This is a genomic window from Paramagnetospirillum magnetotacticum MS-1, from assembly GCF_000829825.1.
Lineage (GTDB): Bacteria > Pseudomonadota > Alphaproteobacteria > Rhodospirillales > Magnetospirillaceae > Phaeospirillum > Phaeospirillum magnetotacticum.
In genome coordinates this window covers 1-56173 of sequence record NZ_JXSL01000033.1, presented here as the reverse complement: position 1 = coordinate 56173, position 56173 = coordinate 1, and the positions used below count along the sequence as shown (strand labels likewise).

59 protein-coding genes (1 of these 59 cut by a window edge) are annotated in these 56173 nt (G+C 59.8%); 35 read left to right on the top strand and 24 right to left on the bottom strand.

What is annotated here, in order from left to right; all coding sequences use genetic code 11:
* The 13 genes from CCC_RS19480 to CCC_RS19420 all read left to right on the top strand — a co-directional run.
* Positions 1–2772: the 3' portion of a phage tail tape measure C-terminal domain-containing protein gene (locus CCC_RS19480; RefSeq protein WP_009870307.1), read on the top strand. Its footprint begins 174 nt before the window's first position; the window shows 2772 of its 2946 coding nt (coding positions 175–2946); the start codon falls outside the window, past its left edge; it ends in the stop codon at positions 2770–2772.
* The gene (locus tag CCC_RS19475; RefSeq protein WP_009870306.1) at positions 2769–3266 is read left to right on the top strand and encodes a hypothetical protein; all 498 of its coding nucleotides are present in this window, start codon (positions 2769–2771) and stop codon (positions 3264–3266) included. Before CCC_RS19480 ends, CCC_RS19475 begins: the two co-directional genes overlap by 4 nt.
* 6 nt (positions 3267–3272) lie before the next feature.
* The gene (locus CCC_RS21385; protein ID WP_052473376.1) at positions 3273–4784 is read left to right on the top strand and encodes a hypothetical protein; all 1512 of its coding nucleotides are present in this window, start codon (positions 3273–3275) and stop codon (positions 4782–4784) included.
* A 5-nt stretch (positions 4785–4789) separates the two neighbouring features.
* Positions 4790–5107, top strand: coding sequence for a hypothetical protein (locus CCC_RS19465; RefSeq protein ID WP_009870303.1), 318 nt, complete (start codon positions 4790–4792; stop codon positions 5105–5107).
* 103 nt (positions 5108–5210) lie between these two features.
* Entirely contained in the window at positions 5211–7403 is a 2193-nt protein-coding gene (locus tag CCC_RS19460) for an RCC1 domain-containing protein (RefSeq protein WP_041042757.1), read from the top strand.
* Positions 7404–7418: 15 nt separating this feature from the next.
* A complete protein-coding gene (locus tag CCC_RS19455; protein WP_009870300.1) occupies positions 7419–7688 on the top strand; it encodes a hypothetical protein in 270 nt (89 codons plus the stop codon).
* A 6-nt stretch (positions 7689–7694) separates the two neighbouring features.
* The gene (locus tag CCC_RS19450; protein WP_009870299.1) at positions 7695–8048 is read left to right on the top strand and encodes a hypothetical protein; all 354 of its coding nucleotides are present in this window, start codon (positions 7695–7697) and stop codon (positions 8046–8048) included.
* Entirely contained in the window at positions 8041–8565 is a 525-nt protein-coding gene (locus tag CCC_RS19445; RefSeq protein WP_041042755.1) for a DUF1833 family protein, read from the top strand. The genes CCC_RS19450 and CCC_RS19445 overlap by 8 nt, the downstream gene beginning before the upstream one ends.
* A gap of 11 nt (positions 8566–8576) precedes the next feature.
* Positions 8577–8978: an NlpC/P60 family protein gene (locus CCC_RS19440; protein WP_041042753.1), complete on the top strand. Its 402-nt coding sequence runs from the start codon at positions 8577–8579 to the stop codon at positions 8976–8978.
* Positions 8975–11275 (top strand): host specificity factor TipJ family phage tail protein, encoded by a 2301-nt coding sequence (locus tag CCC_RS19435; protein ID WP_041042751.1) that lies wholly within the window; start codon positions 8975–8977, stop codon positions 11273–11275. The genes CCC_RS19440 and CCC_RS19435 overlap by 4 nt, the downstream gene beginning before the upstream one ends.
* Before the next feature lie 12 nt (positions 11276–11287).
* Positions 11288–11917: a glycoside hydrolase family 19 protein gene (locus tag CCC_RS19430; protein ID WP_009870296.1), complete on the top strand. Its 630-nt coding sequence runs from the start codon at positions 11288–11290 to the stop codon at positions 11915–11917.
* 2 nt (positions 11918–11919) lie between these two features.
* Positions 11920–12519: a hypothetical protein gene (locus CCC_RS19425; protein ID WP_009870295.1), complete on the top strand. Its 600-nt coding sequence runs from the start codon at positions 11920–11922 to the stop codon at positions 12517–12519.
* Positions 12520–12627: 108 nt separating this feature from the next.
* Entirely contained in the window at positions 12628–12984 is a 357-nt protein-coding gene (locus CCC_RS19420; protein WP_009870294.1) for a hypothetical protein, read from the top strand.
* Between the two features lie 38 nt (positions 12985–13022).
* Here CCC_RS19420 and CCC_RS19415 read toward each other — a convergent pair whose 3' ends face one another.
* The 10 genes from CCC_RS19415 to CCC_RS19370 all read right to left on the bottom strand — a co-directional run bounded on the left by CCC_RS19415 (position 13023) and on the right by CCC_RS19370 (position 28258).
* Positions 13023–13685, bottom strand: coding sequence for a HEPN domain-containing protein (locus CCC_RS19415; RefSeq protein ID WP_201773319.1), 663 nt, complete (start codon positions 13683–13685; stop codon positions 13023–13025).
* Positions 13686–13871: 186 nt separating this feature from the next.
* Positions 13872–14873, bottom strand: a complete 1002-nt coding sequence (locus tag CCC_RS19410; RefSeq protein WP_009870292.1) for an IS4-like element ISMmg3 family transposase — start codon at positions 14871–14873, stop codon at positions 13872–13874.
* 127 nt (positions 14874–15000) lie between these two features.
* Positions 15001–18348, bottom strand: a complete 3348-nt coding sequence (locus CCC_RS19405; RefSeq protein ID WP_009870291.1) for a TM0106 family RecB-like putative nuclease — start codon at positions 18346–18348, stop codon at positions 15001–15003.
* 186 nt (positions 18349–18534) lie between these two features.
* Positions 18535–20970, bottom strand: coding sequence for a phospholipase D-like domain-containing protein (locus CCC_RS19400; RefSeq protein WP_041042747.1), 2436 nt, complete (start codon positions 20968–20970; stop codon positions 18535–18537).
* Positions 20951–22498, bottom strand: coding sequence for a hypothetical protein (locus CCC_RS19395; protein WP_152619817.1), 1548 nt, complete (start codon positions 22496–22498; stop codon positions 20951–20953). The genes CCC_RS19400 and CCC_RS19395 overlap by 20 nt, the downstream gene beginning before the upstream one ends.
* 225 nt (positions 22499–22723) lie before the next feature.
* On the bottom strand, positions 22724–24421 hold the full coding sequence (locus CCC_RS19390; RefSeq protein WP_041042743.1) for an SEL1-like repeat protein: 1698 nt from the start codon (positions 24419–24421) through the stop codon (positions 22724–22726).
* A gap of 14 nt (positions 24422–24435) precedes the next feature.
* On the bottom strand, positions 24436–25089 hold the full coding sequence (locus CCC_RS21845) for a YfbR-like 5'-deoxynucleotidase (protein WP_041042741.1): 654 nt from the start codon (positions 25087–25089) through the stop codon (positions 24436–24438).
* Between the two features lie 249 nt (positions 25090–25338).
* Positions 25339–26325 (bottom strand): helix-turn-helix transcriptional regulator, encoded by a 987-nt coding sequence (locus CCC_RS19380; protein WP_041042739.1) that lies wholly within the window; start codon positions 26323–26325, stop codon positions 25339–25341.
* 574 nt (positions 26326–26899) lie between these two features.
* Positions 26900–27811 (bottom strand): HNH endonuclease, encoded by a 912-nt coding sequence (locus CCC_RS22620; protein WP_082036697.1) that lies wholly within the window; start codon positions 27809–27811, stop codon positions 26900–26902.
* A gap of 213 nt (positions 27812–28024) precedes the next feature.
* Positions 28025–28258 carry a hypothetical protein gene (locus CCC_RS19370; protein WP_041042737.1) on the bottom strand — a complete coding sequence of 78 codons (234 nt, stop codon included), beginning with the start codon at positions 28256–28258 and terminating at the stop codon, positions 28025–28027.
* Between the two features lie 156 nt (positions 28259–28414).
* On the opposite strand from CCC_RS19370, the gene CCC_RS19365 reads away from it, so the two are divergent.
* Positions 28415–29200, top strand: coding sequence for an ADP-ribosylglycohydrolase family protein (locus CCC_RS19365; protein WP_041042736.1), 786 nt, complete (start codon positions 28415–28417; stop codon positions 29198–29200).
* 6 nt (positions 29201–29206) lie between these two features.
* The gene (locus CCC_RS19360; RefSeq protein WP_082036696.1) at positions 29207–31240 is read left to right on the top strand and encodes a replicative DNA helicase; all 2034 of its coding nucleotides are present in this window, start codon (positions 29207–29209) and stop codon (positions 31238–31240) included.
* 62 nt (positions 31241–31302) lie between these two features.
* Here the strand turns inward: CCC_RS19360 and CCC_RS19355 are convergent, their stop codons facing one another.
* Positions 31303–32136 carry a DUF429 domain-containing protein gene (locus tag CCC_RS19355; protein WP_041042735.1) on the bottom strand — a complete coding sequence of 278 codons (834 nt, stop codon included), beginning with the start codon at positions 32134–32136 and terminating at the stop codon, positions 31303–31305.
* A gap of 583 nt (positions 32137–32719) precedes the next feature.
* On the opposite strand from CCC_RS19355, the gene CCC_RS21380 reads away from it, so the two are divergent.
* Genes CCC_RS21380 through CCC_RS22255 form a run of 3 tightly spaced genes read left to right on the top strand, consistent with a single transcriptional unit; the run spans position 32720 to position 36378 of the window.
* Positions 32720–34414, top strand: a complete 1695-nt coding sequence (locus CCC_RS21380) for an ATP-binding protein (RefSeq protein ID WP_052473368.1) — start codon at positions 32720–32722, stop codon at positions 34412–34414.
* Positions 34415–34438: 24 nt separating this feature from the next.
* A complete protein-coding gene (locus CCC_RS19345) occupies positions 34439–35062 on the top strand; it encodes a hypothetical protein (RefSeq protein ID WP_152619816.1) in 624 nt (207 codons plus the stop codon).
* Positions 35059–36378, top strand: a complete 1320-nt coding sequence (locus CCC_RS22255; protein ID WP_152619815.1) for a hypothetical protein — start codon at positions 35059–35061, stop codon at positions 36376–36378. The genes CCC_RS19345 and CCC_RS22255 overlap by 4 nt, the downstream gene beginning before the upstream one ends.
* A gap of 118 nt (positions 36379–36496) precedes the next feature.
* Here the strand turns inward: CCC_RS22255 and ftsZ are convergent, their stop codons facing one another.
* Entirely contained in the window at positions 36497–37561 is a 1065-nt protein-coding gene (gene ftsZ / locus CCC_RS19340) for a cell division protein FtsZ (RefSeq protein WP_322097234.1), read from the bottom strand.
* 94 nt (positions 37562–37655) lie between these two features.
* Positions 37656–38804 carry an ADP-ribosylglycohydrolase family protein gene (locus CCC_RS19335; protein ID WP_041042731.1) on the bottom strand — a complete coding sequence of 383 codons (1149 nt, stop codon included), beginning with the start codon at positions 38802–38804 and terminating at the stop codon, positions 37656–37658.
* A gap of 718 nt (positions 38805–39522) precedes the next feature.
* Between CCC_RS19335 and CCC_RS19330 the strand changes: the two genes are divergently transcribed.
* Together CCC_RS19330 and CCC_RS22505 are read left to right on the top strand one after the other, a co-directional pair.
* Complete coding sequence (locus CCC_RS19330; RefSeq protein WP_009868642.1) at positions 39523–39813, top strand: Uncharacterized protein, involved in the regulation of septum location; 291 nt, start codon at positions 39523–39525, stop codon at positions 39811–39813.
* Positions 39814–39964: 151 nt separating this feature from the next.
* Entirely contained in the window at positions 39965–40120 is a 156-nt protein-coding gene (locus CCC_RS22505; RefSeq protein WP_160295548.1) for a hypothetical protein, read from the top strand.
* A gap of 89 nt (positions 40121–40209) precedes the next feature.
* Here the strand turns inward: CCC_RS22505 and CCC_RS19325 are convergent, their stop codons facing one another.
* The 10 genes from CCC_RS19325 to CCC_RS19280 form a co-directional block, all read right to left on the bottom strand.
* On the bottom strand, positions 40210–40455 hold the full coding sequence (locus CCC_RS19325) for a hypothetical protein (RefSeq protein ID WP_008615258.1): 246 nt from the start codon (positions 40453–40455) through the stop codon (positions 40210–40212).
* A gap of 94 nt (positions 40456–40549) precedes the next feature.
* Positions 40550–40954, bottom strand: a complete 405-nt coding sequence (locus CCC_RS19320) for a hypothetical protein (protein ID WP_009868643.1) — start codon at positions 40952–40954, stop codon at positions 40550–40552.
* Positions 40951–42291: a recombinase family protein gene (locus CCC_RS19315; protein ID WP_009868644.1), complete on the bottom strand. Its 1341-nt coding sequence runs from the start codon at positions 42289–42291 to the stop codon at positions 40951–40953. The genes CCC_RS19320 and CCC_RS19315 overlap by 4 nt, the downstream gene beginning before the upstream one ends.
* Positions 42288–42737, bottom strand: coding sequence for a DUF2924 domain-containing protein (locus tag CCC_RS19310; RefSeq protein WP_009868645.1), 450 nt, complete (start codon positions 42735–42737; stop codon positions 42288–42290). Before CCC_RS19310 ends, CCC_RS19315 begins: the two co-directional genes overlap by 4 nt.
* Entirely contained in the window at positions 42734–42937 is a 204-nt protein-coding gene (locus CCC_RS19305) for a hypothetical protein (RefSeq protein WP_041042729.1), read from the bottom strand. The genes CCC_RS19310 and CCC_RS19305 overlap by 4 nt, the downstream gene beginning before the upstream one ends.
* A 139-nt stretch (positions 42938–43076) precedes the next feature.
* Positions 43077–43283, bottom strand: a complete 207-nt coding sequence (locus CCC_RS19300) for a DUF6961 family protein (RefSeq protein ID WP_009868646.1) — start codon at positions 43281–43283, stop codon at positions 43077–43079.
* A 9-nt stretch (positions 43284–43292) separates the two neighbouring features.
* Positions 43293–43514, bottom strand: coding sequence for a hypothetical protein (locus CCC_RS19295; protein WP_082036694.1), 222 nt, complete (start codon positions 43512–43514; stop codon positions 43293–43295).
* A 2-nt stretch (positions 43515–43516) separates the two neighbouring features.
* Positions 43517–44047 (bottom strand): phospholipase D family nuclease, encoded by a 531-nt coding sequence (locus tag CCC_RS19290; protein WP_041042727.1) that lies wholly within the window; start codon positions 44045–44047, stop codon positions 43517–43519.
* A gap of 52 nt (positions 44048–44099) precedes the next feature.
* Complete coding sequence (locus tag CCC_RS19285; protein WP_041042725.1) at positions 44100–44408, bottom strand: DUF3572 domain-containing protein; 309 nt, start codon at positions 44406–44408, stop codon at positions 44100–44102.
* 40 nt (positions 44409–44448) lie between these two features.
* The gene (locus CCC_RS19280; protein WP_009868650.1) at positions 44449–45141 is read right to left on the bottom strand and encodes a S24 family peptidase; all 693 of its coding nucleotides are present in this window, start codon (positions 45139–45141) and stop codon (positions 44449–44451) included.
* 89 nt (positions 45142–45230) lie between these two features.
* On the opposite strand from CCC_RS19280, the gene CCC_RS19275 reads away from it, so the two are divergent.
* The 12 genes from CCC_RS19275 (at position 45231) to CCC_RS21370 (ending at position 54464) form a co-directional block, all read left to right on the top strand.
* Positions 45231–45461, top strand: coding sequence for a hypothetical protein (locus tag CCC_RS19275; RefSeq protein ID WP_052473386.1), 231 nt, complete (start codon positions 45231–45233; stop codon positions 45459–45461).
* A complete protein-coding gene (locus tag CCC_RS19270) occupies positions 45451–45666 on the top strand; it encodes a helix-turn-helix transcriptional regulator (RefSeq protein ID WP_024078965.1) in 216 nt (71 codons plus the stop codon). Before CCC_RS19275 ends, CCC_RS19270 begins: the two co-directional genes overlap by 11 nt.
* Complete coding sequence (locus CCC_RS19265) at positions 45663–45953, top strand: hypothetical protein (RefSeq protein ID WP_052473366.1); 291 nt, start codon at positions 45663–45665, stop codon at positions 45951–45953. The genes CCC_RS19270 and CCC_RS19265 overlap by 4 nt, the downstream gene beginning before the upstream one ends.
* A gap of 2 nt (positions 45954–45955) precedes the next feature.
* A complete protein-coding gene (locus tag CCC_RS19260; RefSeq protein WP_009868652.1) occupies positions 45956–46435 on the top strand; it encodes a hypothetical protein in 480 nt (159 codons plus the stop codon).
* A gap of 98 nt (positions 46436–46533) precedes the next feature.
* Positions 46534–47370, top strand: a complete 837-nt coding sequence (locus tag CCC_RS19255) for an ATP-binding protein (protein WP_009868653.1) — start codon at positions 46534–46536, stop codon at positions 47368–47370.
* A gap of 18 nt (positions 47371–47388) precedes the next feature.
* Positions 47389–48117 carry a hypothetical protein gene (locus CCC_RS19250; RefSeq protein WP_041042718.1) on the top strand — a complete coding sequence of 243 codons (729 nt, stop codon included), beginning with the start codon at positions 47389–47391 and terminating at the stop codon, positions 48115–48117.
* A 17-nt stretch (positions 48118–48134) separates the two neighbouring features.
* Positions 48135–48362 (top strand): hypothetical protein, encoded by a 228-nt coding sequence (locus CCC_RS19245; RefSeq protein ID WP_009868262.1) that lies wholly within the window; start codon positions 48135–48137, stop codon positions 48360–48362.
* 140 nt (positions 48363–48502) lie between these two features.
* Positions 48503–48730 carry a DUF6511 domain-containing protein gene (locus CCC_RS22865; RefSeq protein WP_009868263.1) on the top strand — a complete coding sequence of 76 codons (228 nt, stop codon included), beginning with the start codon at positions 48503–48505 and terminating at the stop codon, positions 48728–48730.
* Between the two features lie 10 nt (positions 48731–48740).
* Positions 48741–49538, top strand: coding sequence for a hypothetical protein (locus CCC_RS19235; RefSeq protein WP_009868264.1), 798 nt, complete (start codon positions 48741–48743; stop codon positions 49536–49538).
* Entirely contained in the window at positions 49535–50131 is a 597-nt protein-coding gene (locus tag CCC_RS21375) for a hypothetical protein (protein ID WP_009868265.1), read from the top strand. Before CCC_RS19235 ends, CCC_RS21375 begins: the two co-directional genes overlap by 4 nt.
* 2 nt (positions 50132–50133) lie before the next feature.
* On the top strand, positions 50134–51441 hold the full coding sequence (locus CCC_RS19225; protein WP_236686424.1) for an ATP-dependent DNA helicase: 1308 nt from the start codon (positions 50134–50136) through the stop codon (positions 51439–51441).
* Positions 51438–54464 carry a DUF927 domain-containing protein gene (locus CCC_RS21370; protein ID WP_009868267.1) on the top strand — a complete coding sequence of 1009 codons (3027 nt, stop codon included), beginning with the start codon at positions 51438–51440 and terminating at the stop codon, positions 54462–54464. The genes CCC_RS19225 and CCC_RS21370 overlap by 4 nt, the downstream gene beginning before the upstream one ends.
* 3 nt (positions 54465–54467) lie before the next feature.
* On the opposite strand, the gene CCC_RS19215 is transcribed toward CCC_RS21370, so the two are convergent.
* A complete protein-coding gene (locus CCC_RS19215; RefSeq protein WP_008617330.1) occupies positions 54468–54746 on the bottom strand; it encodes a YozE family protein in 279 nt (92 codons plus the stop codon).
* 513 nt (positions 54747–55259) lie between these two features.
* Here CCC_RS19215 and CCC_RS19210 point away from each other — a divergent pair.
* The 3 genes from CCC_RS19210 to CCC_RS19200 all read left to right on the top strand — a co-directional run.
* The gene (locus CCC_RS19210; protein ID WP_009868269.1) at positions 55260–55727 is read left to right on the top strand and encodes a crossover junction endodeoxyribonuclease RuvC; all 468 of its coding nucleotides are present in this window, start codon (positions 55260–55262) and stop codon (positions 55725–55727) included.
* Positions 55724–55915: a hypothetical protein gene (locus tag CCC_RS19205; protein ID WP_009868270.1), complete on the top strand. Its 192-nt coding sequence runs from the start codon at positions 55724–55726 to the stop codon at positions 55913–55915. Before CCC_RS19210 ends, CCC_RS19205 begins: the two co-directional genes overlap by 4 nt.
* Positions 55908–56173 (top strand): DUF6362 family protein (locus CCC_RS19200; protein WP_041042716.1); only part of this gene is annotated, 266 nt, incomplete at its 3' end. The genes CCC_RS19205 and CCC_RS19200, both read left to right, overlap by 8 nt.

Genomic DNA, 56173 nt, shown 5'->3' with positions numbered 1-56173 from the left:
GAGAGCCTCGATCCAGCGATCCGTGCTCAGGCCGACATGGCCCGTGGCCAGGACATGCTGGCCGAAGCACTCAAACGGGGCACCCTCAGCGGCGACGAGCACGGCCGCTTCCTGAAACTGCTGAAGGACCGCTGCGCTGAGGCCAGTGGCGCCGTCACTACCATGGGCAACGCCCATGGCATGGCCACCTGGCAGATCCAGGCGGTCAGTCATTCGGTGCGCGCCTCGGCTGAGATGCTGATGGCCGGACAAAGTCCGATCCGCACCTTCGCCATGGAGGGCATGCGCCTCACCTCGGTGTTCGGGGCCGGCAGCTTGGCCATCATCGGTTGGGGTGCCGCCGTCGCCGCTCTGGCCGCGCCGGTGGCGCTGGGCCTTGCCCATCTGATGAAGATGGAGGACGAGGCCCGCCGTCTGTCGGTGGCGCTCAAAGCCATGGGGGATTCCGCTCGGCTCTCGGTGGGCGACCTCAAATCGGTCATCACCAGTTCCAGTCAGAAGGGACCATTCAGTCGCGACGACGCCGTCGCCATGGTCCAAGCGCTGCTGAAAAACAGCCAACTGGGTGGCGATACCTTCCGGCGCGTCGCAGGATTGGCCGGAGACTTTGCCGCCGCCTCCGGCCAGGACATGGCCAAAGGCGCCGAGCAATTGGCCGAGGCGGTGACCAAGGGCTATGAGGGGGTGAAGCGCTTCGACGAGCAGTGGAACCTGCTCACCGCATCCGAACTCGCCAACATCCGCACTCTGTTCGAGCATGGACAGAAGGTCGAGGCGGTCACCCTGTTACTCGATAAGGCCAACACCCGCTTCAAGGGACTGGCCGAGGAAGGCATGGGAAGTGCGGCCAAGGCGGCCCATGATCTGGGCCTGGCCTGGGAACATCTGCTCGAGACCCTGTCTCATACCGGCATAGTTCAGGGTGCCCGTGATGCGCTGACCTCCCTGGTCACCGAGGCGGCGGCGCTGCTGGGCAACCAGGACGCCCAGGTCACCAGCCTGAAGAGCAAGATTGCTGATCTGGAGACGCTTCGCAAAGCTGTCGCCACCGATTTCGCCCGCGGCAATGTCGATCGCCAACTGGCCGAGGCCAAGGCCGAATTGGCCCGTATCGAGGAGGAACGCCGTACCGGGGTCTCTATCGCCAAGGACGGCAAGAGCCTGTCGGCCCCCATGCCGCCGGCGCCGGTTCCGGTGGTGTCGCCCGAAGCTGAAGCCAATGACGCGCTGGAGCGTGACCGCAAGAAGCTGGTCGATCTCCAGGCGGAATATAGCAAGACCGCCGCCGCCATGCGGTTGCCCCAAGCCCAGCGTGAACTGGCCCTGGTGGCGATCCGCGCTGAGGATGAGGCGATCAAACTCAACCTCGGCAGCCAGGGGGCCGCCGAACTGATGACGCTCCGCTTGGGAGAAGCCAAACTCAAGCTGGCGGCAGCCACTCGCGACACGATTGCCAACATGCTGCGTGAGGTGGCGGCCACCGATCTGCTCACCGCCGCCATCGGCAAGGGCTATGACGCCAAACTGGCGGCGCAGAAACAGGCATTCGTCGATGCCGAGGCCCGCAAGAACCCGTTCGCCGATCGCACGGCACTGGGCAACGCATTCGACGCTAAGGCCGAGGCCGAGCGCCGCAATCGCGAGGCCTCCACCGCCCACGACCTTGATCGCCAGATCGAGGCCGAGCGGCGTCTGGCCGATGCCCGTATGCGGGGAGCGGAAGCCGCCCGTCAGGAAGGTATCGCCAGTGAAGCGGCTCGCCGGCATGAGGATGAAGGCCTCGACGAGGCGGCCTTGCGCACCCGGCTCCAGGCACTCGACGCCGAGCGCCAGCGCCAGGATCTGCTGGCCAAGGCCAAGTCGCTCAATCCGGCCCTGACCTATCAGGAGGAAATCGACGCCATCGAGCGTCTGCGCCAATCCAAGGAAGGCGCCCTGGTCACCGAGCAGCAATATTCTCACGCCACTGAGGACGCTGTGCTGCGTCGCCTGTCGGCGGAGAAGGACTGGGTGTCTGGAGCGGAACGGGCCTTGATCAGCTATCGCCGTTCCATCGAGGATTCGGCCACCGCCATGGAACAGGGCCTCACGCGGGCGCTCAAATCCACCGAGGACGCCTTCGTCAAATGGGCCACCACCGGCAAGCTGTCAGCCACTGACCTGTTCAATACCATCGCCGAGGAGGCGGTGCGGGCCGCCTATCGCATGGCCATCGTGGCGCCTTTGTTCGGCGCCGCGGGGGCCGGGAGTGGCCTGTTCGGCGGATTGCTGAGTGGCCTCGGCGGCCTTTTCTCAAAAAGTGGCGGCAGCACCGGTGGGTCCGTCCCAGTCCCAGATACCGGGAACTTCGCCATCGCCCACACGGGAGGCCTGATCGGCTTCGATCGTCTGGAAACCCGATCCTTCAACCCATCCGTATTTGCCAATGCACCCCGGTTTCATGGCGGCGGGCTGGTCGGGGGCGAACGGCCCATCGTCGCCAAGGTGGGCGAAGGGGTGTTCACGCCCAAGCAGATGGACAATGCCGACCGCATACTGAATGCCGCCATGTCACAGCCGAGCATCGGCGTGGTGGTGAACGTCAACAACAACGCCTCCGGCACGCAAGCGCGGGCTGAGCAATCGCAAGGCCCCGATGGCCGCATCCACCTGGATGTGATCGTCGAGGAACTGGAGGGGCGGATGACGCGCCGCATTGGTCGGGGTGAGGGAATGGCTCCCATGCTGGAGCACCGTTATGGGCTCAACCCGGCCGCCGGGGCTTATCGATGACCACCACCATCTCCTGGCCCGCCCGACTGCCATTGCCCACCTTCGAAGGCACATCGCTGGAACAGCAGGATTCCTGCCTGCGCACCGAAATGGAAGCCGGCCCGGCTCGACAGCGGCGGCGGTTCACCCAGGCGCCGACCCGCATGCCGGTACGCTGGCGGTTCAGAGACGTGGACTTCGCCACCTTCGAAGCCTGGTTCAAGCTCAAGGTTGGCAGCGGCGCCAACTGGTTCAGCATAGCCCTGCTTGGAGGGATCGGCCTCGCCACCCATGAGGCCCGTTTCCTCGGCCAAGGGGGCGTCCCTTACAAGGCGGTCCCAAACCGGGGCGGGGTTTGGATCGTCACCTCAGTGTTGGAGATCCGTGAGCGCCCCATGCTCGATGACGGAGCCCTGGAGATTCTGCTCGTCGAGGATGTGCCAGCACTGTTCAGCAATATCGCCGCCCTGCATTCCACCTTGCATGTCGATTTGACCGACAGCATTCGCTGGTGATCCCCCATGACCCTGCAAACTGACCTGTCAGCCGCCGTTGCGAAAGTAACGGTGGACAGTTCCTTGCTACACAAGGTGGTGCATGGCCCTGCCAGCGGTGCCGATAGTCAAGTCGTCACCGAAGGAGGGACGGTCAAGACCGTGGCCCGTGCCGTCGCCGATGCGGAGGACACCCTTCACCGTGAAATTGGTGAACTCAGCACGGTCCTCACCTCGGCGAAAGAAGCCGGGACTACCGCGGCGCAATTCGCAGCCGTCGCCAGCGTAAAGGCCGAGGAAGTTACAGAGGCGTTGGGCAAAGCCAATGCCCTGGTCAATCAGGCAGAAGCGGAAATCCGCACCGTCGCGTCGGCAGCCGAAGCCGATATCGGCGGCTTGCTGGCCTACGCCGAGGCGGAAGCTCAGTCCCGCGTCGATGAGGCCAGTGCTGCGGTAACCCAGGCCGAAGCTGCAGCCGCTGAGGCCCGAGCCCATTGCCGTCGTTTCTCACTTCCCATCGAAGACGTTGCCCGACGGGCTTTGGTGGCAGACGAAAGGCGCCTGGCCAGCACTCGAGATACCCTGAACCTCTTTTCCTGCTTTGCCGACGAGGCCGGGCGTTCAGAGACCGCGGCCAAGGCCAGCGCCGATGAGGCGGCACAGCATGCCGGTGCCGCGGCGCTACAGGTTGCAGCAGTCACTGAGGCTGCAGAGACTGCGCGGAGCGAAGTTGGCGATGCGATCCATCAGGCCGAAACGGCTCTGGGTGCAATGGTGGCCGAGGTCCAAGAAGAGATCGCCGATGCCAAAACCGCCATTGTGTCCACGGCCACTTCCGTCGAAGGGCGCATCACCGCGACAGCCACCGCTTTTGCAACTGAAGCCCAGTCGCTGTCGATTGAGACAACAGGCCGGGTCACAGCCGCTGTCGCTGAAGCAGAAGGTGCTGCGTCTCAGGCCAGTGTTTATGCCTCCCGCTTTGCATTGCCCATTGAGGCGATGGCCCGCCGCACCTTGGGAGCCGATGCCAGGCGGTTAGCCGACACGCGCCACACCCTGATTTTGTTCACGGCATTTGCCGACGAGGCCGGACGCTCAGAGGCTGCCGCAAAGGCCAGTGCTGACATGGCCGCACATCACGCCGGCAGTGCTGCGGACCAAGTCACTGTGGCGCAGCAAGCCGCCACCGCCGCCCAGGCTCGCCTGACCGAGGTAAACACGCTGGTGACCCAGGCCGACACCAGATTACGTGATCTGGCCGCTGAGATCAAAACAGCAGCCGATGACGGCAAAGTGGCACTCAGCGCCGCAGGGGCAACCGTCGAAGATCGGATCGCGGCAGCGGCGGCGGGCTTCGAGACGGATGTCCAGGCATTGGCGGCAACGACCGCCGACCAGATCAATGCCGCCGTCACCCATGTCGCTCGCTTTGCCATACCCATCGAACGGATCGCTCGCGCTGCGCTCGACACCGAATATCGCAGGATTGTGGCCGCCCGCGATGACCTGCTCCGCTTCACCACCATCCTCCAGGGGTGACATTTATGCCCACGCTACAGGAACGCATCGACCAGTTCTTCGCAGATCCCTTGGCCGATGTGGAGGCTCAACGCCGCGCCCTCGATGCCCTGGTGACGGTTCCCGATGTTGATGCCCGTGATGCCATTCCCCCGGCTAACAGGCCCCTCAATCTGTGGGTGAAGGTCGAGGCACCCGAGGGGTTGTATCGATGGGATGGAGCGGCCTGGGAGCCGTTTTCGCCCCTCGACGCATTGCTTCCGGCACCGGTGTGCCGCCGCAAGCCCACCGATGCCGGTGAGTTGCTGGAAGATATGGCCCTGTTGGGTATCGACGTCATGTGACCGCTGGCCTCGGCCCGCCCTTCTTCCGAACCAGTTTTGATCCGATGGCCCTGGGCAATTGCCTGGGAGCCAGGGTTTTCCACGCGCACAAAAGGAGAGCGCCTTGTCTATTGCATCCCTCCGCAGTCTGATCGAAACGATCAAAGGTCGTGGCCTGACCCTGGCCGCCGCTTCCGGTGAGGACGGGGCTTCAGCCCGTGACCTCGTCTATCTCGCCAAGTCCGTCGAGGCCATGGTGGGGGCGGATGCTCTGCTGGGGCTAATCGACGAATCGGCCCGACCGGCCGAGATTGTCATCGTCGCCTCCCCAGGCACCGCCACCATCACCCTGGCTGAAGATCAGGTGGCCCGCGACATCCTGGTGCTCCGCCCCGACCAGGGCTCTTACACGGCACCGTTCGTTAATGTCGTGACGCCGGCCCGTGGATGGGCTGCGGTGATCGATAACGAATTGTCGGTGCCGGTGAGGATCAAGACTCCGAGCCAAACCACCTACGCGGAAATCGCTCCCACCAAGCGTGGCTGGTTGTTCTGCGATGGCGGCATCGTCGATTTCGTGATCGATCTGCAGGGTCTGGCGGCGGCGGCGACCTCCCCGCTGACCACCCGTGGCGATCTTTTTGCCCGTGGTGCCGCCGGCAATGTGCGCGTTCCGCTGGGCCAGCCTCGCCAGATCCTGTCGGTCACGGACGATGGCCTTGATCCGCTATGGCGCTGGTCAGACGGCCGCCCCAGTTCCCGCGTGAAGTACCTGATGAACGACTACATCGCTCGTGATGATAGCGACACGGTCGTGGGCTCCGGTCCGACGGCGCTGGCGGGCCTGATCACCGATGCGGTCAATTTCCCCAACCACGTTGGTCAGGGGATCTACGATGCCGATTTTGCTGCAGGGATGACCTCTGCCTATCGCGGCTACGCCGGCATCTTCACTGAAGGCACGGCGTTCATCGCCGGCAATGCCAATAGCGGCCGCAATGGCGACCCCACCGGCAATCCTTGGCCGACCGTTCTGCCGGGCCTGTATCGCACCAACACCGAAGGCCATCTCGTTACCGAGACCACCCCCGGCAAGATCAAACAGGTACTCTGTACCTACGGTTGGACCGGTTTCGTGACCGACGACGGCTCAGTCTATTGCTCAGGCTATGGTGCCCACGGCCAGCAAGGTGACGGCACCACCTCATCCAAGGCCTTCTTCCAGAAGATCGCGTTCCCGGCCGGTGCCGGCAATGTCCGCTACCTTGCTTGCAGCCATACTCCCGGAGGCCCTGGTGATGCCGAGGCCATCTACGCCCTGATGGACAATGGCGATGTTTATGCCTGGGGCTATAACGGCTACGGGCAACTGGGATTGGGTGACACCAACAACCGGGCGGTCCCGACCAAAATCGGCATGTTCAATCGCAATGTCCGCGCCGTCATCGCTGGCGGCGGGTCCTACGGCCATGTCGCCTTCATCACCACCGACAACAAGCTCTATCTCTGCGGCTACAACGGCTCGGGCCAGATCGGCGACGGCACCACCTCCAACAAGACGATCCCGGTTCTGGTCGATGTTGGCGGTCCGGTGGTCAAGGTGGCCATGGGCGGTTCCTTCTCCGGCTACGGTTGGACCCTGGTGCTGCGCGCCGACGGCAAACTCTACGGCATGGGCTACAACGGCTATGGCCAGTTGGGCGACAATTCGTCGACCAACCGGGCAACGCCGATCCTCGTCACCATGCTGGGCCTGACCGATGCCACCAAGGTGATCGATATCTGGGCCGTCTGCGGGATGTTCGGCTCCTCCTTTGCTATGACCAAGGACGGCTCTTTCTGGTCCTGGGGCGCCAACACCAACGGCAAACTCGGCCTGGGCGATACCGCCAACCGTGTCGCGCCCACCTTGGTGCCCAATGTCACCCATGTGTCCCAGGTGATTTCGCCCACCACAGGGATCAACGCCACCTACATCTACGACAATATCGTCCTGCTGCGTCATGCCACGGCTGCCGATCGCATCGCCCGCGTCAACGGCTACGTCATGACCGTGGGCTACGGTACCAGCTTCATTGCCGGCCCTAATATTCCCAACCCGCAAATGTCCTTCCGCATGGTGGGCTTCCCCAATCGCTACCACGGCAAGATCCGCCGCATCGCCGTGTCCGGTTTCCATCAAGGCAACGACGGCGAGCCCCAGGCCATGGCGCTGGCCATGGACGGCACCGTCTTCTCATGGGGGCCGAGCAACACCTTCTCGCTCGGCCTTCCTGAGAACCAGAGTTCCAATGCCCCCCTGCGCGTGCGGTTCTGATCGGAGGAAATCATCATGAAGGTCTATGCCTACACCCCCGCAAACGGCCTCAACTGGGAACCGGCTGCGCAATACGAATCCCTCGGCCAGTGCAGCGGTAAGCACTACTTCGCCATTCCTGATGACGAGGAGATCCCGGAACAGCCTGCGGAGATTGGCTTTGCCCCAGTCACGGACGTTGCGGAGCTCCGCCATGTGCTGGCCACGGCCCCGTACTTCTTCCGCTGGAAGGGGACTGCCGATCTGACCACAGAAGCGGCCAAAGTCGGCATCGTCTTGGAGTAATCGGCCATGGCGCTGGAACAGTCACCCGACGTATGGGCCGGCGTAGCTACTCAGTACGTCGGGGCCTGGGGCCAGGCGGCTCCCATGGTGCAGATGACCGCCATTGCGGCGACGGTCTTGGTGGTCGCCATTATCGCATGGGCCTGGGCACATAACCGCCAACAGCCGGAACCCTTGGATTCCGGGGTTCCGGTCAATGCCTTCGCCCATGTGGTGGAGGAGCAGGCACGCCAGACGGAAGCCTTGCGTTCTGCCGTGGAGGGCCTTTCCGAGGTCGTCCACGAGATGCGCAAACTGCTTGAGGCGCGGACCTTCTGTCCTTTCCCGGCGCCCCGCTGCGGGGATGACGGCAATGCCTGATCCTGCTCTTTCCCAGGCATTGCGCGAGGCCTTTGCCGCTGCGCCGACCAATACGGTGATCCTGCACACCCTGGAAATCTGGCACCCAACTTTCAGCGAGCCGATCCGGGTGGTGCGGGACCATGCAGATCTCACCGCCCGCCTGGAAGCCGGGGCGCCACGAGGCGGTGGCCAGAAGGTTACTTTCATCGCGCTGGCCTTTGATCTCGACCTGCCTCCGGTGGATACCGCGCCGGTGCCGGAGATCACCGTCACCATGGACAATGTCGGCCAGGAGATCGTCGATGCCCTGGAGGCCGCAGCCATCAGCCAGGACAAGATCGACATTATCTATCGACCCTTCCTCTCGACCGATCTGGAGGGGCCGCACATGGACCCGCCCATCACCCTGACACTCGCCGAGGTCGAGGCCGACACACTGCGCGTCACTGGCCGCGCCCGCATGTTGGATGTCGGCAACAAGGCATTCCCCTCCATCACCTATACCGCCAAGCGGTTTCCTGGCTTGGCACGTTAGGAGCACGACCAATGCATTGGGCCACCGCCCTCATTGGCCTGCCGTGGTCTGTCCATGGCAGAGGGCCAGACACGTTCAATTGCTGGGAATTCGTCCGCACCGTTCAACGGAACCAGTATGGCCGGGAATTGCCCGAGATTGGCAACCCAGAAGACCTTCTGGCGATGGGGCGGATCTTCCGTGATCACCCCGAGCGGCAACGCTGGCCCAAGGCACTTGATCCCATGGAGGGTGACTGCGTCCTACTACGTCAGTCACGCCATCCCATCCATGTCGGGGTCTGGCTCGACGTGGATGGCGGCGGGGTTCTGCATTGCAGCCAGGGTTCCGGGGTGATTTTCCAGCACCCTGACGCCCTTCGGCTCAATGGCTGGGCCATCGAAGGCCATTACCGGTTCATCGGTGACACATGACCGCCTCCGTCATCATCATCGCCAACCCGTTTGAACCGGTGGCCAGTCGCAGCGTCCATGCAATTGTTGCCGGGGTGACGGTTGGGGAATTGCTGCTGGATTGTGGCATTGATCCCGACCGCTGGGCAGACGGCCCCGAGATCCGGATCAACGGGAATGTGGTCGCAGCAGAGATATTTGCCGTCCGGGTGATCGGTGAAGACGAGATCATCTCCATCATTCGCTGGCCATTGGGTGGCGGGGGTGGCGGTGGCGGTGGCAAGAACCCACTCAGCACCATCCTGACCATTGCCGTCCTGGTGGCGTCCATCTACCTGGGCCCAGTGGCAGCCGTGGCCATGGGCTTTGCCGAGGCCGGGACCGCAGCCGCCATGGCCACCGCTGCCATCGCCATGGTCGGTTCGGTACTGGTCAATACCGTAATCCCGGCTCCCAAACCCTCAATGCCGTCCCTCAACTGGGGCGGCAGTGGCAGCACACCGGCGCCCAGTCCAACCTACAGCTTGCAGGCCCAAGGCAATCAAGCTCGCCTGGGTCAGCCGATCCCGGTGATTTATGGCCGCCATATGATCTATCCGGACCTGGCCGCTGAGCCTTATCAGGATTACGTCAACGGCGAGCAATTCCTCTACCAGCTTCATGTCATCGGTCAGGGCGAGTACGCCATAGAGCAGGTCCGCATTGAGGACACGCCGATCACTTCCTTCGAGGAAGTGCAGACCGAGATCGTGCCCCCCGGGCGCTCTGTCACCTTGTTCCCGACCGAAGTGGTTTCTGCGCCTGAAGTGGCTGGCCAGGAACTGGTGGCCCCCAACCTGGTGCAGGCCGGTGACGATGGCTATATCGGCCCCTTTGCCGCCAACCCGGTGGATACCATGGCCAACGCGCTGGCCGTCGACATCATCTTCCCCCGCGGCCTGTACTACGCCAACGACAGCGGGACGCTGACCACGCGCACGGCCCAGTGGCAAATCGAGACCTGCCCCATCGACAGTGATGGGATTGCAATCGGCGGATGGTCGGTGCTGGCTTCGGAAACCTATAGCGCGGCCAGCAACACCGCTATCCGGATGTCCTACCGTTATCCGGTTGCCGCCGGCCGTTACGAGGTCCGATCCAGACGCCTCGACAACAAGGACACTGATGCTCGAGCAGGGCATGAGGTGCGTTGGGGGGCTCTTCGGGCCATCCTGACTGACCGGCCGGATTTCGGTGCAGTCACCTTGCTGGCGGTAAAAATGCGGGCCACCGATAATCTTAGCCAGCGTTCGAGCCGGCTCATCAACTGCATCGTGACCCGAAAGCTACCGATTTGGTCTGCTACGACAGGCTGGTCCCAGCCTCAGCCGACGCGATCCATTGCCTGGGCATTTGCTGACGCCTGCAAGGCTGATTATGGAGCAAAGCTGGCTGATAGCAGGATCAGCCTCAGAACCTTGGCTGTGCTGGAGGCCGTCTGGCTGTCCCGCGGCGACACCTTCGATGGCGTCTTCGATTCCAACATGAGCGTCTGGGAGGCCTTCACCCGCATCGCCCGCTGCGGTCGGGCCATTCCCATCCAGCAGGGCGGCATCATCCGCGTCATCCGCGATCAACCTCAGACCATCCCGGTTGCCATGTTCGGGCCGCGCAACATCGTCAAGGGCTCGTTCAAGATCAAATACGTCATGCCGGGCGACGACACCGCCGATGCGGTGACGGTGGAGTATTTCTCATCGCGTACCTGGAAGCCCGATGAGGTCACCGCCAAGCTGGCCGACAGCAGTGGCGACAATCCGGCCAAGGTCAATCTGTTCGGCTGCACCGCCAAGGAACATGCCCAACGGGAAGGTCTCTACATTGCCGCCAACAATCGCTACCGCCGCCGTCTGATCACCTTCCGCACCGAATTGGAAGGCATGATCCCCACCTACGGCGATCTGGTTGCCATCACCCACGACATGCCCCGCTGGGGGCAGGGCGGCGAGGTGATTGGTTGCCAGGGCGACGTGTTGGTGTTGTCCGAGCCCTTGGTCTGTGTAGACGGGGCCACTCACTACCTTGCCCTTCGCCGCCGTGACGGCGGTTTGGCGGGCCCGTTCCGGGTCCAGGCTGTGCCGGGCGAAGCCACATTGGTGCGCGTCCTCGATCCCCTGACCGTCACGCCCTATACCGGCGGCTCCGAGGAGCGGACGTATTTCAGTTTCGGTCCCGGCCAGGCTTGGGCGCAGACCGCCCGCATCATTGCCATTCGCCCCCGTGCCGAGCAGGTGGAAATCTCCGCCGTCGCAGAGGATTCCCGCGTTCACATCAATTAGGAGCCGGCAGCCATGCTGACCCGCGAAATTCTTCGCGCCTCCATTCCGGGGGCGTCCTCGGTCGATCTCGACCTGTTTCTAGCTCCCCTTGTCCATGCCTGCGCGGAGTGGGGGATCGATAGCTCCATCAGGCTGGCGGCATTCCTCGCCCAAATCGCCCATGAGAGCGACGACCTCGCTTGCAGGGTCGAGAACCTGAATTATTCCGCCGGGGCTCTGCTGCGGGTCTTTCCTCGCCATTTTGATGCCACCCAGGCGGCGGCCTTCGCTCACCATCCCGATCGCATTGGGGCTCGGGTCTATGCCGACCGCATGGGCAATGGCGATGAGGCCAGTGGCGACGGTTGGCGCTATCGGGGCCGCGGCCTGATCCAGTTGACTGGGCGATCCAATTACACGGCGGCCTGCCTTGCCCTTGGTGCCGATCTCATCGGCCAGCCGGAATTGCTGGAACAGCCCGTCCTCGCGGCTCGGTCAGCAGGATGGTTCTGGCGCAGGAACAACCTCAATGCCTTTGCCGATCAAGGCGACGTCATCTCGATCACCCGCCGCATCAATGGTGGCCTGATCGGCATCGAAGACCGCCAACACCGCTATGCTCAAGCCTGTGCGGCTTTGGGCGTCACAATGACGGAGGCTTAGCCATGAACCTTCTGGATGTCCTTGGTGATGCCGCCGCCATTGCCGCCAATCCCATCGCGGGCCTGGCCAAGGTGGCACTGGATGTGGCTCCGGACATTGCCGGACTGTTTGGCGACGATGCCGAGAAGGCCGTCAACAAACTGGCCGGCGCGGTCAGATCCATCACCGGCACCGATGATCCCGACAAGGCGCGAGAGGCGCTGTCCGATCCCAACTTGGTGTACCAACTGCGGAACCAAGCTCAGGCGTTTGCCCATGAAGAGCGTATGGCTCAGATCACGGGGGCGATCACGACGCTCACGTCAACGCTGGCGGATCGCCAGGACGCCCGGTCGCGGGACACCGAGTTCATCAAAGCGGGCCGCAGCAATATCCGCTCCAACGTTCTGCTGATCACCGCGGGGCTGGGCATCGTCGGTGGGATCGGCTTCATGGTATTTGGCCATGTGGACGGGAACACCGCCGTCGGAGGCTGCATTATCTCCGTCGTCACTCTGCTGGCCGGGAAGTTCGGAACGGCGTTCGATTTTGAATTCGGCGGATCTGCGGATTCGGAGCAGACCCGGAATCTGTTGGCGCAGGCACCGCCAATCGGCAAATAGAACTGATCGGATTTTGAACTGAAGCGGCCGACTGGGGGCAACCCTGGTCGGTCGCTTTCATCGTTTGTGGGGGGATACAACCCACCGACAGGCTGCTACCATCCCGTCATGAGAAAAGAGGACGAAGAACGCGTCGCCGCCAGGCTGGCTAAGGTCATGGCCATGATGTGCGTGCGCAACACCAAGTTGGAGGATATCCATGCCGGCGTGGTCCCCGTCACGAAGACGGGGGACTATTCCGACGTGGTCGTCCTGGATGCAGAGGGGCGTAAAATTCCTTGGCTTGAGGTCTCCCACATTGATGACTCCCAGATGCGGGACCTGATGAAGGAGATTGTCGATCGGTTGTACACGTTCCACATGCGGTTCGACGATCCAGAGTTCCAGGCAAAGATTGACCGCTGGGAAGCCGTCGCCGCGAAATGGGATCAGCCTGAGTTGAAAGTGAGCGGTGTGGAGCCGTAGCAGATTTTTGGATAATTTGCTTGCTGAACAGGGCGCGATCAATCAATGACCGGATAATACGGCGCTCCCCAAGGTTCTCCAGGATTGTCCATCATGATGTCTGCGAAAAGCGGCAGCAGGAATCCCATAATGGCCGCGCCGTCCGTCACTTGGGCTCGGTTCACTGAACTGTTCCAAGTGGCGCCCCCATGGACCAATTGGTTGCGCAACACATAAAGGCGGTCGAACAGCGTCGTCAAGATGACCTTGGTATCGTGCTCGCCAACAGCCTTCTTGAGTTTCCGCCTGCTCTTGGTAAACCGTTCTTCCCAGTCATCAAAGCCGGGGACCTGGTTATGATGGCTCCAGAAAGGCTGGTAGACGTACTTGTTATCCAATAGGACACGGATTGGGCCTGAGAAGCGCCGCCAAATGGCATCATAGATACGTTGTCCGCTGTCCAGGGCAATGACCCTCTCGAAATAGTCCGTAAAGCTGCTGCGTTCGCTGGCCAGGTCGGCATCACCTCGGTCCTCGGCATAGGCTGCGTTGAAGGCCACCCACAGGAAGATGAATCTGGCGTCTTGATCATCCCCGGACATTTCAGCCCGTAGCAGCCAACTCAACGCCCGGTGGACGCGCAATCCTAGATTGGTCGGGAAGCCGTTCCGCAGTTCGCGCTGCTTCGCTTTAAGTGCCTCGAATGTCAGTGCCTGGCCCACGACCGTCATCCCCCTCGGTTAGCATCCCAGAAGGAATGTTAGCCGATTCCGTGAGTGCTGGCTTCCCCAAGTCGTGGTCACCGCTCACCACCCATCAGATTCTCCAAACGGCCCAGAGTGGTGGCAGGCCCCATAGGCGCTGAAGGCAAGTCTGGATACGGCGGATGCCGCGCTTGAAGAACGACATCATGCTTCGGATGACGTTCTTGGGCTGGTTTGGCCTGTCTTTTTTTCGTCGGGTGATGCCGCATGGACGGCCGCCCACATCCCAGTGGAGACCGCCCAGAACAGGGCGAGCGCCATCACCATGATGAGACGATCCATCCGGTCAGCGCGCTGAATATGGCTGTCTTCCAGCCCGAAACCCCTGGTCTTGAAGTCGGAGAACATGGCCTCGATACCCCAGCGCAGGCCGTAATCGAAGGCGCGATGGACGGTCGGGGCTTCGGACAAGGCAATAATCCACGGCTCCGGATGGCCCGCTTCATGAACCATGGCGACGTTGGTCGGCACCCGTTTCCCGGTCAACTCGACGCCGGTCAGCATGCGCTCGCCGCGCGCGAAGCACTCGGCCAAGGTGCTTTCGCCGCCGTCTTCGAAGACCAGAAGATCCTGCTTCAGCCGCAAGCGCCAATCCCAGCTCTGCGTCCGGCACCAGGCAATCAGGTCGGGGCTGCCGTAGAACCGGTCGCCCATCAGCACCGGACGCACGCCCTCGGGCAACAGCCCCGCCACGACCTCAAGGGCTTCGCGCTGTTCGGCAAAACCAATCGCCCCTTGCGTCTTCTTGACCCGCCACGCCAGGGGCAAAGATCGTTCGCCGACACGGACGGCCACCACGACCGCCTGCTGCACCTCGTTCGCCTGGGTCTGGTCGATGATCAACACCAACCGCCGCCCGTCTCCCACCAGACGCCCCAGAATGTCCCGAACGTAAGGAGCCATCACCTCGTCGACATCGATCAGCGCGTTGCCCAACACGCGGCTGATCCATTGGTAACGCATGTCCAGCCGCTCGGCCTGTCGAGGCAACGACGCCGCCACGTCCATCAGGTTGGCGCTGCGAACATCAAGCATCGTCGCAGCCAGAAGCGCCAGACCTTCCCGTTGCTTCTTGTTCTGCCGGGGAAGCCGCACACGCATGTCCTCGCAGATCGTCTCCGCGATAACTTCGATCCCACCCTTCATCGCTCCTCCGCCCCCATGAAATCCGGCGGACTCTTCGAATCACACGTCGATTCTTCAGGTCAAGGAAATTTGATGGGTGGTGAGGTGGTCACCGATAGACGCCCGAATGCCTGACATGCTCATCCTGTTACTGACCGATACCCCATTGGTACGCATGGCAAAGGGTATCAACCAGCCTCATATCCCTGACGCTGCCACAGGTAACCTCGAGCAGTCTGGGACTGGCCACCACGATGGCCAGACACTGGGCTCGCGAGACAGCAACGTTCAGGCGGTTCCGACTGAATAGGAACTCGATGTCTCGCGGCAAGTCATCGCCACTCGAGGTCGTCATCGAGACGATTGCGACGACGGCTTCCTGGCCCTGGAACTTGTCGACTGTACCGACCCGGGCGCCATCGGGCAAAGCGTCCCGGATGGTGTTGACCTGCACGTTGTAGGGCGCCACGACGAGCACGTCCTCGGGGGTGATGGAGCGCTCGACGCCATGGCGGTCTCGCCACCGCTGGCCCAATAGGTTGTGCCAGATGGCCTTGATGGTCTCCGCTTCCTCGGGGCAACGCTGGCTGCGGCCGACATGGTCGATAGGGAGGAAACGAAGCCCGGCAGATGCCAGTACCGCATGAGCACTGTTGTCCAGCAGCAATGCCTGCTGTGCTGTCGAAGGATGGCTGTGCAGGCGCCCTTCGTAGATGGCGTCAGAAATCCATCTGCAAACGGCAGGGTGCATGCGCCAGCTAACGTCCAGAAAGATGCCGCGGTCTGGTGGCACAGTTGCGGCCCCCTGGAGCAAGTGGTCCAGGGCATTGGCGCCAGATTCACCGGGATGGACACCTTGGACCGGCTGCCCAAGTTGCTGCTGGTCACCGACCAGAACGATGTTGCGCGCGGCCGTACCCATTGCGACCAAGTGCCCTAACGCCACCTGACCAGCTTCGTCGATGAACAGGTAGTCGATAGTTTGCTCGAACTCCTCGCGGGCGAACATCCAGGCCGTTCCGGCGATTAGCTGAGTGCCGGTCAGCACCTCGGCGTTGTCATAGACATCCCGGATCATGCTGCCGCCGAAGGCGTTCTCTTCGTCGGTCGACTTCTTGATGCCGCTGAAGATGAAACCGCGTTCCTTGGCAGCTTTCTCGATCCCAGCCAGGAGGTTGTTGATGGCTTTGTGGGAGTTGGAGGCAACGCCAATTGTCTTGCCCCGGCGCATCATCTCCACGATGACATGGCTTGAGGTATAGGTCTTGCCTGTGCCGGGCGGCCCCTGGATGAACAGGTGACTGTTGTCCATTGCGCCCACGGCAGTTATGGCCGCATCGACCAGACCCTGTCCCTCGACGACCAGTGGCTGACCGGGAGCATAGTCTGTCAGGTACGGGGGGGCGCGACGCAGGATGCGTTCGACGGCGAGGAACTTGCCACTGCCGTCAGCGACGCTGTCGGCAAATCTCCTGATGGCTCCGCGCAGGACCTTGTTTGCGATAGGGCTTTCAGGGCCGATGTTGAGCGTCTGAGGCAGCGGGCCCTTTCTGACGGCCCGCTTCAGCACCAAGACACCCCTGTCCATGTCCAGGCGCTCGACAGTTCCGACCCGCTCCAGTGTATCGACGGCAAGCGGCTTGCCTCCTTTGCGCAGCTTCGTCTCCTGGGGTGGGAAATGGTAGGTGTGGACCAGCGACTGCTTCTCCTTCACCGGCTCGTCCTGCAAGCGCAGGCCGCCCAGGCACTCAGTGTCGTCGATTAGTTCGTTCTCTTCGCGGTCCTGACGGTCGAACAGCGCCCACCAGCCTGGCTTGGCTTCTCGGCGGTGGAATTCGACTAGGTCGGCGACCAACTGACGGAACGGCCGCTCGACTTCAGACACGTCGGTCAGCAACCGGGCTTCGATAGCCAGCCGTTCAGTTTCCGCCTCGGCCTGCCGGGCCAGCGTCTCCTCATCAGGGGCGACATCGGCAGGGTCAAACCACGTCGTCTCGGCCGGGCGAATGGACAGCAGCCAGTCGCGCAGCAATGCAGTAGAACGGCAATCGATGGCGTTATAATGCTCGATGTCATCGAGGGTCTGCTGGTCCGGGGTGGCACGCCATTTTTCGTAGGCGACAATGCTGTCAGCCGCCGTCGCCACATCGCCATCGCGCTTCCCCATGTAGAAGTGCTCGATGTTCTTCAGGCTATAGCGTGGCTCACTGACAAGGAGCCCTTCGCGGACCACCTTGAGCAGGTCGACAAACTTTTGGTGCCGGAGCAGGTCATCGACCACGGCCTCCCGGGTAGCATGGGCCATGGCCAGCCGACGGACGGCCGTAATTTCATAGTGATTGTAGTGGTAGATGTGTGCGTCTGGGTGCTGGGCCAAATGCTCGGTGACGAAATCCAGGAAGTCCTCCAGGGCCTTCTTCTCGCCCGCGCGGTCATGCCCCCAGAACGCCAGGAACTTACCGGTTTCCGGGTGCCCAACGTGGACACCGAACAGGTATTCCAACCCTCCAGGGTAAAGCGGATCGCCCTCCATGTCGAAGAACAGATCAACTTCAGCGGGTCGAGGCATGCGAGCGAAGCCGCGGCCAGCAGGAGCGGGGAGCAACTCGTAAAGATGCTGGTCGTTGCCGCGCACGGCCACCTGCAGTCGAGCCTGTGCCCTCAGTCGTCTCAGGATGTCAGGGTTCATACCGGGCACACACTGGTCGTCGGGAAACTCGGCCAACTCGGTCACCGTGTTCACCCCGGCCACTAGGAGCTTCTCTCGCTGGGTCGAACGGATGTTGGCCACCAGGGAGAGGTGGTCGGTTGCCACCCACTCGGCCTTGCAGCGATCTCGCCACTGGCACATGCCGCAATGGGCACAGGGCTCGGCCAAGGTTGCGCCGCGATCTGCGTTATCAGCTAGGAATGCCTCTAGGCGGCGTTGGGCGTGGCCAATATAGTGGACATAATCTCCTGGTCGCAGTGTCTCGATGTTGCCGTTGCCCAGGCAGATTGACATGCGGGTCGGGGCGCGGCCCTGCACTGCAGCGATCAGGTTGCTGTAGATGGAAAGCTGAACGGCATACTTGGCCGACATGCTTGTACTGAGTTTGGTGTCAGCGACGTCATAGGACCAGCCGCCCAGTGCCGACGGCACAGGGGACCGTTCCAGGAAGTCCGCAAATCCATGCCAGCATCCGTCGTGCAGCGCCGCTTGGTAGATTACCTCGTCGCCCCGGCGCATGGCTTCCAGGGTCATCTGGACCCGTTCCGGCAGCTTGGCGTGATCGGAAATGATTGCCACAAGACGGCCTTCGTTTTTCAGCTTGGCCAGATACGCCTGCTCGTGGGCGATGCCCTTCTGCTGTAGGAACTCCAGCGTTGCGTCCGGCGCAGCAGTCTCCAGGTTCTCGTCCAGGGCGCGGTAATCCAGCGCGCTGGCATGGCGGCAGCCCAGGAAAGTGGTCAGGTCACCGGAGGAGAGGAGCAGATCGTCGTTGAAGCGTCTCATTGGTATTCCTGTCCATGGTCATGCGCCAGAAATGCCGCAATGCCGCCGCGCTGTGATCCATCATCATCTCCGGTTTTCAATATCATCGGGGCGATTGATGACCAAACTGGTCACTCGTCAGTGCGCGTTCGGCACGGGTGCATGCAATTGAAAGCAAATTTTTCGGCCCAGCCTTTTCAGGCGCGTCTATCGCGAACCAACGGCAGCTGCAAATTGTCGGCAATGTTCGATCAGCTTGCCAGTTTCGTCTGGCTTGAAGTCGAGGCTGGCGTCCAGACGTTCAATAAAACTCTGTTCAGCATCTGCGTCCACCGGACCGTATCGAAGGGTTGACCGGTAAATCTTCACAGCCGAGGCTTGGAGAGCCGTTGAAAGGGAGGTGGCCGATGCTGCCAAGAATGCCCTAGCGATCGCCCAGCGTGACATGGCAATCAGAAAGAAGACGTCGTCGGGCATCGACGAATAGCGAGGATCGATCTGCAGGTGATCGACCAGAGCACCATCGCGCCCCCCTACCCAGATTTGCTGCAAAAGGCGGCCTGCCCGAACAGCGAAGGTCAGTTCGCGATCTCCCGTCGAGCCGGGAGCTAATGCCATGAGCCTAGCTGAACCGCCATCTGCCTTTCGGTGCTTCTTCGTACAGGCAAAAAGCATCAGATTGAGCATGAAAGCCGTCTGAGCTGTAAGGCGGTTCGAGACCGACTGGGGATGCTCGGCTAGATAACGGAGCATCTTCTCGAAGGCGGCCATCGCCTTAAGCAGTTGCCTTCTTCGCCGTTCAATGTCGGCAGGAGTGAAGACACGTTCCTCAGCCGTTGTGGCGCTTGGTCCAGTGTTTTCGTTAGGCTGACCGGCGGCTTCCTCGGGGGCTACTTCATTAATTTCATCGCCATCCTCAGTCTCGCCAGCGTGGAGATCGCGATCTTCTTCCTCGTCGCGCTTCTTCCGCGCCTCCTTACCGCCAACGTCGGTCACGCCCCGCAGGATGATCGCCAACAGATCAAGCAGGCCAGGATCCTCAAGGCTGAAGCGGCCACTCTCGCCGGTGCCGGGACGCCGAGCCACGGCACGCCTAAATTCGTCGGGCGTCTCATACTCCCTTGGCTCGGCGGCTGACGATGCGTGCTCAGCCCGCTCGGTCGCATGCCCCTGTCTGGTCGGCGCACTATCATCCAGCGCAAAAAGGAGATGGGCCTGAAGGGCAAGATCGATGATGTCCTCTTCGCCCGCGAGCACACGATTAAAAGCCGTTCTGAGTCTCCGATCAGTGACGCCCGGCGACGCCAACCTCAGGGCTGTTTCATCGTGGACCACGATGGGGTCACTCACCCGACCATCACCAAATTGCACACGAACAATCACTGGAAATACAGGGTCGAATGGCAGAAGCACCCGATGCTGGCCATTGCCTACCGGGTTCACCGGGAGCGCACTTCCGGTCAAAAGGATGCTCGCGCCAGCGGCATCCTTCCCTTTAGGGGGCCACCAAGTGAAGGATCGCTCCACTGCCTCAATCGTGCCGGCGGGCACGGCGGAGTGGCCGGCCTCGAACATCTTGGAATCAGGTGCTGGGCGCCGGATGTCGCGGCGATCAATTACGTTGCCCAGGTCTAGTCCAAGCAAATCCATTCCACGCCCCGGCGGAAAACGCCGATACACGGAGACCTCGGCATTTCGGGCGGATTTAGTCACGCTGCCCAGTGCCTCATCTGAACAGTTGGCGCTCCCGAATAGCAAGTGGTCCGCCACGTCGGTCTCGATCAGAATAACCTTTGCGTGAAGAAAACGATGCGCATCTTCATCATCATGAACAGCAGAAAACTTCGCGGGATCATCGGCGTCGATGGCGTCGATCGGGAATTCGTTCTTGGCAGGATTCAACGCGATGATGGTCGGACAATGGTTCAGGGCGCGCCGAAGCTCTTGAAGCGCAGACAGATCGTTATCCCAATATGGTGAAATCACAACCAATCGCTTAGCCATTTCGCCAGCGGTCAGCGCCGACAAGCGATTCAAAATTCCCGGTGTTCCGTCCCCCCTCTCGCAAAAAAGATCAATTGCCGACCCGTCCGGCAACTCGATCGGATCGGAATTGGATCGCAGTTCGCCGAGCCAAGGAGAATCTCTGCGATGGAGATGCAACTTAAAATCCATGGCATCACCAGGTATGGCCGCAAGCCAGGACTCGAGATAGTCATAGGCCTTTCGGATGAGCGGGCCAGTCACGGTCGTCGTGGGGTCCTCACCTCGACGCGACCAGTCTATGGCCGTAAAGATCTCTTGGTTGCTTCCCCACCCAGCAGCCGTCGCGTTCGCGGATCCGATTATGAGGCGCGCTCGATCCGTACCGAGGCGCAGATGAACTTTGGGATGGAAGCAACCCGAAACCTGGATGGGAACGAGCGCATAGCGGCGCCCGGCGTTCCTAAATGCTTCCGGAGTTGCACTTAGTGCGCGCTTTAACATAACGGCATCCGCCAACATAATGTTGTTCTCGCAGCCGTATGTACGAAGTCGGTATTCGATCGATCCATCATAGAATGCGGGATCGACCGAGTATGTCGTTATGATTGATGAGTGCCAGCCGGAGCGAGCAAGATCCTTAAACAGGCTGGTTTTCACTCAAGAACCTCGTTCCAGATTTTGTAACGGTAGACCCGTCGTAAAGATTCGCATCTCGAAGAAACCGAATGAGATTCTTTATGCGAGGATTTGTGTAGGCGTAATTTGTCACCCGTCCATCCGATACGACCCCATCGGACAGGGTGAAGTGATATGTAAAAGTGCCAGATGCGGCGAGTTTTCTTCCGGCAATCGTGAGGTGATCGGCGATCAGATGACGACGAATCGTCTGCATTAGCGCGTCTTCGACAGTGTTTGAGGCTTGTGCATCTAAAGTGCGCAAAACACCAGATAGAGACCTCCCACCCCTTCCGGCATAGCCTTCAATCATCGTGCGAACCGAGGTGTCCTCTCCACCCCAACGGTGCCAAAGGGCCGCAATCAGTTGAAGTGCGCTCGATAGCCCATCCTGGTTTGACGCCAATTTGACGTCACGCAGTGTTGAGAGAATTGGCTCAGCCAGAGCCTCCTCGGATCCGATGAATTCCTCACCAATTTCAGCCGACCAATCGCGCCAGGATCGGCCTGAGGTGCCTAGTTTTGCCAACAGTGGTGCCAGCAGCTTTGTGATGAGCAAATTTGGCTCCAAGCCTAGCGGATATTTCTGCAGCTCGGTCAGCAGCCCATTCAAAATCGCCTCGAAGGCGATGTGACATAGTTCGTTAGCCTGAAACGCCATCCATCGATCTATGGTGAGTCCAGTTACTCGATAGGGTGATCCGTCTGGCCCATGCCGATTATAGAAGGCTTTGCGAACGCCAGTTTCGTCTTCCGCAGAAACGCCTAGGCGCAAGAGGTCGAGAAGTAGCCATGCCGAAGATCGCCGTGCACTTCCGCTACCCCCAAGTTCGTTCGTTGCTAGCAGGTAATTGCGAAGCATGGCCATTTCTTTTGAATCAGCCGGTATGCGTGACGGATGAGCCGCGTCGCCGATCTCCGCGAGTTCTGCTGGAGTAACAGTGCCTGTTCTTATTGCGTTTGAGATCAGTGCGGTGGTCTTGCCAACGGATTCAGCGAAGGCGCTTGCCATGTCCCGTCCTAGCTGATTGCTGACTATCGGGATACGTGTGGACGGTGTCAGCAACTCGACTTCCGTCATGCTGGCAATGTAGAACTGGCCGAAATTTCCTCGTGTGGCTTTCAGGTATTGACCGCTCTGTCCGGGCTGATCGGTATGTGGCCGCAGATCGATCGTGTCGTTCGGTAGCGCCTGTCGGAAGGCGCCGGCCCAGAGCCCCCCGGCCAACCCATCGCTTTGCTGGGGGTCTACTATATTGCAAGCCAAAGCATAGAGCGCCTCTGCGCGTCGAATGAAGATACGCCACTTGGCCTCATCGCCAGAGTGTTCCGTCTCCTCGTAGTGTTGGATCACCCAGCAATAGAACGAATAATATCGGAGCCGATTGGTCACGTTCGTCAGGCCAGGAACAAGGGTGCGGTACATCCTCACCGATGTCGCCTGCATGCCAAGCGGATCGCGGCCCAGCGTCCACGATCCTGCTTTCGTCCAAGATGGCAGTAGCTCCACGGCGATCTCCGAACCTGCTTATTGTTAATAAAATAAGAATTGATTGGAGCGTGTCTCCACTTCATGCATATTTTATTAGAAATAGCGAAAGATTAATAATGCATTTCTATCTGCGTGACCTTATATGTTTCAGCATTATTATTTAAGTTGTGTATATTGGGATATTGCTGGCTAGCCGTAATGCGCGAAAGCATTAGAAATTTTATTGATTATGTTTACTAAAATTTAAGCGCACTCTGATTCCTGCGTTGACTTGGCTGTGTGCTTTGAAAGCCACTCTCGCGCTTCCCCACAACCTTCATCTGCGGCCTCATTAATCCACTTTTCCGCTTCATCGATGTTTCGATCAATTCCGTCACCAGCGTAATATAGCAACCCGATGTGATGCTTGGCGATCACTTCACCACGATCAGCGGCCGTCTTGAACCATTCCATGGCAGCCTTCGCATCGCGCTCGACCCCGTAGCCGCGCAGAAACATTATTCCGATTAGGTAGGCCGAACGAGCCTCGCCTTGTTCTGCGGCCATGCTTATCCAATGTGCTGCCTCGCTGTAGTCGGGTTCAATGATTTCACCAAACAGATAGGCTTGGCCCAGGTAGGCTTGGCCAAGTGAGCAACCGGCCATGGCCGATTTCTTGTATAGCTCCATGGCCTTCTTGTTATCCGGCTGAGCGGTCAAGCCCCGCCGATAAAAATCGCCCAGGATTGCGGTTGCCCTTGGATTTCCCTGGATCGAAGACAAGCGAATCCATTTGAAGGCAGCTTCACGATCTGCAGGGGCCTCACAGCCACTCAGATAGATTCCGAGGCCAAGTTGCGCCTCAGGCTCCCCTTGACGAGCAGCTTTATTGTACCAGGCCAGTGCCGCATCCATGTCCTTGGGGACATCATACCAACCGAAGTGAGATATCTCAGCCATCCTATGCTGTGCGACTGCGAAGCCGCCCTCAGCTGCACGTCTGAACCATTTGACGGCCTCTGCAAAATTCTTCGGCGCCTCCTTCCCCCGCACAAATACTAACCCAAGATTGTACTGAGCGATGGGGTCGCCTTTCTCCGAGGCACATTTTAACCACCTGACTGATTCAGCGCCGTCCTTTGGCACTCCCTCAGCTTCCAAATACATGACACCCAGATAAGATTGTGCCTCGGCGCTTCCTTGCTCAGCGGCCTCGAGAAACCACTCAACGGCCTGATGGGGATTGAGTGTGCATCCACGCCCGGCTCTGAGCCTCTTTCCGAGTTCAAGCTGGGCGTCAAGATCGCCCATAGTGGCTGCTCGACGGAGCCAGTTCATGCCCTCATCGTTGTTGGCCATAACGTCATAGCCGTCCAGCAGAATCCTTCCGAGGAAGTATGCGGCTTCAGCCACCCCATCCTCGTAGGCATTGGCAAGCATTTCCATGCCATACATGACGTTCTTTTCGCCGCCATCCCCGCGGACATTCATCATGCCGAAGTAGCATTTTGATTCAGGGGAACCCATTCCGGCCGTGCTTTCCAGCAGGCCCCGTGCTTTTGGCAGGTCCTTTGCCGCGCCATCTCCGTACAGATACATCATAGCAAGGTTATGCTTGCTCCTGATGTCTCCTTGCAGGGCAGCGAGCTGATACCACCTCAACGTTTGATCCGTGTCTTTCTCAATTCCACTTCCAATTGAATACGCCTTTGCCAGGTGAAATTGGGCCTGGACATTGCCGGACTGAGCAAGTTTTTCAAGCTCCCTTATCGCCTCGGCAAAAAAAAGCTGGCCACCTGAGGCATCGTCGGTCAGCGCTTTAATTTTGAGTGTAGCCTCGTCCTTGTGGGCGGGCGCCGCAAATTGTTTAAGGTAAAGCCTAAAGTCTTCTGAGCTGTTGCTTGCCGATATAAATTTCCATACGAACGCGTCTATTTCGGAGTCATCATATTGTAATTTCATTTTTCCCTCCGTTTTCACGCGTCATTGAATTTGCATGATAGTTGTTTTCCGCGCCATTTCTGGAGACACTTCTCTCCGCCACTCACGAGATCATCGTATACCTTGATGAAATGGCGTCTCGCGTCCTTGCTGGCCCAGGGTTCAAGACTGATGCTCGGCAGCTGACGACGAACCCCCGTGATCTGCTTCGCTTCGGATTCTGAAAATCCAGCCAGCCGGGTCGCTTCAATACATGCAGCAAGCTTATCTGCCGCGTTGATGGCGTCTGCCCAAGGTGATGGAAGGGTCGGTGGCAATTTGAAGGCTAGGTGTACAGCCTTTGCCACGCGCTCTTCCAGGGCCCTATAGGCATCCCCAACTGCGGACTTGAATGGTGTAACAAGATCGGCAGTGACGTATTCCGGGGCATCGTGCAGCAGCGCAGCAAGCACACCTTTCGCGGGCAATTTCGGGCTGTCATACGCGACAAGCTCGGCTACCAAGATGCTGTGCTGCGCGACCGAGTAGCCATGTTCACCAATGGTCTGACCGTTCCAACGCGAAATTCGGGACAATCCGAGCGCGATATCTTCGATTTCGATGTCGAGGGGGGATGGGGAAAGAATATCCAGTCGGCGCCCTGAAAGCATTCTCTGCCAAGCCCGACTAATTGCGGTAACTTCTCCCATCACCGCCTCCACAATAAATTTTCGACCGCCGTCAGCAGCCGGAGTGCGAGGTCGTGTTCAACCCATAGGCCATCACTGGAAAATTCATTTGCTCGGCGAGAAGCCTCCCTAATCGCACCCTCGCCATAACGATGAACTAGCTCGAGTGCCGCAGCCTCGATCGCGGTGGTGGAGTTGGGCTTGGTTTGATTTGGCGTTGAAAGCATCATCCCAAAAGTGTCGCATGGTCAGGTGACCATTTTGGACATATTAGGGTAGCGCCGGCCAGGAGACCCTGTGCTGCTCAACCAAATCAGCAAGACTCTTTGGCTCTAACACCTCAACCTGGCTTCCCCAGGTGTAAAGGTGCCAAGCCATCTCGAGATCACCGGCGGCGCGAAACTTCACAATCAGAGAGCCATCTTGCTGCCGCTCCAATTGCTGAGCAGGATGGAAAATGAATTCGGCAGCATCATCGGCGGCTTCTGGTGAAAACCTCCATGTCGTATCGATCGCCTCACCCTGGAAGAGGCCAAACGATCGAGACGCAAATTCATCAATTTCGAAGGCAGGATCACGAGTGAAGGGCTCTGAGGAGATTTCAACCTTCTCAATGTGAGGCAGGGCGAACAGGGCAAAATCGTTTGCCTTGGGGTTCTCATGCCAACCAACTAGGTAGTTCCTATGGCCATGGAGGAAGCCGTAAGGATGAACCAGGCGCTCATTAACCTTTTTTGTGCGGCGGTTTCGGTATTGGATGCGGATCTTGCTGCAAGTCATGATGGCTTGCCGGATATCTTCAACGACCTCAATTCGTATCCTAGGCCTAGGCCCCGGCCGCGCCGCAAGGCCCTCCGCCTCTAGCAGGACCTCGAGATCAGGCTCTACTCGGCGGGCAATATCTGGCTTCATTAATGCACGCAGTTTGGCGGACAGGGTTGCAAGTTCGGCGGCCTCACCTTCGCGATTGTCCCGCTCCAATAAGCGCGACGCCGCCTCAAGCGCAGCGAGTTCCTCAGCTGTAAATGCAATCAACCGATCGAGAGTTCCCGGGGGAATGCGCCACCGCTTTGTGCGGTCCCCTGTCTCTACCTCCTCGGCCTGGGGAAAATTTCGCAACAAGGCGTCGCGCATGCGCATGGCTGTGCGCCGCCCCACGTTAAACTTGCCTTCGATGTCTGAGAGAGAAAGCCCGCCTCGAGCGGCTTGCATCTCCATGGCCAGTTGCAGGAGATTATCGGCTTTCTCATATCTCATGGGAGCCTCGGAACATTGGTGACCAAATCTGTCAGGCAGTCTGACTGAATGCAGCAAATGGATCAAGCCGCATGAGAACATATGGTGACCGATTCTGACTCAGGTTCTCTGCTATAGTGCCAGACATGGAAAAGCTGATGTCCACGAAGCCCGCGCCAACACCATCATGGCACCTGACCGATGAGGTTCTCATCGAGGTGCTTACTGATGGCCAAAAGCGCATATGGGGGCGATGGGACCGACAATTTGGCTGCTGGGATTGCGACGGCAATCAGATTTTGCCAGAGGGGCGGTTGCTTGGTCGTCTTGGAACTTGGCTTGAGCCAGAAGGTCCCCGTGATGAGGAATGGTATAAGTCTAGGGCAGCTTTGGCGGCTTACTGGTCCATCATTCCAACCCCTATCCGGCTCGCAGTTTGGAAGCGTGATAAAGGTCAGTGGAGGGCTCTACTCGAGGAATGGTCGAGAAGATCTGATCCGCGGGGAGGGCTCTGTGAAGGCGGGCAGTGACGCCACTAGCGCATAGTACTTAGGCGTCAAGGAGGCGAAGATGCCTAGGAGGACAAGCCAACTCCTTAAAGTCTCGTCTCGGTGCGGTGCTGATTTAGAGCCTCGATGCTTGGTTGCTTGCTAAATTCCTTTGGGCGACGAAACTTCCTGCCTTCGAATTGACCGTAGTTCGTTTCCGCTAGTCGCTTCGCAATGACCACTGACCACGAAGCAGTGTCGATCGCAATCAATCCGAGGTCAAAAAGTGTGTGCAGGTCAGTCCTGAGGAGGATGCCGTTCCGGACGTCGTTCGTTTCCTCCCCTTTATAGGGATGGATGTGCGCGGCATCGAGCAATTCTGGGATTTGGCAGTTAGTTATGGCGCACTTGCCCTCATAGGCAACTAGCAAGGTGTTCCGGAAAGCTTTCTGCCCACGTCGCCGAACAATGGATGCCAGAACCTTTTCTCTGGCATCTTTGATGTTCGTCGGATTGAAATCCCGCGCAACCTTTTCTTCAAGTTGATCTAAATTAGGTGCCCCGCTCCACCACATTGCAGGAGGACTGCCTCCGAATTTGGCCTCTGCCTGAAATTGGAACGCGGCGTATAACGCAGCATCCTGACTCTCTGAGATTGGTTCGCCTGAGGCCTGAGCTCTAACTTTGTTCTCGAGAATGCGACTAAGCTCAGGCTCCCCAATCAGTATATGCTTTCTTGGATCGACCAGCCTATTGATGCGTACTGGCACCCTCCATCTGTCCAGCCCATTTTCAGTGGACCGAAATGGAATGCCTGAAATCTCTCCAATTCCAAAAATTCCTTTTGGTCCTGCGCCTTGCTTGAGAACCCAAACTCGATCGCCAATTTTGGCTCGCCTATGGGCTTTTATTCGCCATGGCTCATCTACGCTCCCTGTGCTGGCTATGGTCTGTAACATCCTTAGGATGTTTTCATGTGGCCACCCCTTTTCAGTCCATGTCATTAGAAAGGCAGTCATCTATCCCTCGATGCAAATGGAGAAGCGTTTTCCAAATTATACTATTCCGACATTTCTCAGAAAGATGACCCACCCGCTCCTAATTAACCCGAGAATAGCGATATTCTGGCCTAGGCGGAAGATGGGCTGGCATGACTGGATCGTGCGCGGAGCGGTCGGCATCGTTGACATCATCGTACCCGGCAAGGCGGCTACGCCGCATCGATTTGCAGCTCATCTTTCCCCGCTGTCGTCATGAAATAGCTCAGGCATCGGGTAAGTGTGGGTTGAGGCGTCGATGATTTCCTCTGCGGCCATCAACACGAGATCCGCCGCCAACCCATACCCAGCGGCACGGATGTCCTTGGCGAAATAATCCAGCGCCTGGATCACCGCAACGATCGAGGGGGTATCTTCCACTCCCGCAGAGCGAGGTGTATGGGTCTTTAGATATATGACGTTGGACATCGGCGTTCCTCCGCTGACCAACCTCCGATATCACTGCGTCCATTTTGGTCACTATTGCCGCCTAGTGCGTTGGCGTGACCAAATCTGTCATGCATAGCCAGTATCCTTCCAGTGTCATATTCAATGGTCGGATGTCATTAGGAGAGGGACCTGGCTATGTACGGGGCAATTACTGGCGACATTATCGGCTCGATCTATGAATTCGAGAACCACAAGAGCAAGGCATTCCCGCTCTTTAGTGAAGCTTCGTTCTTCACGGACGACACCATCTGCACCATGGCGGTGATCGAGTCTCTGCTGGACGATGTTGACCCCGCCATCACCCTGCGAAAATGGGGTGCAGAATTCCCCGATGCCGGATACGGGGGAATGTTCGGAACTTGGTTAAGAAGGCCCGATATGCCGCCATACAACAGCTATGGCAATGGTGCCGCTATGCGTGTCAGCCCTGCGGGCTTCCTGGCTTACAGCCTTGATGAAGCCATTGACCTGGCAATCAAGGTGACAGCGGTGACTCACGATCACCCCGATGGCATCGCGGGAGCAGTGGCGACATCGTCGGCGATTTATCTCGCCTACCAGGGAGAGGATCCGTCGGCGATCCGGTTATTCATTTCGGAGCGCTTTGGCTACGACATGGGCCAGTCCGTCGATGAAATTCGCCCGTGGTACGAGTTCGATGAAACCTGTCCCGGCAGCGTTCCCCAAGCGTTGACCTGTGCCCTGGAAGCCACGTCCTACGAAGATGCAATCCGCAACGCCATTTCCATCGGCGGAGATTCAGACACTGTGGCCTGCATCGCAGGAAGCTTGGCCGAGGCCCTATTCGGCATGCCAAGCGAGATTGCTGCCGAGGCGGAACGGCGTCTCTACCCATCCATGAAACGGCTGATGGAAAGAATGTACCATGATCGGGGGCGGCAAAATCCGGCGAAGGGTTGACCTGAGATGGAACACTTGCCGCCGATGAGGACTAACATATCTGTTCATCCTCAAAACTTTGGGGCTGAGCAAGCCGTACTGGGCGCCATCCTTCTCTCCAATTTGGAATACGAGAAGGTTTCAGACTTCCTTAGGCCCGAACATTTCGCATTTCCTGTTCATGCCCTCATATACAAAGCCTGCGGCATGCTGATCGAACGCGGGCAGACAGCGAATTCGGATGCGTTGATACCCTTCTTTTCGGAGGCGGATGAACTTACCAAAATCGGCGGATCAGCATACGTGCTTCAGTTAACCTGCGCAGCAATGAGAGAGAGCAATATAGTAGAATGCGGCAGGCTTGTTCTTGACATGTATTTGCGCAGAGAATTATCTGCATTATGTGCAGATGTTGGAGCCAGCGTTCAGAAAATTTCCCCAACAACTTCAGCCATTGATTGGTTGGCGACAGCAGAAGCCAGAATCCATGAACTTGCAGTTATGGGTCAGACCGAGGGCGGCTTCAAGGATTTAAAGAGCGTCCTGATCAACACCGTCGGTGCCGCCGAGGCCGCCCACAAGCGCGAAAGCAACCTTTCCGGCGTTCCCACAGGCTTTAAGGATTTGGATGCCATGCTGGGGGGGCTCAGTGATTCCGACCTGGTGATATTGGCCGGCCGTCCCTACATGGGCACCACCTCGCTGGCAACCAACATCGCCTTGAACGCCGCCTGTGCATACAAAGAAGAGGTGGACAGCTTGTGGCACAAGAAGGCGGTCGATGGAGCCATCGTCGCCTTCTTTTCTCTGGAAATGACCTCCGAGCAGTTGGGCAGACAAATTCTGGCCAAGCATGCGGAAATCGTCAGCCACAGAATTCGGCAGGGCGATTTGTCCAACGAGGAGTTCGAGCGCCTAGTGGTCTCTGCCCAGAACATCCACCGGTTGCCGCTGTTCATCGACGACACGCCGGCCCTGTCCATTTCGGCGGTGCGTACCCGCGCCCGGCGGCTTCAGCGCCAGCACGGCCTGGGCCTGATCATCATCGATTACCTGCAATTGCTGCGCGGCTCGTCGTCGAACTCGGAAAGCCGCGCCCGGGAAGTGTCCGAGATCACCCGCGGCCTGAAGGCTCTGGCCAAGGAACTGACGGTGCCGGTGATCGCCCTGTCCAAGTTGTCGCGCGCGGTGGAACAGCGGGAAGACAAGCGGCCGCAACTGTCCGACCTTCGCGAATCCGGCTCCATTGAGCAGTACGCCGACGTGGTCATGTTCATGTTTCGTGAACAATACTATCTGGAGCGCGCCGAGCCCAGCCAGCGCTCGGACGAGGCGGCCGAGAAGTTCAACGAGCGCCACGCCGAATGGCAGCAGCGCTGCGAGGAGGTGTGGAACATCGCCGAGGTGATCATCGCCAAACAGCGTCACGGCCCGGTGGGCACCGTTCGCCTCTCCTTCCTGGGCGAATACACCAAATTCGGCAATCTGTCGGCAGTTAAAGAATCTGCCTCGCAGCACAACAGGAAGATAGGCCGTGGAGCGCGCACAATGCCAACTGCATGCTGCTCCAAGCTCATTTCTGAGGTTCACTCCGGAGCGCCGCTACTTAATTCCCCATTCCATGGCGAGCCCCATTGGCAACGGGTTGCGCTTGCGGGAATGGCGATTTGCAGCAAAGAGCCACAGGCGGATCCCTTGGTCATCGTCTTGTTCGCGTTGATGCACGATTGCCGTCGACATGACGAAGGTTTTGACCCCGAGCATGGCGCGCGAGCGGCCGATTTGGTTGGCCACCTGTTCAAAGCGGGCTTCCTCCCGATAACTTCAGATCAGGCCGAACTCCTTCAGCAGGCATGTGCTGACCACAGTTGGGCGCGCCACTCGATTGATCCAACCATTGGTGCATGCTGGGATGCGGATCGCCTTGACCTTCGGCGATTTGACATTGAAATCGACCCGGGCCGCCTGTCGCTGCCCAATCTACCGATCGGTGATATTCTGGCAGAAATAGACGCTAGGATGCCGTTATTCCCTGGCTGGGAAAAGCTGCTGGGAGATTGATCGCTAATCATACCTACTTGGCTACCGATCATGCCCCCCTCCAGCTTCGCACGACCAATTTATCACGCAGGAAAGTGATAGAGGTTATCGGCAAGCTGAGGGTCTGAGATCCAGCCTTCCAGCGGATCAATACTTTCCGGCGCGCCGAATCTGTTGTCACGTTGCTGCCATGCCCAAGCGGCCTGCACGGCACAGAGCAGCGCATCAAGATCATCTCCACCAGGGTCTGCGCAGAGGCTGTTTGGTGCTTCGATTGAGAACCCGTAGCGTTTTGGGGCTTCTTGGCGCAAAGAGTTTATGAGATCAAGGCGCGCCTCAGCCTGGTCATCAGTCTGCTTTTTCCGCGTGTCGCTCTTATAGCTGCGGCGGCGGATTAATTGGCGGGCGAGGACCCCTGGATAAGCCTCGACAGCAATGCGTAATGGATCACCTTCACGTAGATGCGGGATGGTTAGCCCTGCCGCCAACAAACGCGGGCTACCCTCGAAGAACATCAGGCCAACTGGAACTCCGTAGAGCTTTTGCGGGCTGATCGATTCTGCGATCTTGTCGGTTGTGCGACGATGCTCCTTGTCACCGAAGGGGCGGCGTTCGCGATAGCTGGTCAACACCTCCCGAAAACCACTGCGCCCAAGCTTTCCAGCCAGTTCGACATATGCGGCCCACGAAAGTGGCCAACCGATGGTCTCGATGAACCGGCGAGATTGACCGAAAGGAAAATCAAAGCCTCCGATCCAGGGGCCCGGCCTTTCTAACGCAGTTTCAAACTCACCGAAGGTCGTCCACTCCTCCAAAGACCGGTACCGCAAAACTCCGCTGTCCAGCGTGCAGTGCAGGCAGGTGATTGGTTTACGCCTGGAAGGCTTGCTTGTGAAATCAATGCCAAAAATGTCCATGTCCTGAATAGTAGACAAGCCTGCTACGAAATTCGAGCCAGTTTCTCAGCGTTAGCGCCGTTTATTTGGTGGATATATCAAATTCGGAAGCCGGCCAGTTGGTTCGGTCACATCCGACATCTCATGTCAGCATCGAACATTTTGTGGAGCTGGGTTCGCAGGTGACCAAATTGGGCACCGTCAAAGTGTATGTTGATACCTAATGACCGGAGACTGTGATGCTGACTTTCCTGGGGTGGATATTTGTGGTCTTGGGAGTTGGGATGATCGTTCGTGGATCGTCGCACCATCGCTCGGATCGAGACTGAAATCGACCGGGCTCCCCCGATCTGTTTGGGTTGCGTTGGCGATGTCGTGAAAATGTAATTCAAGACCTGATCCGCACGGACGACAATGTGACCATATCTGTCACTAAACTGCGGCATTCTTCCTGGAGTGAAGTTGGCCTCCTCTTCTGGTAGGGCGTTTCACTTTCTGATTTTTTGGGCTTATGAGGCCAAGTGATGCGGATCCTCTTCTTCCTCGCCCTTCCCATTCTAATCATCCTCTACCGGATGATTGCCCCCAGTAGCAGGAGCCATTGATGATCCCGAATCACGCCGTGAAACTCGTGGAGGGTCCAGATGATGCGGCCCCACGTGACCTTGGCTATCAACATGTCACGGTCGAAGATCGGGAAATTGAAACAGCAAAAGGATATCGAAGGATCGCTTTTGCGGTGATCCATTCGGCAGATCTTTGCAAAGCACTGAGGTTACATATTAGGACGACGAACCTGTTCCGTACGCCCGCGGAAGTGCCGCTTTCACTATTAGTCAGCAAGGTTTTCCAACTCAGAGAACTGGGGGACCGGTTGGCTGAGGTCCAAGGGTTCAGTCAGCTGATAGGCTTGCTGGAGGCCGCAGCGGCCGAAGAAATCGATCAAGTGCGGGGCATGACGGCAGAAGGGAAAGTCGACTACAGCCATCTTCACCTCCTATTTAAAGCCGAACAGGAAGTTGCCATCGGTGAAGGTTCTGAATTACGAGGCGGTAGGGTGGTTGGCCATGAATACGCGTCAGACATTTGGGGAGGGGAGCGTTTTGAAGTAACGATTACCTACCTGATGTCGGATGGACGGCGGCTTGTATACGAAAACATGACAGCCAAGATCCCCTACTTCAATGGAGTCGTAGATACATCTGAGCTGCCAATTCGGGTTCTGGCTAAGGCCGAAAAGGCATCTCTACAATCGCGCGGCGAGAAATATGTAAAAATCGCCATCGGGCCCACCTATGCCCAGTACTCTGGCACTCTCGTTCGAAAAAGCTGGTGGAGTAGCAACCAGTACAAGGCAAATGGTCGCGTAATGATAGACCGCACGAGCATGGCCAGAATGGAGCCCGATTATTTTCGTGCCTACCGGGGCAACAACGATTGTGACGATGATAAATCGGTTGCCACCCAGGAAAGCTACTGGATGTGCGATAAAACCCTATATGGGTTTAGTTTTGCCGCAAAAATGTGGGGCGAAATGGACCTTGATATGCTTCTGCCGGTCGTATTCGATGAAGCAGCATTCGATATGTTGGTCCTGGCTCCCGATCTCAAAGAGCAAATCCTTGCTTTGGTTGAAGGAGCGGGCAGTTCATTCTCTGATGTGATCACAGGCAAGGGCGGCGGGTGCATTTTCTGCCTTCATGGAGAACCTGGGACTGGCAAAACCCTTACCGCCGAGGCGGTGGCCGAGGTTCTTAAACGTCCGCTGTATTCCATAAGCATCGGTGAGCTTGGAACCGTGCCGGACGAATTGGAGAAGCGCCTGCGAACCATCTTGGATATGGCGAGCACGTGGAATGCAGTCGTCCTGCTGGATGAAGCCGACATCTTCCTCGAGAAGCGTGACGAGAACAACATCGTCCGCAATGCAATGGTCGGCATTTTCCTGCGGTTGCTCGAATACCACCAGGGCGTCCTATTTCTAACGACGAACCGGGTAAGGAATTTCGACCCCGCATTTGTCAGTCGGATCAGTATCGCCTTGCACTATGGGCGGATGACATCTGAGACCAGGGAAAAGGTCTGGGCAAATCTGCTCCATGCTGCAGGCATCAAGGGGATTGACCCTGGTGAAATGTCCGCACACGACATCAATGGCCGGCAGATAAAAAATTCAATCCGCCTAGCGCAGTCTTTGGCCCGAAAAAAGGGAGAGGCTGTTGGCATTCCGCACCTTAATTCGGTGATAAGCACCGCGGCCAAATTCGCGAGCGACCTGGAACGTCACCAGGTGATTTAAATGCGGCGAGAGGGTGGCGATGCCTTGCTGACGCTGACGCACCACGCTCTGTGCTCGATTTCAGAGGACAACATGCACACCAAAAAAGTGGTTCGGGTCGTCATCATAGCAGGGTTGACCTGGATTCTATCGGGGCTTCCCACGGCTTATGGGGCCGAGCCTGAGCGCAAGCCATCTCATGAGAGGCTGCTTGGACAAAACTGGAAATTACAGTTCTTAGAGGGCGTAGATTCAGAAAGGTTCTGCCATCTATCGGGAAAATGGAAGAGCGACATCACATTAAATCTCATTGCATCAAAAAATTCAGTGAATATATATTTATTTTCAGCCGACTGGGGCATCCCAGAAGGCAGTTATGGAGATATATACTTTTTGTACGATGACATTGTTCTTAAAGCGATGCCTTTTAAGCGATCTGGAAATAATACAATTACGCTTTTCGGAAATGAGAATATTGACCTTACAGTTCAGGCAATCGCCCTGTTGGCCGTATCACGTAAGCTCCAGGTCAACATGTACAATGGCGAGGCGCTAAGGGCATCTCTGGCATCATCAAAGATGGCCATAATTGAGTGGGAAAAGTGCGCAAACTTGTGGGCTGGGCTGCCGATTAGGATAGCTACCCAAAGCCAGGTAGGGGCGAGATGATTCTTTATCTTGATCTTGATGGGGTCATGCTTCAATCCGTCGATGGCTCTGTTTGGAATTCGACCTGGAGAGTCGCTCCGTATGCCGCCCAATTTTTGAAATGGGCTTTAGCCTACCATTCGCCAATGTGGTTGACCGCACGGGACATGGACGGGTCCGGAGAGGGCATTGTCACGGCATTTGCCAATGCGATCGGCACCACTAGGCCGCTAATGGAACTGGCTGCTCGGGTCCCGTCTTGCCAGTGGAGCGGCGCCAAGACAAACGCGATTGAATTAAGTTCGAATTACCTCTGGCTGGATGACAGTCCTCGCCCAGAAGACCTGATCGCACTGGAGCGCGAAGGATGTATTTCTCGTTGGTTGGAGGTGAATACCGACGTGCGGCCTGATGACCTTCTGCGCGCGATGTGCCGGGTTGGCACCCTCGCTGCGGTCAACAAGCCTGAAGTGATTTCTCATGATCAACCAATGTGGCTATTGGATCTTTTGCGTGGGGCTCAGTCTATGAACTGGTGCTTCAAAATCGGCTGTACGACCTGTGGGGCTGGTATGTTCCGATCCGCTCTGACAACTCATCTGTGCTGGCGAGTTGGAGTGAAATCACAAGAAGCCGACCAACGTAGAGGCTTCAACATGGTGGCAGCCCTGTCTCCGCCATATAGACGAGCGGTGGTGGAAACTGCAGCTAACGACATTGCCAATGCCGACATCAAGGCCGTTATTGATACAGGTCGCGGCTGGTATGACGGAATGCGCATGATCTTGAGCGAGATTGGCATTTCACCAGAAAATTCGAACAGCCTGCCATTCGATGTGGACCTCGCTGTAATTGAGTCCCTAAGAATCAGCCCGGTTTGGTCTGCGGTAAAGGCTGGCGTTGATAATTATGCGGCAAGAAGGCAGCAACAGACCGATCGGCACCAAAAACGGCAGGCTGATGACCAATTAGCCGCTCGATTGCGTAGGGAGGCTGCCGATGCCGCTTCTAAGCTGAGAACTTCTGAACAGGTTGCTCGATCGCAAAAAATTGCAACTGGGCTCACAGAATTTCGAGTGATGTCTCCGTTTGAGCGATTAATGGAATTGGCTGATGATCGCCTAGAAATCCCTCTGGGGGCATTTTCTTCAGACGATATCCCGATGACTCCTGAGATTATTAGAGCTTTGCCTGAAGATGTCCGGTCCGCATTGGTCGCAAGGATCGGCATGCGTGGCCATCATTTCCAGAAGCTGAAGCAGCTTCTGGAAACTCCACGGATTTCCGACAACGCCAATGGATACAACGGCTCCAAACCGAGAAAGGTCATCGCTTAGCGCCTGCTTGAGGCCCCACACCTCAAGGCATCCCCTATGTCTCAGTTGATTGCGGTCCTCTCTCATGCCTTGCCCCCGTGGGGATAATACTTGTACCCCGGCCACAAATGGCAGTTTCTTAGATTTGGATGACCACACGCTCGGTATCACTGACGATCACTGAGACCCGAATTTTGCCGTTCAATTTCTCGTCGAAGGCGGAGCCGAAGATGATATTGGCCTCGGGATCGACCTCGTCTCTGATGCGGTTGGCAACCTCGTCAACCTCAAGCAGGGTCATATCCATGCCGCCGGTAATATTGATCAGCCCCCCCTTGGCCCAATTTATCGAGTTGAAGTGCAGCAGCGGGCTGCAGATGGCAGCCTCTGTTGCCTCGACAGCGCGCTTGACGCCCTCGGCCTCGCCGGTTCCCATCATGGCCTTGCCCATCGCGCTCATGACGGTGCGTATATCGGCGAAGTCCCGATTGATCAGGCCGGGCATGATCATCAGGTCGGTGACGCTGCGCACGCAGGAATACAGCGCATCGTCGGACATCTTGAAGGCGTCGGCGAAGGTGGTGCGCTCGGTGGCGACGTGGAACAGGCGCTGATTAGGAATGATAATCAGAGTGTCGATGCACTGATGCAGTTCCTCTATGCCTTGCTCGGCGGTGCGCATACGGTGCGCTCCCTCGAAATGGAATGGCTTGGTCACTACGCCCACGGTCAAAATGCCCTGTTCACGGGCCGCCTTGGCGATGACGGGAGCCGCGCCGGATCCGGTGCTGCCGCCCATGCCAGCAGCGATGAACACTATGTTGGCGCCTTGGATCTGGCCCACGATCTCGTCGAAACTTTTCTCAGCGGCGACGCGCCCTCTGTAAGGAGTCACGCGGCCACCACAAAGTACCGGAATGGCCGGACCCAAAAAAATGCGGCTTTTGGCGCAGCTTTCGTCCAGGGACATGGCGTCGGTATTGGCGGAGATGAATTCGACCCCGGTCAATCCGCACCCGATCATGTGATTGATCGCAATACAGCCAGCACAGCCAACCCCAAATACCTTGATGTTGGGCAAGTTAGCAGAGAGTGCTGCTGGTTTTGGCAGAGACATTGCACCCAACGGGCTAGCGACGAAAGACGCGGCCGCAGCCTGCAAAAATGTTCGACGACTAATTTCAAAAGACGAACCTGACATCATCGCCCCCTGCTCTCATCTAAGTTTAGCATGCCAGGATTGCCCACCTGACCTGAGTTCCCCGACTATGTCCACGGAGCCCCAATGGACAACAATTTCAGCCGGTCTTTGGCCCCCAATCGCCCTTAGCGGCCGCCCAAAACGGCGAAAGATCGCCTGCATGCTCGAGATGGCGTGCCGGGATGGCTGAAGCTCCCCATCGCGCACCGCCAATGCTGCCGACCAGAACCGGGCAGTAATTTGCTCCTCCGGCAAAATCAACCGCGTCATCCATCGCTGCCCCGAACGAGGAGTTCTGATCAATAAAATACAGAGCCGCCTGAAGGGTGTTGGGGGCAAACCCGTCAGGCTTAAGCGCTTCTGCCGATCTTGGGAGTACGGCCATACCCGGCGCTTTGGTCCAGAACCCCGCGCCCTTAAGTGCCGACTGCCATGTGGAACCTACGAGCAACAAACGACATAGCACCACCACGAAGGCGGAGACGGAGCCTGCGATTTCAGATTTATGGGTAAAGGAAGCTTCGCGGTGAGCCTCACTCACCAAGACCCCGGTCGAAATGCCCGCCATCGCAAGTGGGGCAGCACGGTGGGCAGGATTGCACCCCCCGGTCATGCCACCCAATTCTTGATCCACGGATGCGACAGCGTCGTCCCAAGGCATCCCTGCATTCACCTTCATCATTACTGCGTCAAATACTCGCCCCGTGTCGTCCCCTCCTGCCCGCCACCATGAGAGATATCGCCTCTTCAGGTCGGTATTGTAGAGCCCGTCGAACTCGTTGAGCGAATAGGCCAATTCCAAAGCCATTGCCCGAGGACCGCCGATCTTGTCGCCCGCTGCCAATCCCAGCAACACACCGCGTCGACGATCGGCTAAGGAGGGGTCTTCTGGTGGACGGGCATCTGTATAATGTCGGATCGGTTCCCTTGGAGCCCCAGCGAGATGCGCGGCATCACCTTCGAATTCAAGCCATGGGCACGGCCGGCTGGGCCCGAAAAACTGGTTTACGACGGCGACGTCTTTCCACAACCCATCAGACACCAGTTCCATTCCAAGGGATTCAAGAACGGATAGGCTCGCCTCAACATCCTGCGCCCCCATATGCCCGAAGGCGGCAAGATGGCTGTCGGCTCGGTATGGACCACCACAAAAATCATATTCAAAGGCCGGAAGGCCGCCGGGATACTTGAGCGCGATAGCGTCCTTGCGCACGATGATGGTTATGAACTCTATCGTAACGCCCATTATACCTGCCCCTGTCTGACGCCCGTAGAACATGGGTGTGTTTACACGGCAAATACGTCAGATACGGTCACAGTGCTCCATTTGCACTGTCCAGCGCCGCCATGGCCTGCTCGCCGCCACTGTCGGGAAGACGGCCACTGGCCAGCTTGAAGGCCAAATCGAAGTGTAGGGCTGTCGAGATCGTCAGAGCCTGTGGTTGCGCCTGCATAAGGTTTCAGCGCTGATTATTGTTCGTTGGGAGGAAAACTTGATTAGAAGGGGCGGGCCCAAAATTTTCGCCTCATCGTCCGCAGTCACGGAGAAGGTTCGATTCCTGCCCTTTCCCCTCCGCCACTACTTCCAAAGAATAGATTCTCTGACGCATAGAGCCTTGGGCGAAAGCCCAAGGCTCTGCGCCGTTTATGGCCAGTAGCTGTTGACCTTCTGGTCTTGTGGCTGCGCATTCTTAACCAAATTTCTCTTCTCTCCCGCCCTGTTTCTCTGGAAGCTGTTGACCGCCACCAAACGGTACGGGTTTTAGAGTTGCAAGTAATTCAAAGAGTTGCGGCGCCAAAAGCTGTTGACCTTTTCGTAGTTTTTGCTGGCGCCGGAAAGAGTCTGGGAGTGGAATCGGCGGTCAACAGCCGTCTTGGCGCCCCGCAGTGTCGCACGGGCCCAAGGGGACTTGCGCGCCAATCTCCCGTGCCGTGCCTGGATCGGCTCTGCTACTGTTCCACTCATGGATACCACCATCGCCACCATTACCGTGCAGCGCATCACCCCGATCAAGAATGCCGGCAAGCTTCTCGCCCTGGCTGATGTGGAGACCGTCATAGATGGCGTGGCCCTCGTCATCCACGGGGTTCAGGTGAGAGCCGATGGCGACAAGACGGAAATTGCCTTGCCGCGCTACCGTGCGCCCAATGGCGAATGGCAGACGGCGATCACCCTTCCGGAGGAAGTGCGAGAGCCTATGGCCAATGTCGTGATCGCCGGCGCCATTGAAATCGGCCTGTTGAAACAGCGGTAGACGAGGCCATGAGGTGCGGTTGTGGGGCGCGGAGAATCAAGCGCCGTGCTCTTACCAATCTCATCACCGCCGGTCCCATTCTACCGGCAGATCATCGCCGTTACGCCGCGCGGGCGAGACGCTGCCTGACTTCCCTGACGAGGGTCCGCACATGATCGACGGAAAGGCGATCCCGCAGCAGAAAGGCATGCATGGTTGGATCGTCAAGGAGATCGTCCAGCGACGGCTCCCATATCCACCGATCAAGCCCGAAGTCTTGCGCCCGCATTTGCCCCTCCCAAGGTCTGCTATTCTCGACGACGGCTGATGTCTACACCGCATCCGCCCGCTCGTCCGTGAACAATTGCATACAACGACCACCACCCCGCCGGCAAAGGCAGGATGGCCAATCACAATTCAGTTTTCGGCCTTCGGCACGGACCCCAGACGCTGCAGAAACTCAGGCTCGTCATAATCGCCCATTTCAGGATCGGCGGTCTGACGGACGACATCCACGCCGGCAACGCTGCCACCCTCCATCATGCGGCTGGCGCGTTGCAGGGCCTGTGGTTCGGTCTTGTAGGAAATGGGGGGCTGAGGTTTCAGTCCACCCCTTTTGCCGAGGATGTACGGCTGGCAGATGAACAAGGTTTCGAGGGCCATGGCGGTATTCCTGCGGCAAGGGCGACTACCGCAGGGTGTTTCTATTTCGTTCTTTTGTCAATATGCAAGGTCCCGCCGGGATTCGTGCGCCCGGTCACCGCGTCGCCATCCCGTACCTTTCCCGCTGCCGGTGCCATTCCACCGGCATGTCGTCCATCAGGTCGGCAAGCTGGAGTGTGCGCGGCTGGCGGCCGTCGAGGATGGTTTCGACGATGTCGGGGGCCAGCAAGGTCAGGCGGTAGATTCGGGTCATGTAGGATGGGCTGATCTTCTCGGCTTCGGACAGCTCGTTCAGGGATGCCACCTGCCCGGATTCCAGCATGCGCTTCCAGCGATGGGCACGGGCCAGCGCCTTCAGCAGCGTGTCGTCAGGGGTTGCACGGGGGCGGACAGGGACGCCCTGGCCCTCGGGCACGATCACCAGTTTGCGGCCGCCATATCGCCGCAGGGTCAGCGGGACGCGGATGGTCAGGGTGTTGATGCTGACGTCGGCGGTCATGCCGCGCTCCTGTCGCCGGTCTGAGCGGTGATGTCGGCGATGACGCTGGCCAGTCCCTCGGCGCGCAGGCGTACCTCGGCGCCGTCGGTGGCGATACTGACCTTCTCGACCAGAAGCTGGAGGATACGGGCCTGCTCGGCTGGGAACAACTCGTCCCAGAGTGCCTCGCAGCGATCGAGGGCGGCGTGCAGGTCGGCCGGGGCCATGGATGGTGCCATCCGTTCGGCCCGCGCCCGGATCTCGGGAGCGCGTAGCAATGCCCGGACCTGTCCGATGACGGCCGCCTCGATCTCACCGGCGGCGATGCTGCGCACCGGGCAGGACTCATGGCCGGAATGGATCGCCTTCATGCAGGTATAGTAGCGGTAGAGCCGCCCCTTCTTGCGGGTGTGGGTGGGCGTCATGGCCCGACCACAATGGGCGCAGTGGATCAGCCCCTTCAGCGGAGCCGGGGTCGAAGATCGCACCGCGTTGGCCCGCTTGCGGGGAGCATTATCGGTCTTCACCGCCATCACCTTGTCCCAGGTGGCGCGGTCGATGATGGCGGGATGCTCGCCGGCATGGGCTTCGCCCTTGTGGACGGCCTCGCCGAGATAGACCCGGTTGTCGAGCAGCTTGTAGAGGAAGTTCTTGGTGATGGGCGCGCCGTCGCGGTGCTTGCCGTCTTGGGTGGTCCAGGACTTGGTATGGTGACCGGCGGCGTTGAGTTCCTTCACCAGCAGGGTGGCGGAGCCGACCTTGAGGAAGCGGTCGAAGATGTGGCGGACCAGATCGGCCTCGGGCTGGTTGACCACCAGCTTGCGGGCGACCACATCGTAGCCCAAGGGCGGGACGCCGCCCATCCACATGCCCTTGCGCCGGGAGGCGGCGAATTTGTCGCGGATGCGCTCGCCGATCACTTCCCGCTCGAACTGGGCGAAGGACAGCAGGATGTTGAGCGTGAGGCGCCCCATGCTGGTCGTCGTGTTGAACGACTGCGTCACCGACACGAAGGTGACGGCGTTGCGGTCGAACACCTCGACCAGTTTGGAAAAATCCATCAGCGAGCGCGACAGGCGGTCGATCTTGTAGACCACCACCACATCGATCAGCCCGGACTCGATGTCGGCCAGCAGGCGCTTCAGAGCAGGACGTTCCAAGTTGCCGCCTGAGAAGCCGCCATCATCGTAGTGGTCCGGCACCGGCACCCAGCCCTCGGCCTTCTGGCTGGTGATATAGGCCTCGCAGGATTCTCGTTGGGCGTCGAGGCTGTTGAATTCCATCTCCAGGCCTTCTTCCGAGGACTTGCGGGTATAGATGGCGCAGCGGGTCTTCCGCATGGGCTTGGGCGTGATCATCGGACGGCCTCCAGCTTGCCATGCTTGCGCAACCCGAAGAACAGCGGCCCATTCCAGCGGGTGCCGGTGATGGCGCGCGCCACCGCCGACAGGCTCTGGTAGCGGCGGCCCTGCCATTCGAAGCCATCGGCCAGTGCGGTCACCTCCTGCAGCACGCCTTGCCATTCCCGGATCAGCTTGGTGCCGACGATGGGGGCTGTCATGTCCTTGGGTTTGGGCTTCTTCTTGCCGTCCAACTCATCGACCAGATCGTCGAGGCGGCGTTCGGCCTGGACCGACAGGCCGCCGAAGGCCAGTTCCTGAATCCGGTAGGCCAGTCGCTTGACCAGGAAGGTGCGGTTGTAGGGCGGCGGCTCTGTGCCGGTCAGCTCCCGCCACATGGCCTTCAACTTGGGCGTCGGCAGGGTGGGCAATTCGGCCACCTGGGTGAGGATCGCGGTCGTCATTTACGGGGTCTCCTGCAATTGCGGTCGGACCCATGGACGCTCTGGTGACCAGTGAAGTCGACGGAACAGTCTCCGGCGTCAGCAGATAAACGAGTGGACTTCCGCGCCATCAGGCGCATGGCCCCGGTCGCCAGAATCTCGGCGATTTCGTCGAGGCGTTCGGCGGCGGTCATGTGGTCGGGATGGAGGGCGATGGACATTGCGGATGCCTGGTTTGAGAACCTTTCGGCAACCACCGTAGATGCAAAAACGCATGGGTTCCAAGCGCAGCAGCACTTCCGTCGCAGGGTGGCGAAAACAAAGGTGCCGGGGCGAAAGGAGGTGAGTTGACCTCAGAGATTAGTGTCGGCTCTCTCCCTCGTTCGGAACGGGGCGGAGCAGTTCATCAATGGCATTGCAGATGTGACGCCAAACCGCCCAGCCTTCCGTATCACCGGCCGCCATCAGGTCATCGCAGCGCATGGCGGCATGCACGGGCGCCTCGTCACCATGGCGGTCGATCAGCAGTTTTGCTGCCCGCCAGATATCGGGGTCAGAAACCGGCATGGACGGAACTCACAGCAGCCATCTCACGATCCCCAGGATATTGATGGCGACGAACGTCACGTTCAAGGCCACCAGCGACGGCTCGCGCATCAGCAGGCCCGCAGCCGACCATGACAGCGATGACACCAGAAACAAGACGAATCCCCACCCGCTTGACGGGATATTGGCGGCAACTAGAAGCGCCCCCAGGATGCCCGCCGCCGTCCCCAGCCACTTCAATCCACGGAGCATGCTCATCGTCCGGCATACCGTTCGGAATGCTCGGCATGAAATTGCCAATTCCGTGTATATCGCTGCGCCTGGGCGGCGTCGGTGATTACCAACAGATTCTCGGCGTTCTTTTCCTGGGCGGCACGGCTGAAGTTGAAACTGCCGGTGATGACGCGTTCCCGGTCAATCACCATGATCTTGTTGTGCGCGATGGCATGTTCGCGGTCGACGGTCACCGGCACCTTGGCGATGACCAATGTGTCGGCTGCAATCTGTCCCTTGTTTTCGCATCCCGCCTTTTCTGCCCGGCAGAAATTCGACTTGTCGAGGATGGCTCTGACATCGACACCTCGCTTCTTGGCGGCAACCAACCCCTTGACGATATCGGGATTGGTGAAGCTGTACGCCTGAACCAAGACTTCCCGCTTGGCAGCGGCGAGTTGATCGACAATTACGCCGGTGCAATCCTCACCGGGGGTGAAGCAGGAGACTATGTCGGAACTCCATGCGGGAGTTGACGCCAGCAGGAAAAGGCTCAGAAGAAAGGGGCGCATGGGGGCTCCATGATGGATGTGATGACGATGGACGGGACGACCCGTGCTCGGATCAAGGCAGTTTCGCGCGAGCCAACATCGGCACTTCCGGCGCCATGGACAGGCTTTGGGCGAATGCGATTGTGGTCTGCTCGTTTCCCAGAACGAAGTCCAGGACCGAGCCCAGAAACGCCCTCTCAGTCAAACGACCGCGCACATCATCGAGGCTGCCGCATCCCGTCAGATTGATGAACCTGGGCATGAGGTCTTCGTCAGCCGCAATAAAGGCCATGGCCTTGATGGCGATGGTCTCGGCATCATCCACCGTCAGCTTGGGGATCACGACCTTCGGGCGAGGTTGGTAAGGTTTGAACGGGTCCACTTGTCCTCCGACGGCCGGATGATAAGGCGACTTGGCCGGCCTATAACTGCTTCGCCGCCCAGATGACGCGCCCGATGATGTTGATCTCATCGGCGGTGCGCTCGTAGGTCTGGTACTCCGGGTTGATTGACCGGATGACCACAGTCGGCGGATCTGAGTGGGGGATGTGCTCGATCCGCTTGGTCACCAACCCCATACCGTCCCAGATAACAAAGATTCCTGGCGGCACCGGCACCTTCTGACTGGTGTCGATGAGGATGCGATCCCCACTGGACAGGAGCGGCTCCATGGAATCGCCGGTGATGGTGATCATGCGAAGGTCACTTGGCTGAGCGCGAAATTCATAGCGGACCACCGCATCGGGAAATAACCAGGTCGCCTTGGTTTCTTCCAAGCCGTCATGCACGGCGCCGTACCCTGCTGAAGCACGAACATCAATCTCGGAAACCGGCAGGAACCCATCCGGGAGAGCCAGACCCACATCGTCCCGCTGGTTCGGTGATCGTGGCTTGCGCGTCGGGATCTGCGAGTGACGTAGTTCGTCCTCTTCGACGGCCAAATGGTCCGCCAGCGCTTGGCGGACGTCTTCGGCCAGGATCTTCGGCGTTCCCCGAAACACGAACTGGTGCAGATAGGCGGCATTGCGCCCGATTGCCAGCGAGAGATTTTTCAGATCGGTCTTCTGCTCTTGCACGAGCTGGAGAAGGCGGAGGCGGACAGGGTCGAGGTCCATGCTGGTATCCCATTGATTCGGCTATGTAGGAAATTAACAATCTTTTCCGTTTGACGCAAGAGGCGCATGCGGATTTTATATTTCCTATCATGAGCACATTAAGCGAACAGTTCCGCGCCACCGTCGAGGCTTTCCTCGCCAATAGCGGCTTCAAGCCCACCGAGTTTGGGCGTCAAGCCGTTGGCGATCCTTCGTTTGTGCTCGGCTTGCGACGCGGCCGTTCACCGACATTGGCGACCGCCGACAAGGTGATGACCTTCATTCGGACGATCGAAACGACCGTCCCGCGAACGGCAAGGAATAGGAAGAATGACGACTGATCGTCCTATCTCACACATCAATCAGGTCCAGCTTTCCCGCCGGTGGGGCTTGAGCCCCCGGACGCTGGAGAAGTGGCGCTGGCGCGGCAAAGGCCCCCGCTTTCTGAAGCTGGAAGGCAAGGTGGTCTATCGCTTGGACGATGTGGTCGCCTACGAGGCCGATCATATGCGCGAGCGGACCGGTGAAACGCGGGTCGCATCATGATGCCCCTTACTCTGCCGGTATTGAGCGAACACAGCTTTCTCGCCTGGATCGATCAAGCCCAGCCCGGTGACAGCATCTCGTATTACGAGGGTCTGCTGGGCGTTGATCGGGCACGAGATCCATCGGCTTTACCCGGATCCACCCGTTCCGAACTCGACCGTATTGCCGACCATGCCATGGCGCTGGCCAAAGACGGTTGCCTGTTGTTGGTGCAGCGCCGCATCGCCGAAGACCGCATCGCCTACATCGCCATCAAGGCGAGCGGCGACAAGCCCCGGAGGAACTGATTATGACCATCCCCAATCGTCCCAGCCTCGCCGACATGATGCGCCTGCCGCTGGGTGAGGCCGCCAGCCTGCCTGTGGAAATGCTGGCCCTGCTGCAGGAAGAAGCCGAGCAGACCGTGCGTCTCGCCAAGATGCAGAAGGACTGGCTCGACGGCGCGCTGACCCGCCGCTACGCCAACCTCGCCACCGAGTTGCGCAGCCGCGAGGGCAAGGATACCGGCACTGTGCGGTTCGACGACGGCGACATCACCGTGGTAGCCGATCTGCCCAAGAAGGTGGAGTGGGACCAGTCGTTGCTGACCGCCATCGTCGAGCGCATCCGCGCCAGCGGCGATGATCCGAGCGAATACATCGAGACCGCCTTCAAGGTGCCGGAGCGCAAATACGTCGCCTGGCCCGCCCACATCCGCACCGCCTTCGAAGCGGCCCGCACGGTTAAGACCGGCAAGCTGACCTTCACACTGAAGCCCAACACCCCCTGAGACAGCGGCGGGGCGGCCCGTTCCGCAAGGGCGGGCCGGCATCCCTTCGGCGCCCGGTCAACGCCCCGCCGCCCCCGACATCAAGGAGACATGATCCCATGGCCGTTCGCATCATCACCGCCGACGAGCGCCTGTCGTCCGCCGGCAACAAGACCTCGGTGGCCATCTTCGGCCCACCTGGAGTCGGCAAAACCTCGCTGCTGAAGACCCTGCCGCCCGCCCACACCGTCTGCCTCGACTTGGAGGCGGGCATGAAGTCGGTCCAGGACTGGTCCGGCGCCAGCATCCCGGTGCGCAGCTTCGGCGACTTCCGGGACTTGGTGGTGCTGATCGGCGGCCCCGATCCGGCGGCCGATCCCAATGCCTATTACAGCGCCCAGCATCACCAGCATGTGCGTTCACTCTATGCCGGATCGGGCGTCGAGGAATTCCTCGCCTCCATGCCGGTGATCTTCGTCGATTCCATCACCGACCTCACTCGCCAGGCCATGGCCTTCGCCAAGCAGCAGCCGGAAGCCTTTTCCGACCGCACCGGCAAGCCGGATATCCGTGGCGCCTATGGCCTGCTGGGGCGCGAGGTAATCCAGGCGCTGAAGCACCTGCAGCACGCGCCGGGCAAAACGGTGATCTTCGTTGGCGTGCTGGAGAAGGTCACCGATGAGTTCAACGCCATCAGCTGGCAGCCGCAGATGGAGGGATCGAAGGCGGGGCGCGAACTGCCCGGCATCGTCGATCAGGTCATCTCAATGCACCTGTTCTCCCACGACGCCGACGGCAACTGGGAACTGAACGAGAAGGCCGCCGAGCGCCGCCTCGTTTGCCGCTCCGGCAATCCCTATGGCCTGCCCGCCAAGGATCGCTCCGGTCGCCTGGAGGTGACCGAGGCCCCCGATCTGGGTGCCCTGCTGTCCAAGATCAACCGTATCCCCGCCTGACCGAGAGGAGATTTCCCCATGTCCTACGATTTTAACGATGCCCAACCCCAGATGATGCCCCAGGGAGAAGTGATCCCCGATGGCACCTTCGCCAAGATCCGCATGACCATCCGCCCCGGCGGAACCAACGGCTCGGCCCCCATGGATGCCGGCCTGCTCAAGGCCTCGGCGGACAGCGACGCCAAAATGCTCGATTGCGAATTCACCGTGGTCGAGGGGCGGTTCGTGCGCCGCAAATTCTGGCAGAACTTCACCGTCTCGGGCGGCAAGCTGGACGACAAGGGCCAGAGCAAGGGCTGGAACATCTCCAAGGCATCATTCCGCGCCATGGTCGACAGCGCGCTGGGCCTCAATCCCAAGGATATGAGCGAGGCGGCCAAGGCCAAACGGGTGATCCAGGGGCTGAAACAGTTGGAGGGCATCGTCTTCGTCGCCCGCATCATGGTTGAGCCTCCCTCCGATCCCAAATTCCGCGCCAGGAACAAGCTGGCCAATGTGGTGCTGCCGGGAGAACCGCAATTCGACGCGGTGATGCGGGGCGAAGAGGTCGAACCCGATCCGGTCGATGCCAAGCCGCAGAAGTCGGCTTCGGGCACGGTGGCGCAGAACGCCCCCGCCTGGGCGGCCGATACGGCTCCAGCACAAGGCCCACAACAGCAAGGTGGTGCGCCGTGGACTCAGCAGGGGACGGCGCAGCCCACTCCCCCGGCGGCATCGGCCACCGGCCCTGCTTGGCTCAACACCTGACGAAGGCGGCGCCTGCCATGACGGATGACGAATGGCAGGCGCATGTCACGCGCCAGGCGGCAAAGGCGATCGGCGAATGGCTCGAAGCCCGAGGAAAACTGCACCAGCCCATAAGGGCGCTGGCCATGTGGGAGTTGGAGGCCATGGCCACCAACGCCATCGGCAGCTTCATCGTGCTGGCCTCGCAACGGATCAAGGCGGAGCCCGATCAGCACCCGGAGCTGACCCGGCTCTTGCTGGGCTGAGTCTATGCGCCATCTGCGGTCGCGAGGCCAAGGGCTTTGGCTATGTCCATCGCCTGCGCCACGACCTTTACCCATTTCACCGCTTCTGCTCGGCCTCCTGCCAAAAGGCCGGTGCCGAGATCGCAGGGAGACAGAACGGCATGATCGACAAGACCGCCCGAGAAACCAAGGCCATCAAGGATGCCCGGCCCCTCTTCGCCGAGGCGCTGACCGCGCTGGCCCTGATGGAGCCGTTCTACCACCGCACCGCAGAGGATATCGACCGCCTGATCGAAGCCGCTGTCACCGGCTACGTCGAGTCCATGCAGCGACAGGCTGGTGTGAAGGAACGCTCAGGCACCCCGTTCGACGACGAAATCCCATTTTAGGGGGCAGATCATGCTCGACCTGAATCATGGATCCGGCTGCCAGTACCAAAAGCCCGACCGCGATCCCGGCATTACCGTGGCGGTCAACGCCGCCATCGATGCCGCCTTGGTGGTCCGCAACCGCTCTCAGGTTGCTCGTCAGTACGTCAGCACGTCGGGCATCGGCCGCGAATGCCTGCGCCAGATCCAGTACGACTATCTCGCCGTGCCCAAGGATGAAGGCCGGGATTTCGAGCCAAAGACGCTCCGTATTTTCGAGGCCGGTCATCGGGGCGAGGACGTGGTGGCAGCCTGGCTGCGGGCCGCCGGGTTCGATCTGCGCACGGAACGTCGCGATGGGCGGCAGTTCGGGTTCTCGGCGTTGAATGGACGGTTCAAGGGCCATATCGACGGCTGCCTAGTCGGCGGGCCGGTGGCCATGGCCTATCCCGCCCTGTGGGAGAACAAGGCGCTGGGCGTGTCGTCGTGGAAGGACGTGGTCAAGCGCGGGGTGGTGTTGTCCAAGCCGGTCTACGCCGCCCAGCTTGCCCTCTATCAGGCCTATATGGATCTGCCGGCCCCAACGCTGTTTACCGCGCTCAACCGAGATACCTGGGAAATCCACTGCGAGTTGGTGCCGTTCGACGCCGCCCTGGCCCAGACCATGAGCGACCGTGCCGTCCAGGTGGTGCGAGCCAGCGATGCCCAGGAACTGCTGCCCCGCGCGAGTGCCGAACGGACCTCGGTGATCTGTCGTGGCGGCAAGACGGCAGGCGGCTGGCACGGAGCCTGTTCCTGGCAGGACCGCTGCTGGGGGAGGTGCCGATGACCGGTAAACGCCGCGGCCTCAGCTACGACGTTCTTCAGGTTCGCGACATCACCGGCCCACGCACCATTGCCCGCCTGTGGTGCGCCCAATGCGGTGACACGCTGGATATCACCTTGAACAGTGCCCATCACGCCGATGGTGTCGAGCGCATGGCGCGGGCCAAGGGATGGGAGTGTGACAAGAACCGTCCGCGCCGCACCATCTGCCCCGACTGCAAGGCCCGTCCGAGCCCGCCGATCAAACCGGCTGCGCCGAACCCCATCAAACCCACCATCAGGAAGGAAATGCCGATGACGACGCCCGCCCTCCGCCCCGCCACCCCCGACGAGCGCATGCGCATCCGCCACAAGCTGGATGGGGTGTTCGACGATGCCAAGGGCATGTACCTGGATAGCTTCAGCGACCAGCGAGTTGCCGAAGAATTGAAGCTGCCTCGCAAGATGATCGAGCAGATCCGCGAAGCAGCCTATGGACCCATCCGCACCGATCCCGAAATCGAGCAACTGCGCACCGACATCGCCTCCCTGGTCTCCCAGGCCAGCACGCTGGCCAACCGACTGGCCGATGTCGAAAAACGCTATCTGGCCCGGTGACGATGATGGACGACATCACTCCGTCGGACATTCAGGCCCAGGCCATCGCCGCCATCCGTGACTGGTTCCATAGTCGCACGGACGAGCAGCAGGTGTTCCGACTGTTTGGCTTTGCCGGAACGGGAAAATCAACCGTGCTGAAATTCGCCCTCGACGATCTGGGCCTCAGCCCCCATGCCGAGGATCGTCCCGGTGTGGTCACCGCCACCTTTACCGGCAAGGCCGCTCTGGTGCTGCGGCGCAAGGGAACTCCGGCGCGGACCATCCACAGCCTGATCTACAGCGTCATCGAGGCCACCGACGAGGAGATCGAGGAAGCAGGAAAGCGCATCACTCAGGCGGAATTGAATGCCCGTGGGTTGATCGGTTTCGACCGCACCGCCGCCGAGGCCGCCATCGAGGCCATGCGCCAGACACTGCGCGACATGAAGAAACCGCGCTTCGCCCTTAATCCCGACAGCCCCGCCGCCAGCGCCAAGCTGATCGTTTTGGACGAGGTGTCCATGGTCGGAGACGAGATGGCCCGCGATCTGATGAGCTTCGAGCGCCCCATCCTGGTGCTGGGCGACCCCGGCCAGTTGCCGCCGATCAAGGGCGAGGGTGCGTTTACCCAGGCGGCCCCCGACATCATGCTGACCGAGATCCACCGCCAGGCCGCCGAGAGCGCCATTATCCGCCTCGCCACCATGGCCCGTGAAGGCCAGCCCATCGGCTTCGGCCAATATGACGACCATGCCTGGAAGATGCGGATGGCCGACGTCACCCCGCAGCAAGCCCTGCGCGGTGGTCAGGTGATCTGCGGCCGCAACACCACCCGGTTCCAGTTGAACAACGCGCTCCGTCGCGCTGCCGGATTCGGCGGATCGTATCTGCCCACTGGCGCCGACGAGAAGGTGATCTGCCTCAAAAATCAGAATGATCTGGGCCTTATCAACGGCATGTTCCTGACTCTGGCTGACATTGTCGACGAGGGCAGCGTTTATTTTTCCGCCACCGTTACCGACGAGGTCGGCACTCCCATTGGCCCGCCCGCCAAGGACGGCAAGCCGGGGCGACTGATGCTCTACAAGGGGCACTTCGAGGATCATGTCGCCCTTGATCCCCACCGCCATGACCGAGACTGGCGGGACAAGAAGAAGCTGACCGAGGCCACTTTCGGCTGGGCGATCACCTGCCACAAGGCGCAGGGCTCCCAATGGGAGAACGTCATCGTCTGGGACGATGGCCTGGGCCGCACCGAGCAGGACCGCCGCCGCTGGCTATACACCGCCATTACTCGTGCAGAAAGGGGGCTGGTGATACTCGCATGATCGACCTCAATGACGTCTGGCAACCGCCTGCCCGTTTTGACCTGCCCGAAATTCGTGGTCGCCTGGCCGCCACGGCACCGGACTGGCTGCCGGGGCTGTTTCCTCAAGGTCGGCTGTCCCCGGATCGCCGGACGCTGCGCTGTGCCGATTTGTCGGGGCGTTCGCCGCGCAAGGACGGCTCGTGCATTATCCATCTTGGCGGCCACCACGCCGGTTGGGGCTTCGACCATGCCACCGGCGAGAGCGCCGGCCCCATCGATCTGATCCACCACGCCACCGGTCTCGCCGACCGCGACCTGTTCGAGGAAGCCGCCCGGCTGGCCCGCATGGATCTGCCCGCCCCGCAACGAGCCATGACGCCCAAGCCGACGCATGACCTGGAAATCGCCCGCATCCTCGGCGGTGTCCGGCCGCTGGTCGGCACCATCGGCGAGATCTATCTCCGCCACCGTGGTGTCGGCGATCCGCGGTCGCCCGATCTGCTGTACCACGACGACCTTCCCGACTTCGATGGACGGCGAGGCTGGCCAGGGCTGGTGGGGATTGTCCGTGACGGTGCCGGCAACCCCATCGGCGGTATCCACCGCACCTTCCTGCTCGACGATGGCAGCGGCAAAGCGCCACCGGGCAAGAAGATGCTGGGGGCGGTCGACGGCGGCAGCGTGCGCCTCGCCCCCATGCCCGCCGATGGCCATCTCGGAATCGCCGAGGGCATCGAAACCGCCCTGTCGGCCTGGGCCATCTTCGGCATCCCCACCTGGGCGGCGCTATCGGCGGGCGGTATGCGAAACTGGCAATGGCTCGAGGGCTTGCGCCGCGTCACCATCTTTGCCGATGTCGGTGAGGCCGGTCAGCAGGCCGCCGCCACCCTGGCCGAACGCCTGACCGCTGCCGACATCCCGTCCACCATTATCTCGCCCCTGCACGGTGACGACTTCAACGACGATCTGCGCAAGGGCGCGGCGGTTGCGCATTATAATGTGCAGATCGCTGTCGAGGAGGCCCCGCCCACCTTCGAGAGTCTGATGGCGCAGGTGGAATGCCTGCAAGACGGCGATGCCATCGCCCTGGGCCGCCTCTATGCCCAGATCGCCAGCGGCAACCTGGAGATTTTCCAGCAGGACAAGCTGTTCGCCGCCATCAGAAAGCAGGCCGGCATCGGTATCCCCACCTCGCGGCGACAGGTGGCCGCCCTGCGGAAGACGCTGGATGCTGCGGCGGCGGATCACGAGGCCGACGATGTCAGCTTCGACGACGAAGTACGGCAGATGGCCACCCTCTATCCACTGCCCCGAACCGAGGGTGTCGATCTGCGTCTGTGCCGCGCGTCCCGTTCCGGCGAGATCATGGTCCATCGCAACATGGGCAGCGGCAAGGATGGCCGAACCGTGTGGCAGCCGGTTGCCAGCCCGTTCGGCATTCCCTCCCGGCTGCGCTATCTCGACCAGGACGACGCCTACGGTTTGCGGATGGTCATCCGCGATATGCATGGAACTTCTCGGGTGGTGGACTTTCCCCGTTCGGCCATCGCCCAGCAAGGGGCGCAGGAAATCCGCTCCGCCCTTTATGCCGCCGGTCTGCGCACCTGTGCCGACGGCGATCAGGTCGCCGTCATGCTGCTGAAGGCCATCAATCCCCAGGCAGAGACCCTGGTGGTCAGCCGTCCTGGCTGGCATCGGCTGGAAGGCCACGATCATCTGGTGTTTGTCACTCCGGCAGGAAAGGCCATCGGCGATGCCTCGGCATTGGAATTGGCAGCCAATGCCCGCACCGAATCCGTCCGCGGCAGCCTCGACGGCTGGAAGGCGGCGGTGGCGGCAGCTGCTTTAGTCCAGGGCTGTCCGCATTTCCTGCTCGGCGTCCTGGCTGGGTTTTCGGGCGTGGTGCAGTCGCTGGCCGGTCTGGACAGTTGCGGCCTCAATCTCAGCGGCCTGTCGTCCAGCGGCAAGACGACGGCGCAGAAGTTGGCGGTCTCCGCCTGGACCTCCACCGGAATCGGTGCCGGGCTGCTGCAATCCATGCGCTCGACCGAGAATGCCGTGGAAGTCATCGCGCAAGGAGCCAGCGGCACCGTCCTCGCTCTGGACGAACTGGCCCATGTCGATGGCCGCACCATTGCCAAGCTGATCTATGCCATTGCTGGCGGCCAGGGTAAGGCGCGCATGACGCCGGGCGCCATGCTCAAGCAACGCTATGCCTGGTCGACCTATGCCCTGCTGTCCAGCGAATGCTCCCTGGAGGAAAAGGTGCGGGCCGATGGCGGCGCCTGGATCGCCGGCATGGCGGTGCGCATTGTCGACGTGGACGTCACTGACGTGGATCGCGCCGTTCCAGCCACCACGCTGCGAGCAATTGCCGGGATCGACGAAAACCATGGCCACGCGGGACCGGCTTTCGTCGAGCGGCTCATCGCCACCGGTCTGCACCAGTCCCCCGACACGCTGCGGGACCGCATTCTGGCCGAGGCCCGCAAGTTGGCGGGCGATACCACCGATTCCGCCCGCATCCGTGCCGCCACCTGTCTGGCCCTGCCACTGGTCGCGGGTCAACTGGCCCAGGAATTCGGGTTGCTGCCGACCTTCATCGACATCGAAACCCCTGTGCGCTGGGCATGGAGCCGCTTCCAGAAATCCTCGGATGCCGAGGCGCTGGAGCCTGGGGAACAGGTCGTCTCAATGCTGCGGGCCTGGATCGCCGAACGCTGGGACGTCACCATCAAGGCGGTCGATGCGGGCGAACTCAGCTTCGACCGCAAGGCCAATAACCGCGAAGCCGTGGCATGGTATGACCGCGACGCCATTTACATCCCCGCTCACCGTCTGCGTGAGGCAGCGGGCGAGACTCTCAAAGCGGTGCAGATCAGTAAAATCCTGGCCGACCGCGACATGCTGTCGCGCCGCCACAACGATAAGCGGGCCATCGTCCGCTTCGTGCCGGGCATCGGTCGCCTCGACGCCTATGCGCTGAAACGTTCCGAACTCGGTCGCAGCCCTCGTTGGGTCGGCGAAGACGACGACCTATAAGGCTCAGGCCCCTGCCTGCCGCCGCAGGGCGGCACGATATCCCTGCCAGACGATCTGCGCCGCAGCGATGGCCTCCTCGCAGGCACCCCTCCTCACCAGATAGAGCTTCAGGCCCGGCCACGACTGCACGTCGGGGAAATTTCGGTCGCGCCGAGCATCTCCGACGAAATCGCCCTGGGGATTATCCCCGCAGCGTCTTTGCGCGATGTATTCCCGGAACGTCATGGGCCACCTGTACATGATCAGGTGGCCCACGATAATCGTGTCCGATACCGCGATCAATCTCCGTGTTCCCCGAAAGTTCTAATTGGCTGTGTGCGACCTGGGCCACAGGCACCGCCGTTGGGCCACCAGTGGCCACTTTTGTCGATCAGTGGGCCACCTGAAAAGCACCCGGTGGCCCACTAATTTCTCCAGGAAAATCAATGCAATGATCTGGTTGTGGGCCACTGTGGGCCACTTGGGCCACCTGTTCAGCACGATGTAGAGGGATCGGGATAAAAAAATTCAGCGGCACGATGGCTCAGAAAAAATTTTCGAAGTCGCGTGGCGAGCTTATGTTTTTGGAGAAAAGGTGGCCCACAGTGGCCCACTCTCTTTCAATCTATTGTTTTTAAATAACAAAACTGTGGGCCACCTTGGAAAATTGGTGGCCCACTGGGTGGCCCACTCGCAATAAGCGCAATCACCTGGCATCCATAACCCGAGAACGATTCCGATTGCGCCTGAGAATCGCCCCTCGTAGACTCCGCCCTGACCAAAGCCGAAGGCCCACCGATCATGTGAGCCTTCACCATGACCACCATTCTTGCCCTTGATTTGGGATCGACCGCCGGGTGGGCCATGCGCCTTGCCGACGGTGTCATCGTCTCCGGCACCATGGAGTTCCGCCCCGGCCGATTCGAGGGCGGAGGAATACGCTTCCTGCGCTTCCGATCCTGGCTGGACCACCTCGAAGCCGGTGCCAAGGGCATCGGCACGGTCTACGTCGAAGAAGTACGCCGCCACGCCGGCACCGACGCCGCACACATCTATGGCGGATTCCTCGCCCATCTCACCGCTTGGTGCGAACTCAAGCACATCCCCTATCAGGGCGTTCCGGTCGGCACCATCAAGCGCCACGCCACCGGCAAGGGCAATGCCGGTAAGGATGCGGTGATCGCCGCCATGCGGTCTCGCGGCTTTAATCCCGAGGACGACAACGAGGCCGACGCCCTGGCCATCCTGTCCTGGGCCATCGACACCGAAGGAGGTGTGCGATGAACTGGCATCCTCCCGGCTTCGGTGGCACCCGCCGTGATCCTGAGCAGGTCAAACGGGATGGCTGGCAGGAACGTGGCGTCCTGGTCATTGCTGAAGACGACCAGCGCCTGTCCTGGCCCGAGCGGGAACTGATCCGCCAGTTGGGCGCCAAGCTGTATGGTCCGCGCCCGGAGGTGTCCTATGGCTGAGATCCATTGGACGCCTTCCCTGGTTGAAGACCGCCTTGCCGAAGCCGCCGACACCCTGCGCCGCCTGCCTGAAACCAGAGTTCAGGGGCATGCCAGCATTTGGCCGCCGTATGTGCAGGAATGCTTGGAATCCACCGAGGTGAAGCTACGCCGTCCGCCACCCTCCGCCGCCGCCATCACCCGCATGGACGAATCCTTGCCCTGGTTGCGCCACCTCGATCCCACCGACGCCAAGATCATCTGGCTGCGGGCCACCAA

Bases quoted from the DNA above. Each gene is read 5' to 3' on its own strand.
- CCC_RS19475 (WP_009870306.1), top strand. From the start codon at position 2,769: ATGACCACCACCATCTCCTGGCCCGCCCGACTGCCATTGCCCACCTTC.
- CCC_RS21385 (WP_052473376.1), top strand. From the start codon at position 3,273: ATGACCCTGCAAACTGACCTGTCAGCCGCCGTTGCGAAAGTAACGGTG.
- CCC_RS19465 (WP_009870303.1), top strand. From the start codon at position 4,790: ATGCCCACGCTACAGGAACGCATCGACCAGTTCTTCGCAGATCCCTTG.
- CCC_RS19455 (WP_009870300.1), top strand. From the start codon at position 7,419: ATGAAGGTCTATGCCTACACCCCCGCAAACGGCCTCAACTGGGAACCG.
- CCC_RS19450 (WP_009870299.1), top strand. From the start codon at position 7,695: ATGGCGCTGGAACAGTCACCCGACGTATGGGCCGGCGTAGCTACTCAG.
- CCC_RS19445 (WP_041042755.1), top strand. From the start codon at position 8,041: ATGCCTGATCCTGCTCTTTCCCAGGCATTGCGCGAGGCCTTTGCCGCT.
- CCC_RS19440 (WP_041042753.1), top strand. From the start codon at position 8,577: ATGCATTGGGCCACCGCCCTCATTGGCCTGCCGTGGTCTGTCCATGGC.
- CCC_RS19435 (WP_041042751.1), top strand. From the start codon at position 8,975: ATGACCGCCTCCGTCATCATCATCGCCAACCCGTTTGAACCGGTGGCC.
- CCC_RS19430 (WP_009870296.1), top strand. From the start codon at position 11,288: ATGCTGACCCGCGAAATTCTTCGCGCCTCCATTCCGGGGGCGTCCTCG.
- CCC_RS19425 (WP_009870295.1), top strand. From the start codon at position 11,920: ATGAACCTTCTGGATGTCCTTGGTGATGCCGCCGCCATTGCCGCCAAT.
- CCC_RS19420 (WP_009870294.1), top strand. From the start codon at position 12,628: ATGAGAAAAGAGGACGAAGAACGCGTCGCCGCCAGGCTGGCTAAGGTC.
- CCC_RS19410 (WP_009870292.1), bottom strand. From the start codon at position 14,873: ATGAAGGGTGGGATCGAAGTTATCGCGGAGACGATCTGCGAGGACATG.
- CCC_RS19405 (WP_009870291.1), bottom strand. From the start codon at position 18,348: ATGAGACGCTTCAACGACGATCTGCTCCTCTCCTCCGGTGACCTGACC.
- CCC_RS19390 (WP_041042743.1), bottom strand. From the start codon at position 24,421: ATGAAATTACAATATGATGACTCCGAAATAGACGCGTTCGTATGGAAA.
- CCC_RS21845 (WP_041042741.1), bottom strand. From the start codon at position 25,089: ATGGGAGAAGTTACCGCAATTAGTCGGGCTTGGCAGAGAATGCTTTCA.
- CCC_RS19380 (WP_041042739.1), bottom strand. From the start codon at position 26,325: ATGAGATATGAGAAAGCCGATAATCTCCTGCAACTGGCCATGGAGATG.
- CCC_RS22620 (WP_082036697.1), bottom strand. From the start codon at position 27,811: ATGACTGCCTTTCTAATGACATGGACTGAAAAGGGGTGGCCACATGAA.
- CCC_RS19370 (WP_041042737.1), bottom strand. From the start codon at position 28,258: ATGTCCAACGTCATATATCTAAAGACCCATACACCTCGCTCTGCGGGA.
- CCC_RS19365 (WP_041042736.1), top strand. From the start codon at position 28,415: ATGTACGGGGCAATTACTGGCGACATTATCGGCTCGATCTATGAATTC.
- CCC_RS19360 (WP_082036696.1), top strand. From the start codon at position 29,207: ATGGAACACTTGCCGCCGATGAGGACTAACATATCTGTTCATCCTCAA.
- CCC_RS19355 (WP_041042735.1), bottom strand. From the start codon at position 32,136: ATGGACATTTTTGGCATTGATTTCACAAGCAAGCCTTCCAGGCGTAAA.
- CCC_RS21380 (WP_052473368.1), top strand. From the start codon at position 32,720: ATGATCCCGAATCACGCCGTGAAACTCGTGGAGGGTCCAGATGATGCG.
- CCC_RS22255 (WP_152619815.1), top strand. From the start codon at position 35,059: ATGATTCTTTATCTTGATCTTGATGGGGTCATGCTTCAATCCGTCGAT.
- ftsZ (WP_322097234.1), bottom strand. From the start codon at position 37,561: ATGATGTCAGGTTCGTCTTTTGAAATTAGTCGTCGAACATTTTTGCAG.
- CCC_RS19335 (WP_041042731.1), bottom strand. From the start codon at position 38,804: ATGGGCGTTACGATAGAGTTCATAACCATCATCGTGCGCAAGGACGCT.
- CCC_RS19330 (WP_009868642.1), top strand. From the start codon at position 39,523: ATGGATACCACCATCGCCACCATTACCGTGCAGCGCATCACCCCGATC.
- CCC_RS22505 (WP_160295548.1), top strand. From the start codon at position 39,965: ATGATCGACGGAAAGGCGATCCCGCAGCAGAAAGGCATGCATGGTTGG.
- CCC_RS19325 (WP_008615258.1), bottom strand. From the start codon at position 40,455: ATGGCCCTCGAAACCTTGTTCATCTGCCAGCCGTACATCCTCGGCAAA.
- CCC_RS19320 (WP_009868643.1), bottom strand. From the start codon at position 40,954: ATGACCGCCGACGTCAGCATCAACACCCTGACCATCCGCGTCCCGCTG.
- CCC_RS19315 (WP_009868644.1), bottom strand. From the start codon at position 42,291: ATGATCACGCCCAAGCCCATGCGGAAGACCCGCTGCGCCATCTATACC.
- CCC_RS19310 (WP_009868645.1), bottom strand. From the start codon at position 42,737: ATGACGACCGCGATCCTCACCCAGGTGGCCGAATTGCCCACCCTGCCG.
- CCC_RS19305 (WP_041042729.1), bottom strand. From the start codon at position 42,937: ATGTCCATCGCCCTCCATCCCGACCACATGACCGCCGCCGAACGCCTC.
- CCC_RS19300 (WP_009868646.1), bottom strand. From the start codon at position 43,283: ATGCCGGTTTCTGACCCCGATATCTGGCGGGCAGCAAAACTGCTGATC.
- CCC_RS19295 (WP_082036694.1), bottom strand. From the start codon at position 43,514: ATGCTCCGTGGATTGAAGTGGCTGGGGACGGCGGCGGGCATCCTGGGG.
- CCC_RS19290 (WP_041042727.1), bottom strand. From the start codon at position 44,047: ATGCGCCCCTTTCTTCTGAGCCTTTTCCTGCTGGCGTCAACTCCCGCA.
- CCC_RS19280 (WP_009868650.1), bottom strand. From the start codon at position 45,141: ATGGACCTCGACCCTGTCCGCCTCCGCCTTCTCCAGCTCGTGCAAGAG.
- CCC_RS19275 (WP_052473386.1), top strand. From the start codon at position 45,231: ATGAGCACATTAAGCGAACAGTTCCGCGCCACCGTCGAGGCTTTCCTC.
- CCC_RS19270 (WP_024078965.1), top strand. From the start codon at position 45,451: ATGACGACTGATCGTCCTATCTCACACATCAATCAGGTCCAGCTTTCC.
- CCC_RS19265 (WP_052473366.1), top strand. From the start codon at position 45,663: ATGATGCCCCTTACTCTGCCGGTATTGAGCGAACACAGCTTTCTCGCC.
- CCC_RS19260 (WP_009868652.1), top strand. From the start codon at position 45,956: ATGACCATCCCCAATCGTCCCAGCCTCGCCGACATGATGCGCCTGCCG.
- CCC_RS19255 (WP_009868653.1), top strand. From the start codon at position 46,534: ATGGCCGTTCGCATCATCACCGCCGACGAGCGCCTGTCGTCCGCCGGC.
- CCC_RS19250 (WP_041042718.1), top strand. From the start codon at position 47,389: ATGTCCTACGATTTTAACGATGCCCAACCCCAGATGATGCCCCAGGGA.
- CCC_RS19245 (WP_009868262.1), top strand. From the start codon at position 48,135: ATGACGGATGACGAATGGCAGGCGCATGTCACGCGCCAGGCGGCAAAG.
- CCC_RS22865 (WP_009868263.1), top strand. From the start codon at position 48,503: ATGATCGACAAGACCGCCCGAGAAACCAAGGCCATCAAGGATGCCCGG.
- CCC_RS19235 (WP_009868264.1), top strand. From the start codon at position 48,741: ATGCTCGACCTGAATCATGGATCCGGCTGCCAGTACCAAAAGCCCGAC.
- CCC_RS21375 (WP_009868265.1), top strand. From the start codon at position 49,535: ATGACCGGTAAACGCCGCGGCCTCAGCTACGACGTTCTTCAGGTTCGC.
- CCC_RS19225 (WP_236686424.1), top strand. From the start codon at position 50,134: ATGATGGACGACATCACTCCGTCGGACATTCAGGCCCAGGCCATCGCC.
- CCC_RS21370 (WP_009868267.1), top strand. From the start codon at position 51,438: ATGATCGACCTCAATGACGTCTGGCAACCGCCTGCCCGTTTTGACCTG.
- CCC_RS19210 (WP_009868269.1), top strand. From the start codon at position 55,260: ATGACCACCATTCTTGCCCTTGATTTGGGATCGACCGCCGGGTGGGCC.
- CCC_RS19205 (WP_009868270.1), top strand. From the start codon at position 55,724: ATGAACTGGCATCCTCCCGGCTTCGGTGGCACCCGCCGTGATCCTGAG.